Annotated in this window: 53 protein-coding genes (1 of these 53 cut by a window edge); 9 read left to right on the forward strand and 44 right to left on the reverse strand. The window is 58.4% G+C overall.

The features are described 5' to 3' along the window. The 4 genes from R6V78_RS08860 to R6V78_RS08875 all read left to right on the forward strand — a co-directional run. Nucleotides 1-922 carry the 3' portion of an RNA degradosome polyphosphate kinase gene (locus tag R6V78_RS08860; protein ID WP_410288986.1) on the forward strand. The gene continues 1,262 nt to the left of window position 1, outside the view, so 922 of the gene's 2,184 nt are visible here — the last part of the coding sequence; its start codon lies off the left edge, out of view; the stop codon is at nt 920-922. Nucleotides 923-951: 29 nt separating this feature from the next. Then, nucleotides 952-1,443, forward strand: coding sequence for a SixA phosphatase family protein (locus R6V78_RS08865; protein WP_410288987.1), 492 nt, complete (start codon nt 952-954; stop codon nt 1,441-1,443). 137 nt (nt 1,444-1,580) lie between these two features. Beyond that, nucleotides 1,581-1,763, forward strand: coding sequence for a hypothetical protein (locus R6V78_RS08870; protein ID WP_410288988.1), 183 nt, complete (start codon nt 1,581-1,583; stop codon nt 1,761-1,763). A 94-nt stretch (nt 1,764-1,857) separates the two neighbouring features. Continuing rightward, nucleotides 1,858-2,319: a DUF4332 domain-containing protein gene (locus tag R6V78_RS08875; protein ID WP_410288989.1), complete on the forward strand. Its 462-nt coding sequence runs from the start codon at nt 1,858-1,860 to the stop codon at nt 2,317-2,319. A 103-nt stretch (nt 2,320-2,422) separates the two neighbouring features. Here R6V78_RS08875 and R6V78_RS08880 read toward each other — a convergent pair whose 3' ends face one another. The 6 genes from R6V78_RS08880 to R6V78_RS08905 form a co-directional block, all read right to left on the reverse strand. Further along, entirely contained in the window at nt 2,423-2,848 is a 426-nt protein-coding gene (locus tag R6V78_RS08880) for an NUDIX hydrolase (RefSeq protein WP_410288990.1), read from the reverse strand. Nucleotides 2,849-2,880: 32 nt separating this feature from the next. After that, complete coding sequence (locus tag R6V78_RS08885) at nt 2,881-3,351, reverse strand: CYTH domain-containing protein (protein ID WP_410288991.1); 471 nt, start codon at nt 3,349-3,351, stop codon at nt 2,881-2,883. After that, entirely contained in the window at nt 3,341-4,105 is a 765-nt protein-coding gene (locus R6V78_RS08890) for a ParA family protein (RefSeq protein ID WP_410288992.1), read from the reverse strand. Before R6V78_RS08890 ends, R6V78_RS08885 begins: the two co-directional genes overlap by 11 nt. Nucleotides 4,106-4,117: 12 nt before the next feature. Further along, nucleotides 4,118-5,635: a CHAD domain-containing protein gene (locus tag R6V78_RS08895; protein ID WP_410288993.1), complete on the reverse strand. Its 1,518-nt coding sequence runs from the start codon at nt 5,633-5,635 to the stop codon at nt 4,118-4,120. A gap of 11 nt (nt 5,636-5,646) precedes the next feature. Further along, nucleotides 5,647-6,642, reverse strand: coding sequence for an exopolyphosphatase (locus tag R6V78_RS08900; protein WP_410288994.1), 996 nt, complete (start codon nt 6,640-6,642; stop codon nt 5,647-5,649). Between the two features lie 185 nt (nt 6,643-6,827). Further along, nucleotides 6,828-7,151, reverse strand: a complete 324-nt coding sequence (locus R6V78_RS08905; RefSeq protein WP_410288995.1) for a hypothetical protein — start codon at nt 7,149-7,151, stop codon at nt 6,828-6,830. Nucleotides 7,152-7,491: 340 nt separating this feature from the next. Between R6V78_RS08905 and R6V78_RS08910 the strand changes: the two genes are divergently transcribed. Further along, the gene (locus R6V78_RS08910) at nt 7,492-7,635 is read left to right on the forward strand and encodes a hypothetical protein (RefSeq protein WP_410288996.1); all 144 of its coding nucleotides are present in this window, start codon (nt 7,492-7,494) and stop codon (nt 7,633-7,635) included. Between the two features lie 99 nt (nt 7,636-7,734). Here R6V78_RS08910 and ppk2 read toward each other — a convergent pair whose 3' ends face one another. Both ppk2 and R6V78_RS08920 read right to left on the reverse strand, forming a co-directional pair. Beyond that, nucleotides 7,735-8,595, reverse strand: a complete 861-nt coding sequence (gene ppk2 / locus R6V78_RS08915) for a polyphosphate kinase 2 (protein ID WP_410288997.1) — start codon at nt 8,593-8,595, stop codon at nt 7,735-7,737. Between the two features lie 767 nt (nt 8,596-9,362). Then, nucleotides 9,363-9,656: a choice-of-anchor I domain-containing protein gene (locus tag R6V78_RS08920; RefSeq protein WP_410289039.1), complete on the reverse strand. Its 294-nt coding sequence runs from the start codon at nt 9,654-9,656 to the stop codon at nt 9,363-9,365. Between the two features lie 296 nt (nt 9,657-9,952). Here R6V78_RS08920 and R6V78_RS08925 point away from each other — a divergent pair, with 296 nt between their 5' ends. After that, nucleotides 9,953-10,645, forward strand: a complete 693-nt coding sequence (locus tag R6V78_RS08925) for a lipase family protein (protein ID WP_410288998.1) — start codon at nt 9,953-9,955, stop codon at nt 10,643-10,645. 403 nt (nt 10,646-11,048) lie between these two features. Here R6V78_RS08925 and R6V78_RS08930 read toward each other — a convergent pair whose 3' ends face one another. The 4 genes from R6V78_RS08930 to R6V78_RS08945 form a co-directional block, all read right to left on the reverse strand. Beyond that, on the reverse strand, nt 11,049-11,525 hold the full coding sequence (locus R6V78_RS08930) for a DUF2062 domain-containing protein (protein ID WP_410288999.1): 477 nt from the start codon (nt 11,523-11,525) through the stop codon (nt 11,049-11,051). Nucleotides 11,526-11,630: 105 nt separating this feature from the next. Further along, nucleotides 11,631-12,680 (reverse strand): prolipoprotein diacylglyceryl transferase family protein, encoded by a 1,050-nt coding sequence (locus R6V78_RS08935; RefSeq protein WP_410289000.1) that lies wholly within the window; start codon nt 12,678-12,680, stop codon nt 11,631-11,633. 16 nt (nt 12,681-12,696) lie between these two features. After that, nucleotides 12,697-13,713 carry a phosphatidylserine decarboxylase gene (locus R6V78_RS08940; RefSeq protein WP_410289001.1) on the reverse strand — a complete coding sequence of 339 codons (1,017 nt, stop codon included), beginning with the start codon at nt 13,711-13,713 and terminating at the stop codon, nt 12,697-12,699. Between the two features lie 4 nt (nt 13,714-13,717). Beyond that, the gene (locus tag R6V78_RS08945; protein WP_410289002.1) at nt 13,718-16,153 is read right to left on the reverse strand and encodes a hypothetical protein; all 2,436 of its coding nucleotides are present in this window, start codon (nt 16,151-16,153) and stop codon (nt 13,718-13,720) included. A 390-nt stretch (nt 16,154-16,543) separates the two neighbouring features. On the opposite strand from R6V78_RS08945, the gene R6V78_RS08950 reads away from it, so the two are divergent. Next, complete coding sequence (locus R6V78_RS08950) at nt 16,544-17,908, forward strand: radical SAM protein (protein ID WP_410289003.1); 1,365 nt, start codon at nt 16,544-16,546, stop codon at nt 17,906-17,908. A 117-nt stretch (nt 17,909-18,025) separates the two neighbouring features. Next, nucleotides 18,026-20,461 carry a glycosyltransferase gene (locus R6V78_RS08955; RefSeq protein WP_410289004.1) on the forward strand — a complete coding sequence of 812 codons (2,436 nt, stop codon included), beginning with the start codon at nt 18,026-18,028 and terminating at the stop codon, nt 20,459-20,461. A 54-nt stretch (nt 20,462-20,515) separates the two neighbouring features. Here R6V78_RS08955 and R6V78_RS08960 read toward each other — a convergent pair whose 3' ends face one another. The 14 genes from R6V78_RS08960 to R6V78_RS09025 form a co-directional block, all read right to left on the reverse strand. Then, a complete protein-coding gene (locus R6V78_RS08960; RefSeq protein ID WP_410289005.1) occupies nt 20,516-21,976 on the reverse strand; it encodes an FAD-binding oxidoreductase in 1,461 nt (486 codons plus the stop codon). Nucleotides 21,977-21,985: 9 nt separating this feature from the next. Continuing rightward, nucleotides 21,986-22,669: an amino acid ABC transporter permease gene (locus R6V78_RS08965; RefSeq protein WP_410289006.1), complete on the reverse strand. Its 684-nt coding sequence runs from the start codon at nt 22,667-22,669 to the stop codon at nt 21,986-21,988. A gap of 33 nt (nt 22,670-22,702) precedes the next feature. Beyond that, entirely contained in the window at nt 22,703-23,503 is an 801-nt protein-coding gene (locus R6V78_RS08970; protein WP_410289007.1) for an amino acid ABC transporter ATP-binding protein, read from the reverse strand. Nucleotides 23,504-23,514: 11 nt separating this feature from the next. Then, nucleotides 23,515-24,168, reverse strand: a complete 654-nt coding sequence (locus R6V78_RS08975) for an amino acid ABC transporter permease (protein ID WP_410289008.1) — start codon at nt 24,166-24,168, stop codon at nt 23,515-23,517. Between the two features lie 133 nt (nt 24,169-24,301). After that, nucleotides 24,302-25,099 (reverse strand): ABC transporter substrate-binding protein, encoded by a 798-nt coding sequence (locus tag R6V78_RS08980; RefSeq protein ID WP_410289009.1) that lies wholly within the window; start codon nt 25,097-25,099, stop codon nt 24,302-24,304. Nucleotides 25,100-25,249: 150 nt separating this feature from the next. Continuing rightward, nucleotides 25,250-25,678 carry a DUF192 domain-containing protein gene (locus R6V78_RS08985; RefSeq protein WP_410289010.1) on the reverse strand — a complete coding sequence of 143 codons (429 nt, stop codon included), beginning with the start codon at nt 25,676-25,678 and terminating at the stop codon, nt 25,250-25,252. A 116-nt stretch (nt 25,679-25,794) separates the two neighbouring features. Further along, nucleotides 25,795-26,523, reverse strand: a complete 729-nt coding sequence (locus R6V78_RS08990; protein WP_410289011.1) for an amino acid ABC transporter ATP-binding protein — start codon at nt 26,521-26,523, stop codon at nt 25,795-25,797. A 32-nt stretch (nt 26,524-26,555) separates the two neighbouring features. Continuing rightward, complete coding sequence (locus tag R6V78_RS08995; RefSeq protein ID WP_410289012.1) at nt 26,556-27,224, reverse strand: amino acid ABC transporter permease; 669 nt, start codon at nt 27,222-27,224, stop codon at nt 26,556-26,558. 2 nt (nt 27,225-27,226) lie between these two features. Then, nucleotides 27,227-27,895: an amino acid ABC transporter permease gene (locus R6V78_RS09000; RefSeq protein WP_410289013.1), complete on the reverse strand. Its 669-nt coding sequence runs from the start codon at nt 27,893-27,895 to the stop codon at nt 27,227-27,229. 93 nt (nt 27,896-27,988) lie between these two features. After that, on the reverse strand, nt 27,989-28,783 hold the full coding sequence (locus R6V78_RS09005) for an ABC transporter substrate-binding protein (RefSeq protein ID WP_410289014.1): 795 nt from the start codon (nt 28,781-28,783) through the stop codon (nt 27,989-27,991). Between the two features lie 60 nt (nt 28,784-28,843). Next, complete coding sequence (locus tag R6V78_RS09010) at nt 28,844-30,016, reverse strand: saccharopine dehydrogenase family protein (RefSeq protein WP_410289015.1); 1,173 nt, start codon at nt 30,014-30,016, stop codon at nt 28,844-28,846. A gap of 252 nt (nt 30,017-30,268) precedes the next feature. Then, the gene (locus R6V78_RS09015) at nt 30,269-31,018 is read right to left on the reverse strand and encodes an esterase family protein (protein ID WP_410289016.1); all 750 of its coding nucleotides are present in this window, start codon (nt 31,016-31,018) and stop codon (nt 30,269-30,271) included. A gap of 9 nt (nt 31,019-31,027) precedes the next feature. After that, nucleotides 31,028-32,188 carry an acetyl-CoA carboxylase biotin carboxylase subunit family protein gene (locus R6V78_RS09020; RefSeq protein WP_410289017.1) on the reverse strand — a complete coding sequence of 387 codons (1,161 nt, stop codon included), beginning with the start codon at nt 32,186-32,188 and terminating at the stop codon, nt 31,028-31,030. A gap of 21 nt (nt 32,189-32,209) precedes the next feature. Then, nucleotides 32,210-33,379, reverse strand: coding sequence for an acetyl-CoA carboxylase biotin carboxylase subunit family protein (locus R6V78_RS09025; protein WP_410289018.1), 1,170 nt, complete (start codon nt 33,377-33,379; stop codon nt 32,210-32,212). Between the two features lie 227 nt (nt 33,380-33,606). Between R6V78_RS09025 and R6V78_RS09030 the strand changes: the two genes are divergently transcribed. Continuing rightward, nucleotides 33,607-34,668: a 3-oxoacyl-ACP synthase III family protein gene (locus R6V78_RS09030; protein WP_410289019.1), complete on the forward strand. Its 1,062-nt coding sequence runs from the start codon at nt 33,607-33,609 to the stop codon at nt 34,666-34,668. Nucleotides 34,669-34,678: 10 nt separating this feature from the next. On the opposite strand, the gene R6V78_RS09035 is transcribed toward R6V78_RS09030, so the two are convergent. From R6V78_RS09035 to R6V78_RS09120, 18 genes are all read right to left on the reverse strand, one after another. Beyond that, entirely contained in the window at nt 34,679-35,743 is a 1,065-nt protein-coding gene (locus tag R6V78_RS09035) for a sodium:calcium antiporter (protein ID WP_410289020.1), read from the reverse strand. A 151-nt stretch (nt 35,744-35,894) separates the two neighbouring features. Further along, nucleotides 35,895-36,308: a hypothetical protein gene (locus R6V78_RS09040; protein ID WP_410289021.1), complete on the reverse strand. Its 414-nt coding sequence runs from the start codon at nt 36,306-36,308 to the stop codon at nt 35,895-35,897. 73 nt (nt 36,309-36,381) lie between these two features. Continuing rightward, the gene (locus R6V78_RS09045; protein WP_410289022.1) at nt 36,382-37,008 is read right to left on the reverse strand and encodes a hypothetical protein; all 627 of its coding nucleotides are present in this window, start codon (nt 37,006-37,008) and stop codon (nt 36,382-36,384) included. Next, nucleotides 36,998-37,954: an ethanolamine utilization protein EutJ gene (eutJ, locus tag R6V78_RS09050; protein ID WP_410289023.1), complete on the reverse strand. Its 957-nt coding sequence runs from the start codon at nt 37,952-37,954 to the stop codon at nt 36,998-37,000. The genes R6V78_RS09045 and eutJ overlap by 11 nt, the downstream gene beginning before the upstream one ends. 212 nt (nt 37,955-38,166) lie before the next feature. Beyond that, nucleotides 38,167-38,469 (reverse strand): ethanolamine utilization microcompartment protein EutM, encoded by a 303-nt coding sequence (gene eutM / locus R6V78_RS09055; RefSeq protein WP_410289040.1) that lies wholly within the window; start codon nt 38,467-38,469, stop codon nt 38,167-38,169. 61 nt (nt 38,470-38,530) lie between these two features. Beyond that, nucleotides 38,531-40,009, reverse strand: coding sequence for an aldehyde dehydrogenase family protein (locus R6V78_RS09060; RefSeq protein ID WP_410289024.1), 1,479 nt, complete (start codon nt 40,007-40,009; stop codon nt 38,531-38,533). A 28-nt stretch (nt 40,010-40,037) separates the two neighbouring features. Further along, a complete protein-coding gene (gene eutL, locus R6V78_RS09065) occupies nt 40,038-40,694 on the reverse strand; it encodes an ethanolamine utilization microcompartment protein EutL (RefSeq protein WP_410289025.1) in 657 nt (218 codons plus the stop codon). A gap of 95 nt (nt 40,695-40,789) precedes the next feature. Next, nucleotides 40,790-41,719: an ethanolamine ammonia-lyase subunit EutC gene (eutC, locus tag R6V78_RS09070; RefSeq protein ID WP_410289026.1), complete on the reverse strand. Its 930-nt coding sequence runs from the start codon at nt 41,717-41,719 to the stop codon at nt 40,790-40,792. A 20-nt stretch (nt 41,720-41,739) separates the two neighbouring features. Beyond that, complete coding sequence (locus R6V78_RS09075; protein ID WP_410289027.1) at nt 41,740-43,107, reverse strand: ethanolamine ammonia-lyase subunit EutB; 1,368 nt, start codon at nt 43,105-43,107, stop codon at nt 41,740-41,742. 69 nt (nt 43,108-43,176) lie between these two features. Next, on the reverse strand, nt 43,177-44,655 hold the full coding sequence (locus R6V78_RS09080; protein WP_410289028.1) for an ethanolamine ammonia-lyase reactivating factor EutA: 1,479 nt from the start codon (nt 44,653-44,655) through the stop codon (nt 43,177-43,179). A 17-nt stretch (nt 44,656-44,672) separates the two neighbouring features. Further along, nucleotides 44,673-44,966 carry a EutN/CcmL family microcompartment protein gene (locus tag R6V78_RS09085; RefSeq protein ID WP_410289029.1) on the reverse strand — a complete coding sequence of 98 codons (294 nt, stop codon included), beginning with the start codon at nt 44,964-44,966 and terminating at the stop codon, nt 44,673-44,675. Between the two features lie 15 nt (nt 44,967-44,981). Continuing rightward, nucleotides 44,982-46,307, reverse strand: coding sequence for a TRAP transporter large permease subunit (locus R6V78_RS09090; protein WP_410289030.1), 1,326 nt, complete (start codon nt 46,305-46,307; stop codon nt 44,982-44,984). Then, entirely contained in the window at nt 46,307-46,816 is a 510-nt protein-coding gene (locus tag R6V78_RS09095; RefSeq protein ID WP_410289031.1) for a TRAP transporter small permease subunit, read from the reverse strand. The genes R6V78_RS09090 and R6V78_RS09095 overlap by 1 nt, the downstream gene beginning before the upstream one ends. Before the next feature lie 213 nt (nt 46,817-47,029). Continuing rightward, nucleotides 47,030-48,079 carry a TRAP transporter substrate-binding protein gene (locus R6V78_RS09100; protein WP_410289032.1) on the reverse strand — a complete coding sequence of 350 codons (1,050 nt, stop codon included), beginning with the start codon at nt 48,077-48,079 and terminating at the stop codon, nt 47,030-47,032. Nucleotides 48,080-48,560: 481 nt separating this feature from the next. Continuing rightward, complete coding sequence (locus R6V78_RS09105; protein WP_410289033.1) at nt 48,561-49,697, reverse strand: CaiB/BaiF CoA transferase family protein; 1,137 nt, start codon at nt 49,695-49,697, stop codon at nt 48,561-48,563. 229 nt (nt 49,698-49,926) lie between these two features. Beyond that, the gene (locus R6V78_RS09110; RefSeq protein WP_410289034.1) at nt 49,927-51,069 is read right to left on the reverse strand and encodes an acyl-CoA dehydrogenase family protein; all 1,143 of its coding nucleotides are present in this window, start codon (nt 51,067-51,069) and stop codon (nt 49,927-49,929) included. A 9-nt stretch (nt 51,070-51,078) separates the two neighbouring features. Further along, complete coding sequence (locus R6V78_RS09115) at nt 51,079-52,287, reverse strand: acetyl-CoA acetyltransferase (protein ID WP_410289035.1); 1,209 nt, start codon at nt 52,285-52,287, stop codon at nt 51,079-51,081. A gap of 84 nt (nt 52,288-52,371) precedes the next feature. Next, nucleotides 52,372-52,998: SDR family NAD(P)-dependent oxidoreductase (locus R6V78_RS09120; protein WP_410289036.1), on the reverse strand; the 627-nt coding region annotated here is incomplete at its 5' end.

Raw genomic sequence — 52,998 nt, forward strand, 5'->3', positions numbered from 1 at the left:
CGAGGCGGCCAATATCGGCATCGCCCGAAAACTGGAGCGCAGCGGTGCTCAGGTGGTCTTCGGGTTCATGGAATACAAAACCCACGCCAAACTGTCCCTGGTGGTTTGCAGAGAGGGTGGGATACTGCGGTCATATGCCCATCTGGGAACCGGCAACTACCACCCGGTGACGGCCAAGATCTATACCGACCTCTCCTTTTTTACCTGCGATCCGGATATCTGCGACGATGTCCTCCAGATTTTCAACTTCATGACCGGCTACGCCAAACCGATGCACCTGAAGAAGGTTGTCATTTCGCCGCTTTCCATGCGCTTGTTTATCCTGGGCCTCATCGAAAAGGAGATCGAACACGCCAAGGCCGGTCGGCCGGCCGGGATCTGGGTGAAGGTCAACTCCCTGGTCGATGCCGAAGTGATCGACACCCTCTATTCAGCCTCCCAGGCCGGGGTCAAAATCAAGATCGTGGCCCGGGGAATCTGCAGTCTAAGACCCGGTGTACCGGGGCTGAGCGAGAATATCGCGGTGAAATCCATCGTGGGCCGGTTTCTCGAACACTCCCGCATCGCCTGTTTCGGCAACGGCTGCGCGTTGCCTTCCGCAAAGGCCAAGGTATTCATTTCTTCCGCCGACTGGATGCCCCGCAATATCGACCGGCGCATCGAATCGCTGGTTCCAATCGAGAACCCGACCGTTCACCGGCAGGTGCTGGACCAGATCATGGTCGCCAATTTCCGGGACAATCAACAAAGTTGGGACCTGCAGTCGGACGGAACGTACCGGCGCTGCGCAACGGAACCCGAACCGTTCAGCGCCCATCAGTTTTTTATGACCAATCCCAGTCTGTCCGGGCGAGGGTCCGCGCTCGTCACCGAAGCGGGTGCCAAAAAGAAAAAAAAGCGCAAGCTCAAAAAAGGGGGCTGACGCCGTCGGATTCATTTACCGGTGAGGACATGAAAACCCTGTTCATCATGCGACATGCCAAATCCAGCTGGAAAGATCCCCGGCTCGACGATCATCGGCGCCCCTTGAACAAACGCGGCAAAAAAACCGCTCCAACCATGGGCCAGCGGCTGAAAGCAAAAGGCGTGCAACTGGATGTCATCGTCAGCAGCGATGCCCGGCGAGCCGTGGACACGGCTGCGGCGGTGGCCGGCGTGCTGGGGCTGTCCAGCGGGGATATCCGAGAGATGCCGGCGTTATACCATGCCTCTCCCGATCGGATTCTGGATATCGTCAAGGCCTTTCCGGACCATTGGAAACAGGTCATGCTGGTGGGTCACAACCCGGGTCTCACCGAATTGGCCAACCGCTATTGCTCTCCTCCGATTGCCTCCATCCCCACCGCCGGAATCGTTGAACTCAGGTTCGAAAGCCCGTTGTGGCGTGAAATCGAACCGGCCTGTCTCGGGCTCAGTTGGTTGGATTTTCCTAAGAACAACTAGCGTCGACGGATGGTAATGCGGTTTGGATTGCTTGATTCGGTTGCCATCAATGGTTAGTGTTGCTCAATGGTTGTCCAAGAGGTCTATTTTCAGGGTTGCGACAATGGGCGTTCAGATTGATCGATAGGGAGAGGGACATGGAAAAAAAACTGAAAAAAAAGTCACTGTGCAAATGGGACAAGGATGACGCCAAAAAAAATTGGGATGAACTCTATGACCTGCTGGCCACGTCAAAATTCGTCTGCGGAAAGTGCCTGCGCTCCTCCAGGCTGAAAGGTACCTTGTGCAAGCCGGAAAAACTCGTCCAACCGGGCAGTTGACATCGATGCGGATTTTCATTATCAATTGATTGCCTTACCTATCCGGTCTCAGCGTGTTCCTACCCGTTTACCCTTTCGATGAAAGGATCCCCCGATGCCCCCAACCCTGTTGGAAGTCAAAGGAATCGGCCCGGCCACGGCCGAAAAGCTGGCCGCTGCCGGTATCGCCACCGTCGAAGCATTGGCCGCATCCACGCCCGAGCAGTTGGCTGTGGTGCCCGGGTTCGGCGAATTCAGGGCCGTCCGGACCATTGCCGAGGCTCGCAAGCTGATGGCTGAGGACGCCGCCGGGGCGGACCAGCGCAAAGCGCCCGGCGCGTCCCCTGTGAAAACAGTCACGGTGAAAAGCAAAAAGAGCAAAGGATCCAAAAAGAAGTCCAAAGGCTCCGAGAAGAAGTCCGCGGCAAAGAAGACGGCTGGATCGAAAAAGAGAGCTGAATCCAAGGAAAAGACCGGCAAAGAAAAGAGGAAGAACAAGCTAAAAAAAGAGAAGCAAAAGACGGACAAGGATAAAAAAAGCGGCTCAAAAAAGAAAACCAGGAAAAAGAAAAAATAGCCGGATCCGTTTGGGTTGGAGCGAATCCGGAACCCACCCGGCCAAGATCATGGTCAATGCGGCCCCGGGCATGGCCGGGGACAATGCGTTCAGGGTCACCGGTTCAATCTTGGTCGGCGGCCGTGCGCTTAAGGTGGTCGGGCAGGGAAAGCATCATTTTCCCGAGGTCGAGATGCTTGACCCGCAGGGCGGCCCGGCGATAGTCGATCCAAAGACGGCGTCGCATGGTTTGCTCCGGCCATCGATCAAACTGTTCCATGACGGTCATCACAAATACCCTGACCTCACAGATGCCGCCCCATTTTTCATAGGCGTAATTGCCGATATCCGGCATCAACAGGCGGCCTCTAGTTCCAGCTTCCTCATAGGCCTCGTTCAATGCGGTTTCGCTTGCGGATAAGCCGGGATCGATCAACCCTTTGGGAGTGGTCAGGTGTTTCCCGCTGCGCGTGGAGATGAGCAACACTTCCAGTCTGTCATCTGTGATTCGATAGGGAATGGCCCCTGCCTGGGCGAATATTTGCGTCATCGAAATGGTTGTCTATCTGGGTCCGTTGTCGTTCAGGTCGTTGGAATGCCATAGACAGCCAGCTGCTTGTTCTTGTACCGGCGGTCCTCAGTCACTTCGGCACCGAACCAGTCCGGTGGCGAAAAGTGCCGGCTGGCCGATTCCGAGGGAAATTCGACTTCCACCAGAAACAACCCGGTCAGTTCACCGGCAAACGCATCCAGCTCGGCGGTATGATCTCCCACCGGAACGGTATACCGGGTTTTGCTCACCCGACGGCCTTCGGTATGCGGCCACAACTGCTGGAACTGACCTTGCGACAATTCGATTTCAATTTCCGTCCTCGACAGGCCTTCTCCCGCCTTTATCGTCTGGAAGAAACGGGCCTGCTTCTGCCTGATCCTCAGTTCAACGCCGCCTTCGGCGACAATTATATATCCCTGACGAATTGCTGAACCGGTTAGCTCTGCCAGAGCAGCGGGCAGGTGGTCGACCAGAAATTTGCGTTCGATTTCAAGACCCATTGGTTTTTTCTTCCGGGATGTGCGTTTTTATCTCTTTCCAGAGCTTTGCAAAGGCCAACGCTGCCATGGCCGCGGGGCGATAGTGCATCAGTGGCTGGCGGAAAAAACCCATCTTCTCCACGTCGGCATTGTAGGGGATGTAGGTGTTCATCAGATGGATTTTCGTGGCGATGGTCTCCTGGATGGTCTGACGGTGCATCAGCTTGCGGGGTTCGACCATTGAGAAAAAAGGATGAAGCTTCCTGCGGTCAAGACCCGTATCCTCGAAAAACCGGTATAATTTGGTGTAGGTGAGCATGGACAGTGTCGTGGGGATCAGGGGAACCAGGATCGCATCCGCCGCCTCGAAAACATTTTCGCTGACCAGGGTGATGTTGGGTGGACAGTCCAGGAAAACATAGCCGTAACGCCCCTTGAAGGACTCCAGCAACCGCCTCAGCCGTTGCCGTGATTTGGTAAAACCATTTAACTGGATATCCAGATTGCGGTAGGACAGGTCTGCGGGAAGCAGATCCAGCCCCTGGAAATCGGTGCCGCGGATCGCCTTGTCCAGCCACTTTCCCCCTTTGAGAAATTTCCTGCTGCTGTATTTGGGTTTCGGCTGGATGCGGAAGTAGAAAGTCGACGACCCCTGAGGATCCAGATCGCACAGCAGGGTGGCAACCCCGCCTATGGCCGCCAGGTAGGCCAGATTGACGCAGGCGGCCGTCTTGCCGACGCCGCCTTTGATGCTGTAAAGGGCAATGGTTTTCACGTCAGTTTCCTGTCATGTGAAGAGCGTCTTGAACCGCTTACGATTTTCCGTTGCATTGAACGTTTTGAACACGCTGAGAAATTGCGACCGGACCTGTTGTTGGGCAGTATGCAGCCGGGTGATCAGCCCACCCGTGGCTGCCGCCGACAGGATCACCTGCGGTCGCGGGGTTTCCAGATGCTGCGTCAAAAAGTTCTGCTGGACGGACAGGTCGTTGAAATCGCCTAAATTGTCCTGAAGTTGCTTGAGTTGTTTGACCAGTATCTTCATCAGGTCGTCGGGGAAGAGGGAGGTGAAAAACTCCAGCAGGTAGCGCAATTTCTTGCAGTCAATGCGCAGGCGATGGAGATGGTCATCCGGGGTGATATCCGACATTCGGCTGCCTTTCTTGACGATCCGCCGGTAGCGTTTGTAAATGACCGTTTTGGCCAATTCACCGATGGGGAGGGAACCACCGGGCGAATCGGCGCCGGTCGGCGGATCGGTGCGTACAAATGCATCCAGGTCGAAAAGGGCCGCATTGAAAGCGGTGCCGGCCATGGCCTTGACCATCCGGTTTCTGGCATAACGGCGTTTTTGCTGCAGGGTCCCGAACAGCTGGTCGAGGCCGGGTTTCAGAACGTCGGGAAGCAGGGCGGTGTATTCCTCTTTTTTCAACAGGGCCACATCCAGGTCCCGGACATTTCCGGTGATGTCGCCCATCGTCTTCAAGCGCTGCTGGAGTGTGGCGGTTGTCCCGGCATCGAGGACGCCTTTCATCTGACTCAGCAGTGAACGCGCCCGGCGCACCGCCACCCGAAAGTCGTGCAGGAACTCGCTGTCGATATCCTGACGAACGCCGGGAATATTTGCATGCATGACCGATATCAGGTTCTCCATGATGCAGCGGACGGCTTCGGCGGCCGGCATTCCCGGTGCCAGCGTCAGGTCGATTTTTGACGCGCAGGCACCGGGGGCAATGCCTTTTTCCGTCAGCAGGGTCAGGACAGGAGGCTTGCCGGCGGGCTGCAGCCCCAATTGCTCCAGGCAGGCGGCAATCCGACGGGCTTCTACGCTATAGCCGCGCACCGGCATCAGCCTGCATTGATTGACCTTTTCCGGCCGGCCATCGATGCCGTAAGTTTCCAGAGCGAGGCGTGCGACGATCTTTTCATCGCTGTTGAGCAGATCCTGGCCGATGGTGCGCCGGGTGATGGTCCCCAGAGACAGCAGCGCACGAATGTCCAGGGCGGATTTGAGCATGGCGGTGAAGTCGGATTCGGGAAACGCCCGGGCGAATCGCAAGGGTTTTTCCGTTCCCGCCATGATCGTGCCGACCGGATGACCAGTGGCGATATCGATGGCCTCATAGCGCTCGCGGCTTTTGAACAACAAAAAGCCCTTGTTGAACAGCCGCCAGTCGAAGGAATCCATGACTTCGAAGACGGAGGTTTCGGCCGCCTCGCGAATGCCGTCGAACAAATCAGCCATTGCCGTGGGGATGGCTGCCAAGGCGTCAGGGTCGGTGATGGCATAACAGCGATCGGTCATGACGCTTCCTTTCACGTCCCGCGGAAAATAGATGCGTGCTGTCCGCTGCCGCCCGTGTTTTCAGCTTCCCGGAGGGGCGCGGTCTTTTTTGTGGACGGTCCATGCGCCGGACCGTTCTGTGCTTGCGTATGTTTGCGGTACATGATGCGTACCAGTCCGTCCGCCAGGCCGATCTGTGGCACCGAGATGGTTCCGATGCCGCCCCATTTCATTACCGACAAATAAATCTTCAGGGCGGGCATGATCACATCTGCACGATCGGGTTTCAGGCCGAGCTTGGTTATCCGTTCGTCATAGGAGAAAAATTTCAAGTGGCTTTTCACGTTCTTCATCTTGCCGGTGGTGATGGAAATGCCGTCCGGGCATTTGGCCAGTTTAATGATTGTGTTGATATTGCCGCCGCTGCCAATGGCATCGATGCCAGAGAACGGACGGGTATGATCGCGAACCCATGCTTTCATCTCCTTCCACTGCGTTTTGCACACCAGCCTTTCAAGCAGGCGGATGGTTCCGATGCCAAACGAGCGGGATACGGTATTGCCATTGGCATAGATGGTTATCTCCGTGCTGCCGCCACCGACATCTACAAACAGCCATGCGTTGCCTTCCTCCAGATGATTCCAGGGGTTGTTGGCGAAAATAATCCTGGCTTCCTGCTTGCCTTGGATGATCTCGATGTCCACACCGGTATGTGACAGGATGCGGTCCCTGATTTTTTCACCGTTGTCGGACTCCCGCATGGCCGATGTGGCGCAGGCCCGAAAGTCCAGCGGCCGATAGGCCTCAACCAGGGCGTTGAAACCCTGGATCGTGTGGAGGAGGCGATCGGCCTTGTCCTTGGATATTCTGCCGAGGACAAACGCATCCTCACCCAGGCGGATCGGCATGCGGATCAACGATATTTTACGGAAATACGGTCCGCTGTCGGTTTCGAAAACTTCGGACAGAAGCAGTCGAACGGCGTTGGAGCCGATATCGATGGCGGCGAATCGTTTACTGGTTAACATGCCAGCGAATGCCTTTCGTCAGAATACCATGGATGCACGTGGCTTGGAAAGAAAGCACATATGGACGGATGCGGGCAATAGAAAAGTGACCTTACCGCCGGGAAGCGGTTCGAGCGGGAAAACCATCTGCGTCACCGGGCGCCTGAATCATCCGCGGCCATGGTCGAGGCGCCCGGCGAATACGGTCAATGGACGGTGTCCGGTCGAGGAACGGTAAAAGGATCCGGATGAGCTGGTTCGGGGGATCCCCAATGGGTCATGTACAGGAGGTAGGCGATGCTCTTGGGACGTTTGGGTTTTACCGTGAATCGCAGATAGTTGATCAGTTGCTTCAGATGCCTTGAATAGGTCTGGCCGCAGATCAACGCTTTTCCGGTGTGCGGATGGGTCCGGATAAACATGCGGTCGGCCTGGGTGGCTTCATCAATAGCAATGGCGATCACTTCCCAGGGTTCCCTTTCCTTTACCGTCTCTACAAATTCATCGATGCTGCAATTTTCTGAAATCATGATGACTCCCTATCGTTAAGGCTGCCTGCCTGAAATCAGGTGTCGTCAGTGTGCCCCGCCACCTGTTTCCCAAATCCCAGATCCGGACGGTAGAGGTGTACGCCCGAATTGTTAGAATTGTGTTAGGAAAACCTTTTTCAGGCGTCATTTTATCAAAAAATAAATAATAATTAATTATTACGGTATGTTGAAAAACAATACGACGGGACGCCTGCATGACGAAACCCACGGGCGAGATGAGCGATCGCGTCGACGCGCAGATGGTTTTAATGGTTTGCTAACAATCGCGTGCAAAACTGTAAAAAATTAGTTCATGAATTTATGGTACAGGAGCGCACACATGCCTCATATAGATATCCACTACCCGATCGCCGGAATGGTCTTTCTGGTTGGTGCCGTTGCATTCCTTAAAGGGTTCGATTTTTTGGCCGCCCAGCGTGTGAAGCGGCTGCTTGAAATGGCGGGTGGCCAGCAAGCCGAATAGCGCACCTGAAGATGGCGAGGATTGAGATGGTCGATCCAAAATCGCCTGAATTTGTAACATCACCCTTCAGTCTTCAGATGGTTTTGAAAAAAGGTAACATCAATATTTTTCGGGCACATGCCGTCTGGATACCAGCGAGGCCTGGTCATCGTAGGCATTTGTTGTGTCGCGTGCAGGAAGTTTGACGTTTTCCTTCGGCAGTGCCTTGTACGGAATTTGGCTGAGGAGGTGGCTGATGCAATTCAGCCGGGCACGACGCTTGTCATCCGACGGGACGATGGTCCACGGGGCGTAGTCGGTGTCCGTGGCCGCCAGCATCGCGTCGCGTGCGCGGGAGTAATCATACCAGCGACGGCGTGACTCTGTATCCATGGGGCTTAGCTTCCACTGCCGCACGGGGTCTTCAATCCGCCGTCGAAACCGTTTTTCCTGTTCTTTATTGCTCACCGTCAGCCAGTACTTGACCAGTATGATCCCGTCTTTGATCAGTGCCCGCTCGAAGCCGGCACAGTTCGCCTTAAACCGTTCGTACTCATCGTCGGTGCAAAAACCCATCACGCGCTCGACGCCCATGCGGTTGTACCAGCTGCGATCAAAGAGCACCACCTCGCCGGCGGCAGGGAGGTGTTTCACGTAGCGTTGGAGATAAAACTGGGTCTTTTCCCGGTCGCTGGGGGCGGGAAGGGCGACGATGCGAAAGACCCGCGGACTGACCCGTTCGGTGATCCGTTTGATCAGCCCTCCCTTGCCGGCGGCATCCCGCCCTTCAAAAACCACGATAACCCGCAGCCCTTTGTGCCTGATCCAGGCCTGGAGTTCGGCCAGCCCGACCTGAAGCTTCGCCAGCTCCTGCTCATAGAAATCGTGGCTGAGTTTTTTGCGCTTCGTGTCCCTGCGCCTGGAATCAACCTTTGTTTTCTGGTCGGTCCCGGATAATTTTCTGGCGTCTTTTTTTTCCATGCGTTGACCTTCCTTCCACCCGCTTCGCTGGTGTTCCGATTCAAGCCTCAGGCATCCGTTGACAGACGCTTAAAAATGGTGTTCGCCGGCTGGTGGATCCAGGTCAAGTATCTCAATTGAATGGGTGGGTGTCAAGCGGGGGGCCTGCCGTCACGATTCCGGAACGCGGTTTGTTGGAGTTTATCCGTCAATCCGTGTTTGATTTTCTCTTCTCCATTTAGCGGACTGGCTCTGTTACCCAGGCGGCGGAGTTATCTATTGCCAATCCCTTTGAGCTTTTCAACGATGCCAACATTCCATCCATCGGTGTAAGCCGAGTCCAGAACCGTTTTCATTGATGTGAATACAGCGGTTTAGAATCCCTGCGCCGCGCTTTCACCGGATTTTTCCGAGGTGGATTACTCTGCCCTGCGCGGATTACGTATTGCCGCACACCGATTGGATCGAGCCTCTCCACAGTATGCTGCTGAGAGGCTTTTTTACTTTTCAGGGCGGTCAATGCAATTCATTTTTTGGCGCCAGGCTGCATACCGGTTCACTCACTCACGCCGCTTCTGCCCTTTTTCTGAGAGTGCCTCGGGGAAGTGGACGCCTCATACATGGCTGCATCGTCATACCCGGCGACCAACGGTTTGCAGTTGCAGCAGTATTTGCGCGGCACGCCACGTCCGGTCCACATCATATAGACATTATGGTGAGCAGTGCATTTCGGGCAGATGCTGCGCACAAAGCGTTTGTCAATTTGATATCGCTCCTGATTGTTCTTGTTACTGAACGAATTCAGGTTGGCGGGGAAGGCTGATGTCGTAAACCATGATGCCGCCGATGCGTTCCAGGCCGAGGAACAGGTATGTGCGGCAGTTGATCTCACCCAGCGATAGTCCTTCGGGTTCAGGCCCCTTGTCGGCGCTGTGAAAGTCAGCATGTCCGGCAGGGCGCCGACCATCGCCGCCTTGAGGAAATGACCATTGGTGTCGAAAAAAACCACCTTGCCCGGTTCCTGCTTGGGATCGGCCTCCACCGCCGCGGCCAGGATGCCGTGGTGGACTTTCGTGCAGAATCGTTGCTTGCGACTTAGCTCATACTAACGCCTGGCCAACTAGTTGCTAACAAAATACTAACAAAGTGATTGACGCCCCTGTTCCCCCTGATTAAAGTGTGAACACCACTGTGAGTGACACGGGTTTGTTTTGGGGTATGCGCACCAGCAAAAGAGAAGGTATCCACTACGATGGCTTACAACCACGCCTGGCAAGCTGTATTCAGGCCAGGGGCATCCGATGATTTTTTTGCGGCAGATCGCCTCGTTGGGTTTCACGCGAGCGCCGAAGGGTTCACCCCGGGAAATGCGTGGTGGTTGTCCGAACTTTGTAGACTGATCTATCGAAAAAACGCCTCGGAAGGGGTTGACACACTGGGCCAGGCGTCGCGAAATGACTTCCTGGAACGTGTTGGTCTGATTGAGCAGCGATTTTTCAGCGGGCCCACCACTCAAGCTGCCCTGATAGAGACCGTGGAGACCGGTGATGGTGCCTTTGCCGCTCTGGTGTTTCGCGGAACCACCGGCCGTCTGTCCAACTGGCTGTCCAACCTGGACATGGCTGCCTGTGAATGGCCCACCGGCGGAAATGTCCACCGGGGATTTAGGAATATTCTCATGGAGATTTGGGATACCATTGCTTCTGCGTTGGAAGTCATTGAGAAACCATTGTATTACACCGGCCATAGTTTAGGCGGTGCGCTGGCCACCCTGGCGGCATCGTTGCTACCGCCTTGCGCAGTATACACCTTCGGAGCTCCACGCATCGGGGATGCTGAGTTTGCCCAAACCCTTGCCGGCATTCCGGTGTTCAACGTATTCAACCCGAAGGATATCGTTCCCGAACTGCCCCCGGTCAGTCGCCGAACCCGATTTACCCATGCTGGAACCATCGTAAGAAATACAGAGATTCACTCACCCCATCACGCATTTGCTCACGCACCATCATTCCTTGCCAACCATGCCCCCTTGAATTATACCGCCCAATTGCCTGTTGCCTTCGATAATTGACGTCCCTCCAGACAGGCATTTTTTCAATGTGTTGTTGACAGGTAGCGAGGGTTATATCAAAGCTCAAGCAGTACGCTTTCGTGAGGTTCACTGGGCAAATCATAAAACAGGCGCATTGAAGCAGCATCCGACGTTACAATCACTTCTACTTGGCTATCAGTTTTTCCGACTTTACCGGTCAACCTTCTTTTGCACTGCTAATTTTTTTCTAACAATCCATCATTATTATAAATAGAAATGGTCAAAAATTCATAGTAAGGAACCACCCTGTCAACCGGAACCATTGACGACGGTTCCATGCAGGTGGCCGAAATCGAGGATGACGGTAGGCGGCTGCCGGTGCTGAGGACTGAGTGCTGAGTACTGAGGGGTGGACTTCTGATCCATCGCGTCTTTATGGATATCAGTTGGTTCCGGCACCTACGGTTTTTTGGCGATAGTTGCGGATGATTCTGAAGGCCACAAAATAGCCCGCAACCGCCAGGGGAATGCCCAGGATGATGCCGCCGATGGAGAGGTCGACCAGGATCATCGGCGACTGCTGCATCAGCGCCAGCATATCGGACAACTTGTAGGCCGTCGACCAGTCGATCGCTTTGGAAAACCCCACCAGCCTGACGCCCACCCAATAATTGACCGGATAGATCAGTGGGGCCGTGATCACATTGGTGACGTTTACGCCGACCATTGCGGCGATCTTGCTCCACCCCAGCAAAGATGCCAGCAGAATGGACGAGAAGAAATGTACGCCGAAAAAAGGGGTCATGCCGATCAGCAGGCCCAAGGCGAAACCCAGGGCGATTTCGCGTGGGGCCCCCTTGAGCTTGATGAAGCGGTCGTAGATCGTCAGAGCGGTCTGTTTAATACGTTGGCTGAACACGGGTGGTTGTCTGCCGGAATCAGGGTTCAAGGGTTCAATGGTTCAAAGGTTCAGGGGTTCAAGGGGTCGAGGGGCCATCGGAAGCCGGAAGCCGGAGCCCCTTTTTCACACGCGATCCGCGTGAACGTGAAAGGAAAGCGCCGATCCGGTGACCTGGCTTCTGCCCGTGCGCAAGAACATGGTCACCCCGAGCACCTGGAGAAAAAGGATCGCCGCCGGATTCCACAACACTTTCAGTCCGGCCAGTACGTCCACGCCATGTAGGGAGGAGGGAAACACGAGCAGAACGAGCACGGCGTAGGGGATGGTCAGCAGGCTCATGATCTGGTAAACGCTGATCCGGCGATCGCCGCGATAGTCCGATCGCAGGAATTCGGAGAAAAACCGCCACCCCTGCGTTGCCAGCAGGCAGGAAAAATAGGCCCATGAATAGTGGCCCTGCAGGTAGAGCAACGTGCCGGCCAGTGAACCGAGGCTATACAGAACAGCGGTAACCGCCTGAATGGCGAATACCCTTTTTCCACCCAATTGATGCGCATAGGCGATCTTCTTGGTGTCGCCGGTATAGGTAAAGGCCATCCAGGAAAAGTAGCGCTGTACCATCGGCGGCATCTGGTCCATGGGCTTGCCGTAGCAGCAGCCGAAACTGATGCAGGCCAGCCGGCCGATGCCCTCGCCCAGGGTATAGCCCACCATCAGCGCGGATACCACCGCCATGGTTTCAAACGAAATGGCCAGCAACAGCTTCGCGGCGGCCTCGATCAAAAGGACCAGCCACGGGCCCAGGACGATGCCCAGAAAGGAGGCCGCCCCCACGCTGAAGGTATACGGTTTTTTCTCCACCCAGCGGGCGATCAGACGGGAACCGGGCAGGCAAACGCCCAGGAGAATCGTGATGATGGCCGCAAAGACGCCGAATTCGATCCCGGCCGCAGCGGTGAGAATCAACACCAGCGTCACCGCCGCACACAGGGCCATGGCGTTGAAAAGGCCATAGTAGGTCAGGTTGAGGCCCTGCCAGGAACCGTCAATCATCTTTTTGATTGGAACGGCGCAGATGATCTGCCAGCGTTCCCGCGGCAGGGCCCTGAAGCACCAGATGTAGAGCGGTGCCAGTAAAAGGGCCATGATCGAAACGAAGAGCCAGTTGGTCATGGATGAAACTCCTTTTTTAGTCCACCTTTCGCCCGATTTCCGTCCTGACCTTGACATCGGTCTCCACCAGCGGGGATCGGAAATGCAGCGTGTAGCGGCTGCTCACATCCCGGCGGCGCATGTTGGCCAGGATGTCCGCGGAAAACACCACCCGGCCCTTCTGAAAAATCAAGACATCGACGCTGCTGCCCGGCCGGTAAAGACTTTTGGGACAGCCTCTTTCTACAAACATGCCGGGAGCGAGGTCCAGCGGGTCGTCGTAGGCACGGGTGCTGTAGCACTGGACGATGTCGCCGATCATCATGGCCACAATCTCGATCATGGCCACCAGCCCGATGCCTGTGCCGCCGGGTACGTCCGTGTCGATGACGGTGACCACGCGGCGGTTCTTGGAAAACGGCGTCACCATGGAGACCACGGCGCCGGGATTGCAAGAATGGCAGCGGCCGTCGATGGTATAGACCTGCTTCACCCGCCCCGAAACCGGCACATGGTTGTAGTGATACTTATCCGGAGTGAGCCGGAAAATGGCGAAATCCCCGCCGGCAAACGTCGCGGTCCATTGGGCGTTGTCTTCGCCGATCAACTCATCGAAGGAGAAGAATTTTTCCTTCAGGAACAGGGCGTCGTGGCGGTCGAAGGAACCGACGATCATGCGGGCGTCGGCCGGGGAGACGATCCGATCGGTCGCTGTGGGCATGGGGCGGCATTGCCAGTAGCGGATTTTGCGCTCAAACAGTTTGCGAGCCGTGTTCAGGTCTTGCGGTCTGTCCAGGCATTCGGCCAGGTCGATGCCCATGGCTTTCATTCGGCTGGCGTCACCGGAGTCTCTTCTGGAAAACGGCATGTCAAAATTAAGATATCCGAGGATGGCCGACATGCGCCGGGATGTGGCTGCCCTGAACAGCAAGGGGGCGTTCTCCCTGGTGCTCGAATAGAGGCAGTTGATCAGCGGATCGGCAATCAGGTGTTCCGTCGCCACGTGGGCGGTTTCCCTGTCGATGTACTGGTGGGGGCTGGGCGCGGTTGTCAATCTGTCATTCCTCCGGTTGAACAGCTTCCGACTGCCGTTTCATGTGGCTTAATGTCAGCAGCATCAGGTGGATCAGGCGCGTGACGGCGTCCAGGGGAAGCTCTTCCGCAATGACCGCAGATCGCACCGTGGAGATGAAAGCGGCCGCATCCTGGCCCTTCAGCACGGCAAACATGGCCTGGTTGAAATGGCCGCTGCGCCAGGCGGGCATGCCGTCGAGTTGGCGGACCTGTTCGGACCACACGTCCAGGGCCTGTCCCATCTGCTCATTTTTCAGCCGCTCCCGGTAAAAGGTCTCCGCGGCGGCATTGAATTCATCGCTGGTCAACGCCATGGGCGACGAGGCGCCGGCTGCCTCGCAGATGCGCCGGGTGAGCCTGTCGGCCGCGCTGTTTCTGCCCGTCGTATCGACTCGACCCGTCAAATCCCGCATCGTCTCGTCAAGCTTGCCCATCTCGATCAATTCCGGGGCATCCTGTTCCAACAGGCGGATCAGCGTCTGTTGAAAATCCGCGACGCGGACCCGTGTGTATCCGGTGTACCGGCGGCTGGATCGGGTATTGCGGGTCTGCTTGACCATCCGTGCAAGCAGGCGGTTGGGGGTGTCCGTGCGCACGTAAAAGGTTGGTATGCCGGCCGCCGCCCCGAAAAATATCTGGCGACGCTCGCTCTCAACGAAGGGATGATCGGGGATGTCGGCGTGGGTGATGTTTCCGGTGAAGATGTATTTGTAAGCCAGCGCCGTGATCAACATTTGAAGGCTGGCGGCGTGCCCCATATCCCGATCCAGGTCCTCAAAAAGGCTGTAATGGCGGCCTTCGAAGCCGGTGAATCCCATGGTCTGAAAACAGCGCGCCCGATAAAGCATGTAAAGCGGCATGCAGGGGTCGAAGACCCCCATGTCTCCCAGGTCTTTTTTCAGCCGGGCATCGTTTCCCGGGCGGCCGTCCAGGGCAGGGCTCTCGTCGGTGGCCATCAGGGCCACCAGGTAGTCGATCAGCCTGAAATCGGGAACAACATCCCCTTTGAGGCCGAAGCAGCGTGCAAGGTTCCGATCCAGCCATTCCGGGCCAAACGGCGTGACGCTGCGGCCCAGGATGTTCAGATCGGCCTTTTTCTTCCATCTTCTCCAGAGCATCCGCAGGTGGGTGAAATCCAGCTCGTGGGGCAGAAACCCCAGGACCCGCTCCGGGTGAAAATCCATGAAGTCGATCCGGTAGGGTGCCGCCGAATAGATGCCCACGAAAAGCGGCAGGAAATGCTCAACAATCTTAATGGCCAGGTCCCCGTAGTGCTTTTCCTCCAGGGGACCGAAACCGGAACCGGGGTCTTTCATGAGACGGGTGAGCCGGCGGCTTCCCAGGCTGATATGGGTGCCGTTGTTGGCCAGGCTGATGTTGGAGGTGTTGGGCAGCACCACCAGGTTGTGGGCGACGATGCCGGCCTCCCTGAGCTTGATGACCGCATTGAGCTGGCTGCGGGAGAGCACCGTGTGGCACAGGTGCATGTAGCGATGCTTGGCTTCGCCTTCGTTCCAGCCGGACAGGCAGGGGCTCATGAACAGCGATCGATAGAAGCTGTCGGAGATCAGGTTGTTCAGCCGCTTCTGGCGTACCGGCGGATGGGGCGCAAAATAGAGAACCGCCTGCTGGCCGCTGTCGATCAGCCCGAACTGCCGGTTGGCGTACTGAATCAGCAGTTGCGAGAGCAAAAAGCGCAGGGATGTCTCCCGTGACAGACTCTGTCCCTTGCCGGATCGATCGTCCATGCAAACCGGATGGAAGGAGAAGGTCTCCGGAGAGGTGTTGTCCGAGAGAAAATGGTTCATCGCCGATTGACCGATTTCCCGGACGGTGGTGTGAACGGTCGGCCCGCCCACGGCATCGGCCAGGGCCAATTTCAGCAGGTAGCTGATGGGAATGCGAAGATAATCGCGACCGTTGCTGCTGATGGAAAACCGGCAGACATCGCTTCGTGGAGGGCTGTCGGCGCAGCCTTTGTCGGAGTGCAGGTCATCCTCGAAGACGGAGCGGGCAAACGGACTGAGGGCCTGCATGGGCAAACGGACCCAGCTGTTCTCCCATACCCCGCTGTCGTTAACCGACAAGAAGGCTTCCAGGGCCGTGACGGTGGAACGGGGCGTGTCGCCCCGCAGGGCCCGCTTCCTCAGGTTGCGGAAAAATCCGGAGTCTTCGATTTCACGGGCCAGGTCCACCTGGTGACGATCGCCCACCACCGCCGTCTGGTATTCATTTTCGGCGCCTGCCGTGGTGTCCGACGGGGTAAAGGGCAGGGTCCGGGCCAATCCTTCCGGCGTCGTGGTGTCGATGCCCAGCAGGTGAATCAGTTTAAACCGGTTGGCCGCCCGGGAGGGTGGCGCGGGATGCAGCGCTTCGGTTCGCCTCGGGGATGTGCCCGTTCGGCCGGCTAATTTAATCATTTCACCTTTCATGCTTCCCTTCTTTCCCGGGGCGGCCCCGATCAAGACAATGAGAAGTTGCGGCTGTCAGCCATGCAAAAAATGGAAGCCATCAGAACCAGGCCACTGAACGTATCGTCGGGCATCGGCGCCTCCCTGCGTTTATCCACACCGGTTTGCTTTCTCCGATTGCTGATGCCTGCAACAGTAAAGGACGAGAATTAGGGCCATGTTATCGTCAAGTTAGAAAATGGTTACGGATAAAACGAGGTCGAGGGTTGAGGTATCCAGGCATAACGCAAAACAAATCGTTGTCTAACACACGGGCAACAATAGGCGGGTTATAAGGTCCATACTTGATAGGATGCTCAGCCCCTGGAAAAAACACGCAGCCTAAATTCCAAAGAGAAAGTGAATGCCTTGAGCGGGGTTTTCCGATCCATTCTGAACAACCGCATCCCCGGGCAGGTGGTGATCCAGATCACCGACCGGTGCAATGCCCGCTGCCCCCAGTGCGGTATGCGCGCCACGGAATCATTCGCCCGGTCCACCCTGGAGACGGACACCATCAAGCGGATGATCGACGCGGCCGCCTGCCGGGGGGTTCAGGCCATCTCCTTTACCGGCGGCGAGCCACTGCTCGATCTGCCCAGGCTGGTGGAGTTGATCCGCTATGCCGGCGGTGCGGGCATCCCCTTCATCCGCACCGGGACCAACGGGTTCATGCTGGCGCACCACGAGAAAAAGGGTTTTGAAGATCGCGTTTCACGAATGGTCGACCAGCTTGCCGATTCGCCCCTGCGCAATTTCTGGATCAGCCTGGATTCCGCCGTGGACCCTGTCCACGAAGCGATGCGCGGATTTCCAGGGGTGGTGGCCGGCATCGCCAGGGCCCTGCCCATTTTTCACCGGGCCGGAATCTACCCGGCGGTCAACCTGGGCATCAACCGCAATGTGGGCGGTGACGCCACCCGCTGGCTGAATCGGAACGATTTCGGCTCGGACCGGGCCTATCTGGAAAGATTTTACTCCCTGTATGTAAGCGCCTTCGAACGGTTCTACCAGCGGGCGATCGATCTGGGATTCACCATGGCCAACACCTGCTACCCCATGAGCATCGATGCGGCGGAATGCGAACAGGGCCTCAGTGCCGTGTATGCCGCGACGACGGTGGCAAAGATCGTTCGGTTTTCGCCCATGGAAAAACAGGTCCTGTTCAGGGCACTGATCGCGGTCATTCGACGATTCCGATCCAGGATCCGTATCTTTTCTCCCCTGTGCTCGCTGGAGGCCCTGATCCGTCAATACGGCCCTGAGCATTCAGAGCAATCGACATACGGGTGCCGCGGTGGTGTGGATTTCTTCTTTGTCAATGCCGCCGATGGCCACACCTACCCGTGCGGCTATCGGGGCCACGAAGACCATGGTCCATTGTGGGATATGCGGATCGGCCGGCTGAACGTTCCTGCTGAAGCGGATGCCTGCCGGCAGTGCGACTGGGAATGCTTTCGCGATCCATCGGAACTGTTCGGCCCCCTGCTCGCTGTCTTTTCCAATCCGCTGGGTCTGGTTCGGCGGTTGGCGGACGAACCAGGTGCGCTGGCCACGTGGGCCGGGGATCTGTCCTATTATATGGCGTGCGGTTTTTTCAACGGCCGACGGCCACCGGATTTAATAAAGCTGAATCGGTTTTCCTCAAACGCCGCAAAGGCGGGAAGCAGACCATCGCTAATTCTCGACCATAACCGATTTAACCAAAAACTATCCATACCTTAACCATCGGCTAATACGTGCGTGATCATAAGGCGGCCAACGCGAAACCGGTATGCCGCCGGCAGTTGGCCAACAACCGCCGGTTGACGACGGCCGTGACCACCACAGAAAGGAAAACCGATGCGGATCGACCTGCACGTGCACTCCAAGCATTCCAAGCGGCCCTCCCAATGGATTCTCAAAAAAATCGACTGCCCCGAAAGCTTTACCGAACCGCTCCGTCTTTATGACATCGCCAAACGGCGGGGGATGACCCATGTGACCATCACCGACCACAACAGCATCGGGGGCGCGCTGGAGATCGCCCACTTGCCGGGAACTTTCATCAGTGAGGAAGTTACCAGTTATTTTCCTGAGGATGGCTGCAAGCTTCACGTGCTGGCCTTGGATATCACCGAAAACCAACATGCAGAGATTCAGAAGCTCCGCAAAAGTGTTTTTGACCTGGCGGCCTATTTTCACCATGAGAACATTTTCAACATTATTGCCCACCCCCTGTATGCAGTCAACGACCGGCTGACTGTAGATCATTTCGAACGTCTGCTGCTCCTGTTCAAAAATTTCGAGCTGAACGGTGCCCGCAACAGCCGGGAAAACCAGACCCTTAAAACCGTACTCAACGGGCTGACACCGGGAGATATTCAGCAGTTGTCAGACAAGCACGGCATCGTACCGGGGTTTTCATCCCCCCACCAGAAGCGCATGTTCGGCGGATCGGACGACCACAGTTGCCTCAATATCGCCAGGACCTATACCGAGTTCATCGGTGGTCCACACACCGCCGACTCGCTTGCGGCCATGCAGGAGAGCCGGGTCGCGGTTCACGGCCTTGCGCCTTCGCCCCAGACCATGGCCCACAACCTTTACGGCATTGCCTGGCAGTTTTTCCGCAATAAATTCAATTTGGGGCCTTACGCGGGCCATGACCCGCTGGTGCGATTCCTGGATCGTTCGTTGGGCCCCGAGCCGGCAACGGAACCGGGCATGCTTGCGCGGGTCTATTGCTTTTTTTCCGCCAAGAAACGCAGACGCGTCCAGCACCCCCTTGCGGATCCGCTGGCGACCCTGCTGCGTCAGGAGACACAGAAACTCATTGACGAAAACCCGGATCTGCTGGCCACCGCCGGCCGCGACGGAGCCGCCGCCGCAATGCGTGAACAGCAATGGTTCGACTTCGTCAATACCCTCTCCAGCCGGGTGATGGTTCATTTCGGCAACCATCTGCTGGATCATCTGTCGGGCGCCAATGTGTTCAATATTTTTCATACCATCGGGTCCGCAGGTGGTTTGTACACCCTGCTGGCGCCCTATTTTGTGGCCTTTTCCCAGTTTACTATAGGGCGGGACCTGGGCGAGCAGATCGCCCGGCGTTTCGATCCGTCAGCCGACGACCCGACGGCAACGCCGGCCGCATGCATGAATGTGGCCCACTTCACGGATACGTTTTATGAAATCAACGGCGTCGCCCTGACCCTCCAGCAACAGGTCCAGAGTGCGACCGCTGCCCAGCGCCACTACACCCTGATCACCTGTGACGACCGGAACCGGCCGCCCGAAGAGGGGGTTGCCCATTTCGCGAGCATCGGCACCTATGAACTGCCGGAATACGAGCAGCAGAAACTATTCTATCCGCCGCTGCTGGAGATGCTGGACTACTGCCACCGGCAGGGCTTCAACCACATCCACACGGCCACGCCGGGTCCCATCGGGCTGGCAGCGCTGGCCATCGCGCGATTTCTCAGGCTGCCTATTTCGGGCACCTACCACACGGCCATTCCCCAGTATGTGCAGATCCTGACCGGCAGCGGCTTCATGGAGGAACTGGCCTGGAAGTTCGTGCTCTGGTACTACGATCAGATGGCCTTGATCTATGCGCCCTCCCGGAGCACCCGGGATGAGTTGATCGCCAAGGGGATCAGCGCCGATAAAATCCAGGTCTATCCGCGCGGCATCGATACCGAGCGGTTCAACCCCATCAAGCGCAACGGGTTTTATAAAAGGTGGAACTGCGCCGAGAAAACGACCAAACTGCTCTACGTGGGGCGGGTATCCATGGAAAAGAATCTTCACCTGTTGTCGGAGGCCTATCGCCGGCTGGCTGCATCGACTGCCGCGGTCATGCTCACCGTTGTCGGCGACGGCCCTTACCTGGATGAGATGGTGGCCGCCATGGGTGATCTGCCCTGCATTTTCACCGGCCGCCTGGAAGGTGCCGATCTGGATGCGGCCTACGCATCCAGCGATATTTTCGTTTTTCCCAGCACCACGGACACCTTTGGCAATGTAGTGCTGGAAGCCCAGGCATCGGGCATTCCTGTCATCGTCACCGATCAGGGGGGACCGGCCGAGAACATCATCCCGGAAAAGACCGGCCTTGTGGTAAAAGCGGATTGCGTTGAATCGCTTTTCAGGGCCATGGCCGACCTGGTGGCCGATCCCAACCGACGGTTGCAGATGGGGCGGGCCGCCAGGCGCTATACGCAAAACCGCTCTTTCGAGGCGGCGTTCAATCAAACCTGGGAGATGTTCGGCAAGGTGAACGCGTTCATGAATTAGAAAGGGCGCGTCGTGGCGGTTGGCGGTTTCCACCAGAGCCGGGGACGGCACCCGTCACGACGGCAATTCCCGGCCGCAGGTGACGGTCGAGGGGAACATCTTTCCCGGGTTGAGGATGCCGTTGGGGTCGAGCAGGCCTTTGATGCGCTGCATCAGGGCCAGCGTGCGCTCGTCGAGGTTCCAGCCGATCTGGTTGCGCTTGACCAACCCGATGCCGTGTTCGGCGGCAATGCGCCCCTCCAGGGCGATGGTGGCCCTTAAAATGGCTTCCCTGGCCTGGGACAGGTTTTCCGGAGGCGCGGATGCATTCCGATTGGCGATGTTGACATGGATGTTGCCGTCGCCGGCATGGCCGAAACTGACGATCAGCACATCGCGTTCCCTGCCGATCGCTTCCAGTTGGCGCACCATTTCAGGGATGCGCGCAATGGGGACCGCTATGTCCTCCTCTTCCCATTTGGGCCGCAGGTGGGTCAGCGCGGCATGGATCGACCGGCGCGACCGCCACAGCGCATCCTGGCCGGCTTTCTCTCCGGCCACCTGCACGTCAATGGCGCCGTTGGCCTGGCACACCGTCTGTACCCGCTTCAGATCGGCCTCGATCTGACTGGGCTTGCCGTCCACCTCGATCAGCAAGACAGCCCCGGCATCGGCAGGCAGGCCTGCATCCTGGTATTGGGCCAGGGCGCGGATGCAGTGATTGTCCATGAATTCGAGGGTCGCGGGAATGATGCCGTTTTTGATGATGGCGGCAACGGTCTGGGCAGCCGGGTCGATGGCAGCGAAGGCGGCCATGAGCGTCTGCTTGGCTTCGGGCAGGGGCAGCAGTTTGAGAATCGCCCGGGTGATGACGCCCAGGGTTCCCTCGGATCCCACGAAGAGACGGGTCAGGTCATAACCGACCACATCCTTGACGCAGCGTGAACCGGTGTGGATGATCTCGCCGCTGGCCAGAACCACCTCCAGACCCATGACGAAATCCTTGGTCACGCCGTACTTGACGGCGCGCATACCGCCGGCGTTTTCGGCGATATTGCCGCCGATGGTGCAAAACGCCATGCTGGCCGGATCGGGCGGATAGAACAGGCCCCGGGCCTCGACGGCGGCGTGCAGCTTGGCGGTAATTACCCCCGGCTCAACGATGGCCTGGAGATTGTCCGTGTCGACGGCAATGATCCGGTTCAGGCGGTGCATCGCCATGACGACACCGCCTGCCAGGGGCACCGAGCCGCCGGTCAAACCGCTTCCCGCGCCCCGGGGCACCACCGGGATACGGTAGGTGTCCGCAACCGACAGGATCTGGGATACCTGGGTTGCATGTTGCGGGCAAATCACCGCTTCCGGCAGGCAGCGGCCGCCGCTGGCATCATAGGCGTAGGTGAGGCGGTCCTCCACGGACTCCAGATAGTGCGCCTCGCCCAGCAGTTGCATGAATTGGTTTCTGGCGTCGGGATGCATATTCGGGATCTCGATGGAGAGCACATGCCCTCCCTGTGGCAGGTCGTGTCGGGCCATGACTTCCTCTTAGCGGGTTGCCGTCTCCAGGTTCCCCAACCCCGGGGTTTCGAAGCGTTTGCCGACATGGTGCAGGAGCAGGCTCGCCAGTCCCACGATGACCAGATAGATCAGGGCCACGATGATGTAGGTTGAGATGGGTGCAAAATAGCGGCTGGAAACCATTTTGGCTTTGCCCATCAGATCCGGTACGGCTATCAGAAACACCACGGCGGTGTACTTGATGATGGCGATCATTTCGTTGGACCACGACGGCAAAACCAGCCTGAAGGCCTGGGGCAAAATGATGCAGCGGATGGCCGTGAAGCGGCTCATGCCGATGGCACGGGCAGCCACCATTTGCCCGGCGCCCACTGCCTGGATGGCACCCCGCAGATATTCCGCCTGATACGCGCCGCTGTTCAGACCCAGGGTCAGATAGGCCGCGGTCAACCGTGAAAAGGTCACCCCGAGATCGGGCAGGCCGTAGTAGACCACAAAAAGCTGAACCAGCAGCGGCGTTCCCCGGAAGATGTTGATCAGGCCCGCCACCATGCTTCGAAGCCAGGGATTTCCATAGACGCGGATCAACGCCACCGGCAGTCCGACCAACAGGCCGATCATCAGGGCACCCCCGGCGATTTTCAGGGTAATGAGGGTTCCCTGGAGGAGTTCGGGGATAACGGTCTGGAAAAAAGAGAAGAACGCGTGCATCGGTCGCCTAGCGCTTAAATGGGAAATCAAGGCTTACGGGCGTCGACGGCATTCGTCCCGGCCCTGGTTGACGGGATCGTCCGCACCGTCGCGCGCCCCGCTGATCTTGGAGAAAAATTTTCTGGCGCGTTCCGTCCGGGGCGCCTCGAAAAAGGACTGTGGCGTCCCTTCTTCAACAATGCAGCCATCCTCCATGAAAACGATGCGCTGGGCCACTTCACGGGCAAACCCCATTTCGTGGGAGACGACGATCATGGTCATGCCCTCCCGGGCCAGTTTCTGCATGACGCTCAATACCTCGCCGGTCAATTCAGGATCCAGCGCCGAGGTCGGCTCATCAAAAAGCATGATGGCCGGGTCCATTCCCAACGCCCGAGCGATGGCCACCCGCTGCTTTTGGCCGCCGGAGAGTTGGGCCGGGTATTTGTCGGCATGGTCAACCATACCGACACGCTCCAGTTCAAACAGGCCCTTTCGACGAGCCGCGTCGGCCTTCATTCCCAACACCCTGGTCAGGCCGATCGTGATATTGTCCAATGTCTTCAAATGGTTGAAAAGATTGAAATCCTGAAAAACCATCCCGATGCGCCTGCGGATCTGGTTCACATTGACGCCGGGTGCGGTGATTTCCTGGTCCCCCAGCCAGATTCGTCCGCTGCTGGGCCGGGTGAGCAGGTTGATGCACTGCAGCAGCGTGCTTTTCCCCGTACCACTGGGGCCGACGATGACGAGGACCTCCCTGGGCAGGACCTGCAGGGAAACCCCCCTGATGATTTCTGTTCCGCCGAAGGATTTGCACAGGCCCTCCATGATGAGGATGGGTTTTTCAGGCATGGTTCGCATCTTTACATGCTTATTTGGTAGCGGCGTTCCAGGGTTCCCAGCAGACGGCTGGCCAGCAGGGTGAACGCGATGTAAAACGCAGCCGCCGTTCCGAAGGCCAGGAAAGGCTCAAGGCTGCGGGCGCTGACCCACTGGGCCCTGCGCAGCAATTCCGGCACGCCGATGACATAGACCAGGGTTGAATCTTTCAACACCAGGGTAAATTCGTTGGACCATGCCGGGATCGCCAGCCGGATGGCCTGGGGCAGAACGATGGCGCGGATGGCTTTGAAACGGCTCATGCCGATGGCGCGGGCGGCGATCATCTGCCCCGGCGGAACGGACAGGATCGCCCCGCGGAAAATTTCCGACTGGTAGGCCCCGCTGGCAACCCCCAGCGCGATGGCCCCCGACAGAAACGGGGAGAGATCGACCAACTCGGATATGACAAAATAGAGGATGAAAATGATGACCACCACCGGAACGGCCCGAAGAACGATGCTGTAGACCGCTGCCATGGGCGAAAAAAAACGCCCCCCGTAGATCCGCAGCACGGCCATCATGATGCCGATCACGAAACCGATGCTCAGCGCAATCACGGTCACAGACAGGGTGATTCCGATCCCGGGGACCAGGTAATGCAGAATCGTCAACAGGCTCTGGATCAGTTCGCTCATGACTTCCTGTGGCTTTACATATAGGGCAGTGGCGGACGCTCCGGCCTAACGACCTGTTTGTGCTCCGGACCGTCCGCGACCTCCTCAGGCCGGTGTTGTGGTGCGATCTCCGGCGACTGCAGTTTCGGCCGGTCTAGTCAATGCCGAAGGCTTGCTTCTGTTTCTCGATCCAGCCCGCATCGCTCAACTCCTGGATCACCCGGTCGATTTCGGCCTTGAGCTGGGTTTCGCCCTCCGGCAGCGCGAGGCACTGGCCGGCCAGAACGGTTTCCGTGGTCACCAGGGCAATTTTCAGGGTTTTCATTTTATCGGTCAGGTCCTGGGCCGGTTTGTTCTGGATCAGCAGCAGGTCGATGCGCCCGGCGGCCAGGTCCAGCCCGGCGTTGTCCACACGCTCGTACTGAAACAGGTGGTCTTCGGGCGTCAGCCCGGTTTCAACCAGGTTTTTCCGGATCCAGCTTTCCTGGATGGTGCCCGTCTGGGTGCCGATCTTCTTGCCGGCGGCATCCCCGGGGGTGCTCATTTTGACGTCGGCTTTCGTGGAGGTGACAAAGGCATCCTTCACAAAATTATAAGGGATCGAAAAATCGACCGTTTTGTCTCGTTCGGCCGTGCCCTGCATGGCGGCGGCGACGAGGTCGATTTTCTTGTTTTGCAGCGCGGCAATGAGCGTGTCGAATCCCATGTCTTTGATCTCCACCTCCACGCCCATGCGTTTGCCGACTTCTCGCACCAGGTCCATATCGAAACCGACGAATTTACCGGAACTGTCCACGGACTCATAGGGCGGATAGTCGGCCGAGGTGCCGACCACCAGCTTGCCCCGCTGTTTGATCATGCTCAACTGGTCAGCCGCGAATCCCAGGCTGACACCGGCCAATACCAACACCAGAATTGTACTTGCCGTCCAAACCATTTTCAACCGCTTCATGTTCACCTTCCTTTGCCGATCCCTTTGATGTTATGCGCCGGGTAAGGCGGTCCTTGTCGACCGGCGCTGGTTCCTTAAATTGATCTGTTGATATCGGAACATCGATTTTATATTCGATGATCATGGCTTCCTCATCTGCTAACGTTCCTTTCAGTTTGAGCCCCCGTGGACGACCGGCGGCCTGATTTCCACCCGGTCTCCCGGTTTGATGCCATGAGATTGGAACCACCCCTGGTTGACTTCAAGCACATACACGGCGGGTAAATTGGAGCGGTATCTCATTTCAGATTGATCGGGCAACATGGTCTCCATATTGATAATGACTCCCGTGTCGTCAAGAAATGCGATGGATAGCGGGATCCAGGTGTCTTTCATCCAGAACGATCTCCGGTCTGCTTTCGCATACACGAACAGCATGCCACGGTTTTCATCAAGCGCGAAGCGCCGCGACAGTCCGCACGCACGCGATTGGGGTGTGGCCGCCACTTCCACAACCAGGCGGTGCCCGTTGATAACTACCGACAGGGTCGGCAGGTCGAACGGACATGCGATGGGTCTTTCGGTCAGGAGAGCTGACATGATCATGGCTGCGAAAAACGGTCTCAGAAAACCGACCGCGAATTGCTTTTGTTCCATCAGGAAAGACATGGACCGACTTGACCTTTCAAGAAAAAGACCACAATGCGTCCTGGCCGCTAGTGGGTGAGGATTTTGCTGATGAACTGGGCGGCGCGGTCGGTCTGGGGGTTGGCGAAAAAGTCGTGCGGGTTTCCGGTCTCCACCAGGGCACCATCGTCCATGAAAATGACCCGGTGGGCCACTTGCCTGGCAAAGCCCATTTCGTGGGTGACCACACACATGGTCATGCCTTCGCTGGCCAGTTTGACCATCACGTCCAGCACTTCACCGATCATCTCGGGGTCCAGGGCGCTGGTGGGTTCGTCGAAGAGCATGATTTTGGGGGACATGGCCAGGCCCCGGGCGATGGCCACGCGCTGCTGCTGGCCGCCGGAGAGCTGGGTCGGATGTGCATCGGCCTTGTCCGCCAATCCGACGCGGGCAAGTTTTTCACGCGCCAGTGCTTCGGCATCGGCGCGTTTCATTTTCCTGACGTTGATGGGCGCCAGGGCGACGTTCTGCAGGGCGGTCATGTGGGGGTAGAGGTGAAACTGCTGAAAGACGAATCCGATTTCGGCCCGCAGTTTGGTCAAATTGGTGGAATGGTCGTGCAGCGGTGTGCCGTCGACGAAGAGCTCCCCCTTCTGGAACTTCTCCAGGCGGTTGATGCAGCGGATGAGGGTGGACTTGCCCGATCCGCTGGGGCCGCACACCACCACCACCTCGCCGGGGGTGACATGCAAATTGACATCCCTGAGCACATGCAGTTTGCCGAACCACTTGTTGACGTCCTTGAATATGATCATGGGTTTCTTCCCGATTTCCGCTGAAACATCCGTTAAATCATCACCTGCTGGGTGGCCATTTTCTTTTCCAGCTGGTTGCTGAGCCGGATCAGGGGATAGGAAATGGCAAAATAGAGAATACCCACCAATGAGAAAACCATCAAGCCTTCGGGAATCCGCACCACGGTCACCCATCCCACGCGGGTCAACTCCACCACGCCGATGACCGACACGACCGAGGAGTCCTTGATCAGCAGCACATACTGACCCACCAGGGGCGGCAGGATGGTCTGCAGGCTCTGGGGCAGGATCACGTGGCGCAGCTGCTGGTAAACGGTCAGGCCCGATGATGCCGCCGCTTCCCACTGGCCAATGGGGACGGCCTTGATCCCGCCGGCCACGATTTCACAGATAAAAGCGGTACCCAGGATCGTCAAAGCGAGGATCGCCGCCGGAAAGGCATCCAATTGAATGCCCCATTCCGGAAAGATGAAAAAGACGATGAAGATCTGCACCACGAAGGGCGTTCCGCGGATGACGGCCACATAGGCACCGATTACGGCGACCAAAAGCTTGCTTTTGGAGGCGCGCAGGATGCCCAGGATCAATCCGAATATCGTCCCCATGACCAGGCTGATGCCCGACACGGCAACGGTCATCCACAGTCCCTTGAGAAAAAAAGGCAGGATTTCGACCAGCCGCTGAAAGTAGAATAGCATCATGGTCAGTAGGCCTCCCTGAAGATGAGCTTTTTCTGTGACCAGTCGGCCAGGGATTTCAGCACGAAGTAGATGCACAGGTAAAAGAAGGCCACGGTGAAAAAGGCCTCCGAGGGCATGAAGCGTTCCGAGGTGAGCGTCTGCCCGACGCGGGTCAGTTCCATGACCGAGATCAGGGAGAGCAGGGCCGAGTCCTTGACCAGCACGATGGCCTGGCCCAGCAACGGCGGCACCGTCACCCCCAGCGCCTGGGGCAGGATGATGAAGCGCATGCGCTGGAAATAATTCAGCCCCGACGAAATTCCCGCTTCGATCTGGCCGTTGGGCACCGAGGTCATCCCCGCGCGGACAATCTCGGCGATATAGGCCCCGCTGTTGAGCATCAGGGCGATGATGCCCGTCTGCAGCTCCGGCACGCGCAGGCCCAGGGTGGGCAGACCGAAATAGAGGAAGTAGATCTGAACCAGCAACGGGGTGGAGCGGATGGATTCGATGTAGGCGATGGACAGGCCCCTTACCAGCCGCCACCGGGAGAGCCTGCAGGCGCAGGCGATGATCCCGGTAATCAGGGCCAGAAAGAGTGAGACGATGGATATCAGGAAGGTGTTGCGCAGCCCTTCCATAAAAAACGGCATATACTCCCAGATGACTCTGAAATTAAACCCTTCGAGCATCAGTTATCCTTGGATGGTTTTGCATGGGAAGAGGGGGGCCCCTCTTCCCATGGTGTGATCGGACGCTGGGTTTACAGACACCGTGTGGTCGGACTAGTGGTCCTTTTTCCAGTCCGTGGATTCCATCCAGTACTTGATGTTTTTGTCGTAGGAGCCGTCGCTGCGGGCGAACGCAAAGTATAGATTGATCCACTGCCACAGGTTCACCGACTCATGGCGCACGGCAAAAGCCAGGGGATCTTTGCCCTGGCCCAGTCGGCGATCCAGCAACCGCACCGACTTCGGGGGGAAGTCGGGCAGCACGGTCAGCACGGCCAGGTCGTCGTTGACGCCTGCATCCACGTGGCCGGCCAAAAGGGCCTGAACGATCATGCGGCCGCCGCCCTTGTAGGTCTTGATCTGGGCGTTGGGCAGATATTGCTTGGCGATGGTCTCTCCGGTGGAGCCCAGCAGGACGCCCACGGTGACGTCCGGTTTGTTCACGTCTTCCGGCTTCAGAAAGGTGGCGTCGTTTGTCGTGAACACGCAGGGTTGTACGTAATACCACGGGTCGCAGAAGGTGATTTTAAGGTGGCGCTTGAGGGTGGGGGTCATGTCTGCAGCCAGAATGTCCGCCTTGCCGGAAAGCAGCGCCGGGATCAGCCCGTCCCAGTCAAAGTCCAGGATCTTGAGCTTGACGCCCATGCGGTCGGCCATGTCCTTGGCGAAATCCACCATGGAACCGGTGTGGTCCCCGTTCTTGTCCACAAAGGCATAGGGGGCGGCACCGGACTGCACGGCCACGCGCAACTCGCCACGCTGGACAATGTCCGCGAGGGTGTTGGCCATCGCAGTTCCGGTCATGATCATGGTCAATGCCAGCAGTACTGCCAGAACTCTTTTTTTCATCACTTCCTCCTTTTTTTAACTTCCGGTGTTGTAGATTTTACCAAACAGCCAAGGCTGCATTTACGCCAGCGTGATCTTCTCTTCGTCGACGATGATTCCGCGGGACCGCAATGCGTCGATAAAAGCGGTGTAGGGAATGTGTTTCATCGGCGACAGGATGCCTTTTTCGACAATTTCCCCCCTGGCAAGCATCTGGGCGACGATGCTGGCCGGGTAGCCGACGCCCTGGGCCATGGCCATGAGGCCCGTCTCCAGATTCCGCTGGATGAGCAGCCGGCTGATTGAACGAACCTGTCTGCCGCCCTGCTTGCCCTCGAATACGTTGAGCATGGCCACCAGGTCTTTTTCCGTGTGTTTATACTGGAGTTGAGGCCCCAACAGCTTGTCCATCATCTGGTAGGGGGAAACCGGGCAGGCGAGGCCGGCCACGGGATCCTCGCTTAAAAAACCCAGTTGTTTCAAAGGACGCCAGAAGGCGCTCCAGCCGGGCCAGCGCAGCGAGTAGCGGCCGGTTTCACGGATCGTCGGCGTCACCCCCAGGGCATCGGTGAAAAAAACGGCATCGCCGTTGGGGATGGCCTCCAGCGTCCCCAGGCCGGGAAACACCACCGTGTGGATGTAGTCCGGATCGTGCTGGCGGGCACCGGGGATGTCGATGACCGTGCCCTGGCGTATGAGCCTGCCGTCCCGTTTGGTGGAGGCAAGCACCCCTTCGAAAACCCACGACACCTTGTAGTTCAAGGGGTTGTCGCAGGCTTCGCGCTCCGGGAATCCGCCGCAGTATGAGTTGATCACGTTGAGTTCATCAAAGCGGCGTCCGGCTTCGCCGTAAAGCACCAGATCGATTCCCGGGTCCAGCCCGCATTCGGGCATGATGGCCACCCCTGCGTCGCGGGCGCTGTCGTTTAAGCCCGCGATGGGGTAGGCGTAGTTGGTGTTAACCACACTGACACCGCAGCGGATGGCCGCCTGGCAGACCGCTTCCATGAACTGCCGGGGGAGCAGATCAATCACCACATCGGCCTGCCCGAAAAGACGGTCCAGGCTCGCCGGGTCGCCGGCGTCCAGGGCTGCGGTGTGGACCTTGGTCATGTCGATGAAACCCGCGATCGCCTTGATTCCCTCGAGGTTGACGTCGGCACAGATCACGCGCTCGACGTCCGTACTCCCGGCCAGATCAAAAACGGCGGTTTTCCCCTGGATCCCACAACCTCCCAATACCAATACTTTCACGGTTTGTACACTCCTGTTTTAAGTGGGTTGATCAATCGCGAAATTCTCGCGCTCTCCCCGGATGTCCGCGCAATCCTTGCCGCGGCTGCCGGTCCTTGAAGATTTAAGCCGCCGCCACGCCCCGGCCTGCTCAGGATCGGCGGCACCTGTTACCAGTCATCCAGCCCGTCGGGGCTGCGCATCCATTTTCGGCTGGCGCGCATCACCACGAATGTCTCACAGTGAGCCACCCGGCCGATACCCTGGAAACGGCTATCCATACAGCCGACCCAGGAAATAGTTCATCTGCTTGTACCACCAGGGCCAGTCGTGATTGACATCATGGCCCCAGTAGTCGATCCAGGCGCCGATGCCCTTTTCCCGGAAGATAGCGTCCAAGGAACGGGTATCTTCGATGGCCGCCTCTTCCCAGGCCCCCTGACCGACGCCAATGATGATGGTGCTTTCCTGGTAGCGGCGCAGATACCAGGGATCGGTGAGTCCGGGCAGGTAGTTGACCGGTGAGTTGAAGTAGACGGCGCCCAGATCATCGGCACTGTTGCCGAACTCCGGCCGATCCAGCCGGTAAAGCCCGCTCAGCGCGATGGTGCCGGAAAACAGGTCCGGGTGGCGAAGAAAAAAATTGAGCGCATGCAAGGCGCCCATGCTGCAGCCGTTGGTCATGATCCGCAGATCCTCATCGTTGCAGTGGCTGCGCACGAAAGGGACCACCTCCCCGGTGATGTACCGGTCATAGCGTTCATGACGGGCGTTGCGTTCGGCCGGTGGCGCGTTGAAATCATACCAGGAGTACGCATCGATGCTGTCGACACAGAACAGCTTGACACGGCCGCCGTCGATGAACGGAGCAATGGCCGCCACCATGCCCATGCCTTCGTAATCGTAGTAACGGCCCCGGGAGCAGGGGAATACGACATAGGGCTGCCCCCAGTGTCCGTAGACCCTGACGGCCATATCCCGGTCGAGGTGGGGGCTGTGCCAGCGGTGTTCTTCGATATGCATCATGGACCTCTATTTGGTTGCCTGAATATAGCCGACGATCTCGTCAATCTGCTCCATGTCTGGCGATCGGAAGATATAGCCGAAATCACCCAGGGCGCTGCTGAACACCCCCGGTACACTGGCCGCCTGGACCATGAATGGTCTGTATTTTTCCATCACCTGGTCATGGCTGTTGCGGTAGTCATAGCGATTTTTACGGCTGGCATAGCAGCAGTGGTATCTGCGGCGATAGTCCAGCTCCGTCCGGCCATTGACCATCACCTGGGCCCACAGGTGGTAAACATCGATGTCGCAGGCGAAGTTGAACATGTCTGTGGTGAAGCCCCCCGGCGGGCGCATGTTCACTTCAAGGGCCACATATTTCCCCGGGGCGGTTTCGAAGAACTCGATATGAAAGAACCGCTCGCGGACATCGAACGCCTGGACGCACCGGCGTCCGGCCTTCTCCAAGGCCGGCGGGATGTCACGCAGGGATGTGTAGTGAATGTGCCGGGCCTGGTTGACGGTTTCCATGATGCCCTGGCTGAACCGGTGGGCGGTAAAAAAAACCAGGTTGCCGTCTGCATCAGCCAGGCCATCGAAGGAGACAATCCTGCCCACGATGAATTCTTCCATAATGTAGTCTTCTGCGGGTTTGGCGCAGAAAAAGGCCTCGAGGTCGGCCGCATTGTCCAGGCGGAACGTATCCAGGGCGCCGACACCGGCATCGGGCTTGGCTACCACCGGATATCCGGTAATCTTGACCAGGCCCCTGGCCTCGTCGACGGTGGAGACCACCCGGCCCACAGCCACGGGGATCCCGGCAGACTGGAAACGGCCTTTCATCATGGATTTGCGCTTGATGAAGTCGATGCCGCGGCCACGAATGCCGGTGATGTTGAAATCGTCACGGATGCGTGCTTCGGTGGCCAGCCAATACTCGTTTAGGGATTCGCAACGGTCGATTTTGCCGTAACGGTGGGTGTAGTAGCCGCAGGCACGCACCAGCTGATCGTAGTCGTGCATATCCGTCAACCGGTAATATTCGGTCAGGGCGTCTTTGACCATCGGGTCGAGTTCATCGAAGGGTGCGTCGCCGACGCCCAGCACATTAACGCCAAGCAGTTTCAGATTTTTGCAGAATTGATGGTAGTGGTGGGGAAAATTGGGGGACAGATAGACCAGGTTCATGTTCAGCCCTTCTACAAACGGTTAAGAATGGGTCAGTTGGATCTCGCGGGCCATTTTCAGCAGCTGTTTCCGGTCAGGTGAGCGGATGATGTAGCGGTGGCGGCTCATTGCTGAACGGAAAACGGGCGGATTTTCACCGAACTCCACCAGTGCGCCGCCCAACCGCTGCAACAACTGGTCATGTCGGAACACATAATTCCGGTCGCGCCGGCCCACGTAAGCACAAAAATACTTTTTTTCCGGGGTCATGGCTACCCGGCCCTGTCCGGTGATCATGTGGGCATAGGCGGCATAAAGGTCATCATCGACACTGTAGTTCATCATGTCAAGGATGGCACCCCCGGGGGGGCGGCAATTGATTTCGATGGGCATGTAGAGGTCTCCCAGGCAAAAGAACTCGAAGTGGAAGAATTTCCGGCGGATGCCGAAGTCCCTGACCAACTGAAGCCCAATGTCGCGCAGCGCTCCGGGAATATCGCGTTCAACGTAGAAGAAGGTGTCCTTCCCGTGGACATAGTCCAGCACGCCGTCGCCGTAAGTCAGGGAGTTTTCGAAGCGTACGCTGCCATGCCAATCCGTCAGCCCGTCGTAGCTGACGATGGGGGCGTCGACAAATGCCTCCATGAAGTAGTCTGTTCCCAGGTTGGGCAGCAAGGCTTCAAGCTGGGCCTGATCGGCCACCTTATGGATGTTTCCGGCCCCTACTCCCTCATCCGGTTTGAGGATCAGGGGGAAGCCGATGATTTTGGCCAGTGCCAGTCCGTGTGCCCTGCCCGTTAACCGTTCGCCACGGGCAGTGGTGAGGCCGCTGGCGCGAAATTGCCGCTTCATTTCGGATTTCTTTTTGATGCGATCCAGGTCCGCCGGTCGGATCCCGGGAATGTCGAGCATCCGGTTGATGTGCGCCTCGAGGCCCAGCCAGATTTCATTGTGGGATTCGACCACGTCGAACCGCCTGGGCGTTCCCAGCGCCGTTTTCGCGCAGAGGAGTTCCTCTAATGCGCGATCCACCGATTCCTTTGAAGTGAGATCGGTGCGCACGTAATATCGAACGGCCTTTCGGAGGGGGGCAGGCATGCTGGTGAAGTCAGCCTCGCCCAGCGCCCACACATCGACACCATGCTTTTCCAGTTGGAGGACGAAGTTGGCGTAGTTTGGCGGAAAATCAGGGGAAAGATAGAGCAGATCCATGCTACGCCTCGCATCGACACAGACAGTGGTTTCGTCACCAGGGGCCGGGCCGGCATCATCGATGACCCATGGCGCCATTATGGGCTTAAAACAAAGGGTTTGCAAGCGCGATCCGTCTGGCACAACGGATCCCGGTTCACCGTGAATGCCGATTCCGGGTGGATACTTGAACATCGACGGATCTTGTTTTATATTACCTCCTTTATGACTCATTCAATGAGGGAAAAATGATCAGGTCGATAATTGTGTCTACAGGATGCTACATCCCGCCCGAGACGGTATCCAATACCCACTTTCTGAGCAGCGAATTCTATGGGGCCGACGGCGTGCGGCTGCAAAAGCCCAATCCTGAAATTATTGAAAAACTGTACAACATCACCGGTATCCGTGAGCGCCGGTATGTCAGCGACGCGCTGACCACCACCGACATGGCCTTCGAGGCGGCCCTCAAGGCGCTGGAAGGCATCGACAAGGAGAGTCTGGACTACATTATCGTCGCCCAGAACTTCGGGGACACCCGGTCCGACAACCTGCGTACGGATATGGTGCCCACCATTGCATCACGGGTCAAACACCGGCTTCAGATCAAGAATCCCTACACGGTGGCCTACGATATCCCCTTCGGCTGCCCCGGCTGGCTCCAGGGCATGATCATGGCCGATTACTACATCCGTTCGGGAGACGCCAGGCGGGCCCTGGTTATCGGCGCCGAAGTCCTCTCGCGGATTTCGGATCCCCACGACGTCGATTGCATGATTTTTGCCGATGGTGCGGGAGCCACGGTTCTGGAGGCATCCGAATTCGATGCCGGTATCCTGTCCCACATCACCCGCACGGACGCGTTCGACAAGGTCTGGCTGCTGCGAATGGGGAAAACCTACCACCCGGATCGCCAGGGAGACGACCTTTTCATCAAGATGGACGGCCATGACATCTACAAATATGCGCTGAAAACCGTTCCCCTGGTGGTGAAGCAGTCCCTGGACAAGGCCGGGCTGATGCTCACCGACGTCAAGAAGATTTTGATGCACCAGGCCAATGCCAAAATGGATCACGCCATCCTGACGCGATTATTTCAACTTTGCGGGGTCCAGCCGATTCCGCAGGACATCATGCCCATGATCATCCACTGGGCCGGCAACAGTTCTGTGGCGACCATCCCCACCCTGCTGGACTTGCTGATGAAGGCGCAACTGGACGGCCACCAGGTGTCCTCCGGCGATGTGATCGTACTCGCATCGGTCGGCGCGGGAATGAACATCAACGCCATGGTCTACCGCCTGCCATGATCCGCTGATGTTATCCGTGAGCACCGCCCACATTGAGTGCATATTGAAGAATCACGTAAACGCCATAGACCGACAACAGCCAGACCCCCTGCCAGCGCCGGAAACTGCCCGCCTTGTTCATTGAGATGAAGGCTCTGAACGACCAGAGGATGATCAGCATGGTCGGGAAGTGGAAGTAAAAGAAGTTGGGCGGAATGGCCAGGGGCCGGGCCGTGGCTGCCGCACCGATGACAAACAGGCAGTTGAGCACATCGGCGCCGACCACATTGCCCACGGTGATTTCGGGATGGCCTTTGCGCAGGGCGGCGATGGCGGTCATCAATTCAGGCAGCGAGGTGCCGAAGGCAACCATGGTGGCGGCGATGACATCCTCGGGGACCCCCATGCGGGCTGCAATTTCAGAGGCGCTCGGCACCAGGATGCGCGCGCTCATGATCACCAGAAAGAGGCCGCCGGCGATCATGGCCCAGCAGATCCAGACATCCCGGGGCTGACTCAACCGCTTCAGTTCACCCTCCAATGCCGATCGACCGCCGGATCTGGCCCAGCTGTAGGTAACATAAAGATAAACGGCCAAAAGACAGAGCAGGCCGATGCCGATGGACCGGCCGATCACCGGTTCTCCGCTGGACGTCAACAACAAGACCACCGATATGACCACCAGCAGTGTCGCCGAGCCCACCTGCACCCAGCCGGTGCGGTTCAGTATGAAACGGTTGACCGGAACTGTCGCCAGGATGCAGGTCAGGCCAAAAATCAGTCCGGTATCTGCGATGATCGAACCCACGCCGTTGCCCAAGGCCAGGCCGGAGTTGCCCATCCAGGCAGCCATTACCGAGACAATTGCCTCGGGTGTGGTCGTCCCCAGAGAAACGATGGTCGCCCCGATGACGATCCGCGGCAGCCCGGTGCGCTCCGCCAGGTCCACCACACCGTCGATCATCCAGTCTGCGCCTTTGGACAAGAAAAGAATACAGACGACGATTAATCCGAGCAGTACGATCGTGGGCAACCCAGCCACCCAATCGTGCAGCAGCGATTCGCTCACAAACCATTCCCAAAGCGAGTGTTCCATCCAAACTCCTTCGTGTGATCCTTACCAGCCAGATGGCAAAGCGCTGGTTTCGGCTGACAGCAATCCTTGTACAGCGGGCATGGGGTTAAAAGAGGGGTGACGGCCGATGCCCGTTTAATGGCCCTCGGCCACCGGATTGTTGAACCGAAAGCTACTTTTTAAGTTGGGACATCACCTGGGGAATGATTTTGTCCAGCAGCTGGTTGTATTTGTCCGTGCCCAAACGCGCCACGACAGCCGCTTTGATTTTCTGGACCGGGTCGTTCTGGGCGGCAACCTGCGTTGCCTGGGGCAGGGCGTGGGAGGCCGTTGTTTCGACAGGGCGGGAAGGCAAGGCGCCGGGGGCGGAAGACCCGGTTTTCGTCCGGGAGCCGCCGGCCATCCGTGGCATTGCCGGTCCCTGGCGGCTGTTATCGGCTGGCTCCATCGGAATAAGCTGCATTCCCAGTGCAATGGCTTTTTCACGGGCCACGTCGGTCAGTACGACATCATCGTGGATGTCGATCTGCGTTACGCCAGATGCGTGCATATCTTCTATATCGCGAACGGTGTAGAATTGTTTCATGCTCTGCCCCCCATACAGCAGCCTGCAATTTGGGTATCCAGCGAATCAACGACGCCACATTTTGAAAGGCGTGCTAGTCTTTTCGCCCCTGAATGCTTTCGATCGCTGCGATGGCCGCCATTTTGGCGGTGACCATCTCAGCCTCGGTACCGCACATCCACATGCGGCCAAAACGGCCCACGGATGAAATGTGAATCAACTTGATGTTGGCCCGTTTCTCCGCCTCGTTGGCCGCGATGTTGATGTAGGCTGCCGGAGCCACCTCCAGCACCAGCAGGGTTTCGCCGGCCACGAGCATGCTGCCCCGCCGGAAACGGTTGAGCAGCTGCGCCTGGTAGGGATCCACATTGGTAATCAGTTGGACCGAAGCCACAAACGGTTTTACCCGGCCGGTCTCTTCCAGATTCAACCGATCCAGCACCATGGCACCGGCCTCGATCACGGCCTGCTGGGAGAGGGAGTGGATTTCGAACATACCGAATTCCCGCTCGACAACCTGTGCGCCGGGCCGGGCTTCGGTAGCCTTGACAGCAATGTCCACCAGACGAAAGACCTCGTTGCCGGGGGCCACTTCGATATACAACGAGGCCATGCCTTCCACCATCAGGTCGCCCTGGGTGACGGTGCCCACGAAGGCGGCGTATTGGGGTTGGGTCCGGTCCAGGTAGCAATACACGCGCAATTGAAATTCATCGGCCATAATTAACCTCATATTTTTCTGGAGTGTTATACATTGCCGTGCCCAGCGGCGTCACAAACAGGGGAAACCCGGGAATGGCCGTTTTGATGCCGGTCACTTGTTGCACCACCTTGTCGATGCCGGGAAAACAGGCCGTGCCGCCAACCAGGTAAATGGCCTCCACCGCATGCGCCGCCACGTGCCGGGCCACGATGGTTCCAACCTTCTCCATCACCGGACGCACGATTGGAAAGAGCCGCTGGTAATTCTGGCCGTTTTTTTTGATTTCCTCCGCCTGCTCAAATTCAATCCCAAGGGCTCCGGCGATTACCAGCGAAAAATGCGTGCCCCCGGTCGGCTCGTCAGCCGTGTAGATCACCTCTCCCTCCCGGAAAATGGCGATGCCCGTGGTTCCTCCGCCGACATCGACGACCGCACCGTTTCTCACCTGCAGGACCGCATTGGCCGCAGTGGGTTCGTCGATGGTCTGCTCGCATTCAAAACCGGCCGCCCTGACAATATGCTGGGTTGCCCTGACCTCGTTGATTGAAACCCCCGGCGGAAAGGTGGTCGCCGCCGAATGCAGCTGGAAGCCGATCCGCCTTTCTACGTTGCGCTTTAATTCCTGCACCAGGCTGATCGCACCGTGGTAGTCGACCACCAGTCCATCGCGGACAATTTGAGCGAAGCGGTACTCACCCGCCAGCGGCTGCAGGTGCGCATCGAGTACGACCAGCACCGTATATGCCGTGCCCAGGTCAACGCCGCAATGCACCCGAGGTGGTGGACCATCCCGGAAAAGGGCCTTCTCCGTCACCTGCAAATGGGGCAGAATGTCCTTTGTCCCTGTTTGCGCCGCATGCGCCGAATCGGTCCGGTCCCGACCTGAATCGCCAGCCGGTTGAACGGGGTCGCCTTGCATGACGGCATAGGCCTTGGCTAAAAATGTGTCGAGGACTGGATTCACTGAGTTTGCTCCAATGCGCCTGCATCCGGCCGGGCGCTTTTATCCGCATCGCCTGGGTTGCCGAGCCCCGCAGTCCACCGGAAAGGCGACCGGCAAGACCCTGGCAAATCCGGGGAAGCCTTAACATGTGCCGCTTCGCCGGGGATGAAAATGACATCACCGCTGAAATAATGGCCCATGGGGTTCTTCCCTGCCGCTTAGTCTGACGATGCTTAGGCCTTCCTGCCGAAACCGCCCTTGGTCTCCTTGGGCAGGATGATCTCCACATCGCTGTGGGGGCGGGGGATCACATGGACCGAAACCAGTTCGCCCACGCGCTTGGCCGCTGCGGCGCCGGCATCGGTGGCTGCTTTAACGGCACCCACATCCCCGCGCACCATGACGGTGACATATCCGCCACCGATGTACTCGCTGCCGATGAGATGAACGTTTGCGGCTTTGACCATGGCGTCGGCGGCCTCTATGGCGCCAATCAAGCCTTTGCTTTCGACCATTCCCAGAGCAATCATTTGAATGTCAACCATCGTGCGCTTCTCCTTTTGTTTTGGGGCGTTGGTTTTATTTTTTCGATTTTGTCTACTCGCCATGACGGACCAACTCCTCGATCACCGCCCGTACAATGGCTTTTAATTCAGCCGGATCCAGATCCCTTGCGGCCGGTTGAACCGCTGCCGCACCGACCATCGCCTGGGCCGGCGGGGGGTTTATCTGGTAAGCCAGCCTTTTGATGTTGAGCAGGTGGCCGGTGGTAATGTTATCACCGCTGATGGCGCCGCCGATTCCACCCGATCCCAGGGTCAGGGCAGGCATCAGCCCGGTGGTCACTCCCACCGACCCCAGGGTTCCCATGGTGTTCACCAGAAGGCGAAATACGGGTTTCTTGAGACCGAATTCCATGATGACGCCTTCATCGGCGGCATGGATCACCAGGCTGTGTCCCCGTCCGCCGAAGTGGATTAATTCGATGCAGCGTTCACAGCCCGCCTCCCAGCCATCGACCTCGTACCAGCCCAGAACCGTAGTCAGTTTTTCCCCGGAGAGCGGTTCATCCGCGCCCACGCGGTTTAATGGGGCAACCAGGATGCGGGTGTTTTCGGGGATGCGGATGTCGGCCATGCGGGCCAGCGATTGCGGCGTCTGGCCGACGCTGCGGGGATTGATGGCGCCGTTGGCAAAGAAAAGTACCCGGCTCAAGGCCGCCGCCTGGGTCGGATCGACGAAATAGGCGCCCAGGCGCGCCATCTCGGTGCGCAAGGCGGCGGCAATGGGTTTGTCTGCCACCACCGCCTGCTCCGTTGCGCAGATGACCGAATTGTCAAAGGCTTTGCTGGATACGATCAAAGACGCCGCCGATTTGGCGTCGGCGCTGCGATCGACATAGCAGGGGACGTTGCCGGGGCCGACCCCGTAGGCCGGCTTGCCCATGCTGTGGGCCGCACGAACCATGTCCGATCCACCCGTAGCCAGGATCACGGCGGTTTTCTCGTGCCGCATCAGCGCCTGGGTGCCGGGAAGAGAAATGCTGGACATGCAGCCGACCAGGCCCGACGGCATGCCCGCCGCCTCGCCGGCGTCCGCAATTACCCGCGTGGCTTCCAGGCAGCATCGCCAGGACGACGGGTGTGGGGCATTGACAACCCCGTTGCGGGCTTTGACCGCAATCAGGGTGTTGTGGATCAGGGTGGAGGTTGGGTTGGTGCTGGGACTCAGCGCCGCCACAACCCCCATGGGCCAGCCGATTTCGACGATACCGGCAGTCTTGTCCTCACGGATCACGCCGACGGTCTTGACCGCTTTGATGGATTCCCACACCCCCCGGCTGGCCAGCTGATTTTTAAGCGTCTTGTGTCGGGGGACGCCGAAACCGGTCTCTTCGGTCGCCATGCGCCCCAGACGCTCTGCCGCTTGATAAGCTGCATCGGCCATGGCCTCGCAGACGCGATCGACCTGCTGCTGGCTGAAATCGATAAATTTCTCCTGAGCCGTGTAACAGCTTTCGATCAACCGTCGCGCTTCCTGGATCGATGTCAGGTCTTTATCGAAACCTTGAGTCATGCCATCTCCTTACACTTGTCCTGAAAGCCTAGCGCGTAATAGGGTTGTTGGCGACGTCCAGCACTGCATCCCGGAATGCCTCGCAGGCGGCTTTGCAGGCGCTCTGGCTGCCGGTCAGCAAACCACCGGAAAAGTTGGTTTCCGATGGCGGCTCGAACCAGACCTTCAATTTCACATCGGCTGCCTTCAACGCCGCGTCAAGGCCGAAAGTGGCCTCCAGGGGGCAGGCGATCAGGTAAGCCAGCGGCTCGCCTTTGGGGATGTCGGCCAGCTGTGATAAATAGGACCCGGTGCGGGAGATCGTGTGGGCAAAAAAAGCGTTGGACCCGGCTTCATCGGCGGCGAAAAACCAGGCCTGATTTTCCGCGTAGGCCCGGGTTGCGGCCAACGCCGCACGCACCTCGGCCGGGTCCGGCCCCGCAAAAATGGCGATGATCTCACCGGACAGCGGTCCGGAGGCATGGGCGGCGCCGGCATAAAACGATTTGGCGTACACGACCTCCACATCGGCCATCTTTGTGCCTTCATCGATGGAAACATACAGTGCGTCGTCAATATTGCAGGTGATCAACCCCAGACTGCGCTGATCTGCACGCAGCTTCAATTTCTGCGCAAAACCACGGTCAACATTGGGAATGATCCTGACCGACAATACCTGCGGTTTGATTGGATCCAGTATGGCCATAGGGTTTACCCGTTGATCACTATTTGACGGCGCCGACCGAGACGCTTTTTACCCGTTCATCAACATTTCAGAAGGTTCCGTTTTCGCTTGCGGCGCTACACCCTGTTGCGTTCAACACCGCTGGTCTTGTCCCTGATCATTGTCTGGATGAGCTGGACCGCATGGGCGCCGGCTTCCAGCGGGTTGAGGCCGCCTGCATAGATGTTGCAGATCGCATCCCGGTTGGCGTCGGTCGCGTCCGGTTGGGGACGGTATCCCACGTATATGCTCATGCTTTGTGCACGGGCAAGGCCCGGTCGCTCCCCGATCAGGATGGCGCAAACCTTGGCGTCAATAATGCTGTTTACGTCGTTGAGCAATCCGACCCGGGCGTTCTTAACAAAAAAGGGTGTGCCCATCGACAACCCCGCGCTGTTCAGACCCTGTTGGAGAACGGGCATGATCTGCCGCAGGTTATGATCGATGGCTGCCCCGCTGAGGCCGTCGCCGACAAAAATCTGCACGTCGGGGTTTTTGGTGCAGCGATCGCGCAGAATCGCCTTGGACGCTTCGGTCAGCCTGCGTCCCATGTCTGGCCGCTTCAGATAGGTCTGGCGGTCCGCGGCCTGGCTCTCGACACTGAAAAGGCCCAGCTCCTCGAGGAGGTTGGCGTCAACCGCGTGCATCAGGGCGTCCTGGGTGACGCCATGGTCGGCCAGGAAAAGCAGGCTGGCGGCCGTTCGTGGTCGGGGTCCACTGCGGCCCACGCCGATACGGGCCGGGGTGGCCGCCATCAGGGCGCGCAATCCATCTGGATGGATCGGCTTTTCAATTCCGGGTCGTTGGCGGGCCGCCGGCAGGGTGGGGTCGTCCAGATCGATCCGCAGGCCGTCAGAACCGCCACCGTCGGGTCGATCGGTCTCGACCGTTGTCCCGGCGGCGTTTTGAACCGTTGAAGTGACCGGACTCCCCGTGGCTTGACGCGAAGAATCTTCAATCTCTGCCAGTACGGCTTCGATGATGGCTTGAATGTCCCGTTCCTGCATGGCTAATGTTCCTGTTTTGGCTAGCGGCTCAGGAAAAATGACGGATCACCGGCCTTGTCGGTGAGCAGGCCATTTCTCATCAGGCCCAGATCTTCCATCCAGGCCTCAAACTCCGGCAGCGGTCGCAATCCCAATGTCTGCCGCAGCGAGGGGGCGTCATGAAAGCTGGTGCACTGGTAAGCCAGCATGGCGTCATCGCCCATGGGCACTCCCATGAAATAATTGCACCCGGCCGCAGTGAGCAGAACCGCCAGATTCTCGATGTCGTTCTGGGTCGCGCGGGCGTGGTTGGTGTAACAGGCGTCGCAGCCCATGGGGATGCCGGTCAGCTTGCCCATGAAATGGTCTTCCAGTCCGGCCCGGGTGATCTGGATGGCGTCGTACAGATATTCCGGGCCGATAAACCCCACAACGGTGTTGACCTGATAGGGCTTCCAGCGCTTGGCCAATCCGTAAATCCGGGCCTCCAGGGTCAGCTGGTCCCAGCCGTTGTGTGCGTCTGCCGAAAGTGCGGATCCCTGACCCGATTCAAAGTACATGTAGTTGGGGCCCGTTGGCCAACAGTATTTCTGAGCCATGGCATAGGCCTCGTCCAGCATGCCCACATCGATGCCGAAACTTTGATTGCCCATTTGCGAACCGGACAGACTCTGAAACACCAGGCCCACCGGCGCCCCCTTTTTCATGGCCTGCATCTGGGTGGTGACATGGGACAGCAGGCAGTTCTGGGTGGGAACCTGCCAGGTTCGGATGATATCATAGGTCATATCGAGCAACCGCGCCACACTGCTCAGACTGTCATCCACCGGGTTGATGCCGATGACGCTGTCACCGGAACCATAGGAAAGGCCTTCGTAGATGGCGGCGCGAATACCCTCGGGGCTGTCTACGGGGTGATTGGGCTGGCAGCGGCTGGCCAGGGTTCCGGGAAGCCCGGCGGTATTGACGCAGTGGGAGGTGACCCGGATTTTTTTGGCGGCGTAGATCAGGTCGAGATTGGACATCAGTTTGGTCACCGCCGCCACCATCTCTCCGGTCAGGGCGTTGCTAACCCGGCGGATCATCTCAGCCGTGGTGTTGTCCGCGAGCAGCCACTCCCTGAAATCCCCGACCGTCCAGCCCTTGATCTCATTGTAAATCGTTTCGTTGACGGCGTCGTCGATCACCCGTGTGACTTCGTCCCGGTCGTAAGGCACCGCCGGGTTGGCCCGCAGGGTCTCCAGGGTGACCTCGGCCAGGACGTATTTGGCGGCTACCCGTTCAGCGATCGATGTGGCTGCCAACCCAGCCAGTTCATCACCGGATTTCGGTTCGTTGGCCTTGCCCATCAACTCTCGGACACTTCTGAATTCGATGGTTTTGCCAAATAGCTTGGTTCGCAGCAGCATGTACGATTTTCCTTGATGGCAGACGGGTCGATCTGCACCGACGATGGACGGCAACGTCCCCTTGAAGGCCTAATGGTAAAAGATCAGTGTCTTGACGCTCAACGGCACGGCCCGGCCGTCCAGCACCGGGCGTCCGATATCAATATAATCGCCTTCGCTCAGTCCCACCTGGTCGATGACCAGCAGCGGGCGATCCGGCATCCGATTCTTCAATGTCTGTCCCAAAACGCGGGCGTAGTCGTGCTCGATGATGATGATCAGCGGCTGGTCGGTTGCCGGATTTGCCGCCGTGAAATCAGCCAGGCCGCCGGCCAGTGCCGTCAGACACGCAAAATCGAGACTCCAGGAGAGTTCCAGGGCGATCGCAAACTGGGTGCCGGTCGGCGCGACGTCCCATCGGTCGACCGCATCGCGCACCGCCGTGGACACCTGTTGGCGCGATGGCGGGATCTGCGGCCAACGCGGCCGAATTACCGGTACATTTCGGATGGGCAGAATGTCATCTTCGGCCCAGATGGTGCTTCCGCTCAGGGTGACGGTCTGTGAACTGGCGCCCATGACGGTAGCCTGCAGGGTTTCAGGCGGCCTGCGAATGTCGTAATTTTCCAGACCGGGGTGCAGGCGGATCGATTCCGCCAGCAGAGGCCCGATGTCCCCATGCACGGTCACATCCTGCGTGGCATTGATCGCAATCGGCGCATAGATGTAGTGCCCGATGCCGCCCGAAAAGAATACGGTGGTGTTTTTCCCCGACTCAGATGACGGATCGGTCAGCATCAATTGCCTGGCCAGCGGGCTGCAGCGCCCTTCGATCAATTCAACGGTCAGGTCAGCCATACAATCGGTCAGCGCACGCAATTGTTCCAGGTTCGGTTTCACGCCGATCGACAATGGCAGACCCAGATGATCGATGAGGATCCGGGCCGGTTCGGCGATGTGCCCGATCTGCCCGCTGGACGGGTCTATTTCCAGAATGCGTCCGCCATAGTTCATTGCCGCGTCCGCAATCATCCTGCCCTGACGGAAAATGGCGCAGTTGGCGGAGCCACCGCCGATGTCCACGTTGGTGGCGGTGGTGAAGTGCTCCCGGGAAAACGTTTCGGCCCCCGAACCTTTTCCGGAGATCATCGACTCCAGGTGCGGTCCGGCCACGGTGACCACAAAGTCTCCCGCCAGGGCGGAGAGTGTGTCCAAAATGACATCGGCGTTGCGTTTTTTAGCGGTTTCGCCGGTAATAATTACCGCGCCGGTCTCGACCTGTTCGGGGGCAATGCCGGCTTGCCGGTACTCCTGACGCAGAATCTGTTCCAGCGCGGCTGCATCGATGGCCTCCGGCCCTTCCAAGGGGGTCAAATGCATGCCACTGCGGTAGACCACCACCTTGTCGACGATGCCGGCTGTGCGCTGCAGGTTTAGCGGCGATCGGGCCAGGGGCGTCGAACCGCCCATGACCTCCCCGGCCAGCGTCAATCTGGAAAAGACAACCTGGGTTGTCGTGGTGCCCACGTCAATTCCAACGCTGAGCATTTCATGGGTCTCTTTGCGCATCGGCAGCAGCTATCCGTTTAACGACCCTTGCGAAAGGTCACCTTGCCGTTCGACTGCAAGGTGTCGACGATGGCCATGATGACATTGTCCACCGGCCGGTCGAGGGTGATATCCGTCCGGCGTGCTCCGGACCCCTGAGTCACCAGCACCAGGTCCCCCTCCCCGGCGTCCACCGCGTCGACGGCAACCATGGGTCGGCCCACCGATTTTCCGGCAGCGTCGGCTTCCCGAACAATGAGAAGCTTACTGCCGACCAGCGATTCGTGCTTCATGGTCGCAACGACCAGTCCTGTTACCCGTGCGATGAGCATAACATGAATCCTTTTTTATTTTCCAAAATATAAATCAGGCAGCCACAGGGCGATCTGGGGAAATATGATGACGATGGCCAAACCGAGAATCATCACCAACACAAAGGGTACGATCGAGTTGTAGATGTCCATCAGGGTTACCTCCGGCGGTGCCATGGCCTTCATCAGAAACAGGTTATAGCCGAAGGGCGGTGTCATGTAAGCAATCTGGCAGGTGATCGTGTAAAGGACGCCGTACCAGATCGGGTCGAAGCCCAGGTTGATCACCAGGGGAACATAAAGGGGGGCGACAATGATCAGCATGGCCGTATCGTCCAGAAACATGCCCATCAGGATGTAGGAAAGCTGCATCATGACCAGCACGCCCCACGGGCTGAGTCCCCAGCGGTCAAGAAACAGAGACTTGATCGCATGCACGGCACCGAGGCCGTCGAAGACGGCGCCGAAGCAGAGGGCCGCCAGGATGACCCACATGAACATGCAGCTCACGCTCAGCGTGTTGCGCAGGGTGTTTTCCAACACCTCCCGGTTAAAGCGGCCTCTGAAAACGGCGGCGAGGGTCGTTGCGGCCGCACCCGCCGCTGAACACTCGACCAGGCTGGTTACCCCCAGCAGGAACAGCCCCGTCATGGAAAAAATAATAACCAGGGGAATGATTCCCGCCCGGAGCAGCCGGAACCGCTCTCCCCAGCTGATTAGCCGCCGCTCCTGCAGAGGCAGCGCCGGTCCCAGCTGCGGGTTCATTTTGCATCGAATCGTAATGTAGGCGATAAACAGGGCTGCCAGGAGGAGGCCGGGGAAAACACCGGCCAGCCAAAGCCGGCCCACATTTTGCCGGGCGATCATTCCATAGAGAACCAGAACGACGCTGGGCGGGACCATGATGCCCAGGGAACTGCCCGCCTGGATGACGCCGGTGACCATGACCTTGTCATATTTACGCTTGAGCATTTCCGGCATGGCAATACTGGCGCCGATGGCCATGCCGGCGACACTCAGCCCGTTCATGGCCGCCACGGCGGTCATCAGGCCGATCGTTCCGATGGCCAGCCCCCCGTCGAGAGGGCCCATCCAGACATGAAACATGCGGTAGAGGTCGCTGGCGATGCCCGACTCAGAAAACATGTATCCCATATAGATGAACAACGGTAAGGTCAGGAGCGGGTACCAATTCAACAAAACGAAGCTGGCGTTGAAGGGCATCTCTATGCCTCCCTCGCCCCACAGGAGCAGGGCGAAAAGGGCGGCGACACCCCCGATGGCGGCGAAGACGCGCTGTCCGGTGAGCAGCATGAGCAGCATGGAGGTGAATATCAGCAGCGCGATCAGTTCATGGCTCATTAAAGCGACTCCCCTCTGGCCGTTGCCAGGTCCTTGAAGAAAATGGCGATCGACTGCAGCAGCATCAACACAATTCCGATGGTCATGATGATCTTGATGGGGGCCAGCGGCGGGGCCCATGAGGTATAATTCACCTGCTTGTATCGCAGGGCATACTCAAGGCTGGAAATGGCGCCGTAAAGCAGAAGCACCAGGTAGAAGATCAGGACGATGGCGGTAAGCATGTCGACGACCGCCCGTCTCTTCGGTGACCAGCGGCCGTAGAGGAGATCCATTCTGACATGGCCGTCGAGGATCATGGAGTAGCCGCCGCCGAGCAGGTAATACGCGGCCATGGTAAACTGCGCGATCTCCACGACCCATATGTGGGGCTGATTAAAGAGCGTCCTGGAGATGGATTCGAACAGCAGCACGCCCATCATGACGAAGACCAGGTACTGGGAGAATTTGCCGACCACCTTGTTGGTTGCATCCACATAGTTCACGAAGCACTTGATTGCTTTGGGCATAACGACCCCTCTGCCTGGGTATGCGGTTTCGAATCACCGGACCATGCTGGGAATACGCGTTGTGCGGTGATCAAAGCCCACAGCCTCGTCCGGCCTTTACCGACCCTGTTTTTCAACACATTTGCAGCGGTTTGGCCTTCCCCATCCCGATCAGCGTCGTGACAGGGAAGGCCAAACCCGCCATGCTATACCAACGGCCTGGGACCGGTTCTATCAGTACCGGTAGGGTGGGCCGGCGGCTTCCATGGTTTTGGCGTATTCCTTGAGGATATTGACCACTTTGGCATTCCTGGGGCTCTTGGCGGCAATCTCGTCCCAGTATTTCAGGGCGGCGTCTTCCACGACCTTCCATTCCTCTTTGGGAATGGAGGTGAGCTCCAGTTTGCCTCCCTTGGTGCGGTAGTGCGCCTCACCCCACCAGTACCAATGCTGCCTGTAGTAGTGCGAACTGTCCATTGAGAGTTTGAATAGGGTCTTGAGATGCTCGGGCAGGGCCTCCCATTTCTTGGTGTTGGCGAAGTAAGAGCCCGCCCAGGCGCCGGATATGGGATTCGTCAGATAGTACTTGGTGACGTCGGCCCATCCCACCGTATAATCCTCGGTGATGCCGGACCAGGCCACCCCATCCAGTTCGCCGGTTTGAAGGGCCATCTGAACGTCCTCATAGGGCAGGGACATGGGGACAACGCCGAATTGCTGCATGAACTTGCCCCCGGTGGGAAACATATACATTCTCAGCCCCTTGAAGTCCTCCATGTGGCGGATCGGCTTGCGGGTGGCGAAATTGCATGGGTCCCAGGCCCCGGCGCTCAGCCAGGTGACTTCCGGTATCTCCGCATAGGCCTCCTCCCAGATTTTGTCCAGCCCGTACCAGTTCCACAACACGGGGACATCCAGCGAATAGCGCGATGCAAAGGGAAAATAGGCGGCAAAGACAGACACATCCACCGGCGCGGCAATTGAATCGTCGTCGCTTTGAACGGCGTCAATCGTCCCCTTGGAGACGGCCCTGAAAAGCTCACCGTGGGGCACCAGCTGATCGGCATTGTACAACTCGATGACCATCTCTCCATTGGCCGCTTTGTTAAACGCATCGATTGACGGCTTGATGACATGTTCGGCTAAAGCGGGACCGGCATAGGTCTGCATCCGCCACTTGATGGTGGTTTTCTTTTGCGCATGCACAAAAGGGGCGTTGATGGCTGTGGCAGCCACGGCCGCGGTCCCTACTCCTGCCTTTTTAATGAAATCGCGTCTTTTCATTCGATCTGACTCCTTTCGTGGGGTTGGGGTGAAAATCCTTCTAAATCGACTGATGGGATACCCGTTAAACCGTTCGTGAAGTCTCTCCGATTGATCCCGCACCATAACGATCATCGCGCGTAGAGGCAGGTGGCGGCGTCAGAAGCATCAAGAAAACGAAGAATAGGCAATCAACGTTTAACTTTCAATCCGCCTGATCGATCGTCCAGGCCCTTGGCACCTGGTCCGGGAGAGGAGATCAGACGGTCCTGTTGGTTGCGGTCAGGGTTGTTGATAGGTGCAGGCACCAATCCCAATCCAGGCTGGGGTGCCAGTGTTGGATGAAAGGATCAATACAAGCAAATGTCGAACGCCAGCGTGTTTCTCCATTTATAAATTCAGCGTTAGTCCAAGTCAATGCCTTTTGCCCGCTCCCGGAAAAAACGAGCGCGGCGGCCGTCGCGTTTGCCGTCGCAGGAGAAGAGCCGCCTCAGGGAGGGCCTCAGACAACCCCATTTCCCCGCAGCGCTTTGATTTCCGCCCCGCTGAAGCCCAGTTCTCCGAGAATCTGGTCCGTGTTTTCTCCGAAGGCCGCCGGCGCTGTGCGCACCGCTCCCGGCGTTTTACTCAGCTTCACCGGTACCCCCAAGACGGGTGTCGTCCGACCGGTTGACGACACCATCCCCCGTACCTCGAAAAGCGGATCCTGCATGGCTTCGGCCACGGTTCTGACCGGGGAAACGCAGACATCCAGACCTTGGAGTTCGCGTTCCCATTCGTCGAGCGGTTTATGTCTGAATTGCTCGCTCAGGAAGGCGATAAGGTCCTCCCGGCGGTTGTCGTCATACTGCAGCGGTCCGTATTCGGGCTTTCCCAAATGGCGGCACAGGTTCTGCCAGAAGCGGCTTTCCACCGCACCCACGGAGAGAAAGCGGCCGTCTGCGGTCTCGTAGGTGTTATAGCAGGCGTAGCGATGGGAGAGAAAGGCGTTCCCGCGGGTTTGCTCGGCGCCAAACAGGGCCTGGAAGAACTGCACCGTGGGCAGCAGGCCCAGCATGCCGTCGGTCATGGAGATGTCGATATGCTGTCCCGCACCGCAGCGCTGCCGGTGGTAAAGGGCCATGACGATGCCCAGGGCCCCGTTCATGCCGCCGCCCACCATATCCGCCATGGGGATGCCGGGAATGGTCGGTGCCCGGTCTTTTTCGCCCATCAGGTCCAGCAGGCCCGCGCGGCTCAGGTAATTGACATCGTGGCCGGCGGCATGGCGCATGGAGCCGGTCTGACCATAGCCGGTGATGGAGCAGTAGATGATTTTCGGGTTCACCCGGCAAACGGCGTCGTAGTCCACTCCCAGCCGCGTCACCACACCCGGCCGGAATCCTTCAACCATGACGTCCGCATCCTCGATCAATCGGAAAAAGATCTCGCGCCCGGCCGCGGACTTCAGGTTCAGGCTCATGTGGGACTTGTTGCGGTAGACAGGAAAAATGTACTCACCCCGATCCCGGCAGCGCGGGTCCTCGACCGCGATGACCCGGGCGCCGTGGTCGGCCAGGATCATGGTGCAGTAGGGTCCCGGCAGCAGGCGAGACAGGTCGATCACGGTGATGCCGGACAGGGCGCCAGTTTGGCTCATAGTTGAACGGTCAACGGTTGAAGGTTTACGGTCGAAGGTTGATGGCCTCGTAAAAAGTTCCCGATGTGTCATTCCCGCGAAGGCGGGAACCTATAACTATTTGAAACTTATGGATCCCCGCCTCCGCGAGGATGACAATAAATCTGAGATTTCGACTTTTTACGACTCCGTCAAGGTTTACGGTCAAGGGTCGAAGCAACGGGAACCCACTTTTGCCAGTTGGCACAAATTACAATCCCATGAACTTGGCGGCGATGCCTTTCATGATTTCGTTGGTGCCGGCGAAAATCGACATGACCCGCACGTCCCGCCAGGCGCGCACCAGCGGGCAGGACTCCACGGTGCCGAAATCGCCCAGGATGCTCAGGGCCCTGTCTGCCGTGCGGTTGGCCAGGTCCGTGGTCCAGAACTTGGCCATGGAGGTTTCGACCACGATGTTTTTCTTCTCGATGTGGTCGGCCACCAGTTTGTCCACGAAGGTTCGGCCGACCTTGACGTCGGCGGCCATCTCCACCAGTTCGAATTGAACGGCCTGGGCTTTGGACATGGGGCGGCCGCCACGGTTCGTTTTGCGGCAAAAATCCATGGTCCACGCCAGAATGCCTTCGGCCCCGCACACCGCTCCAACGGCACAGGTCAGCCGTTCCTGCTGGAGTTTTTCCATGAGCATGAGAAAGCCCATGCCTTTTGCTCCCAGCCGGTGGCCCACGGGGATGCGGCAGTTGCTGAAATACAGCTCGGCGGTGTCCTGGCTGTGCCAGCCCATCTTGTCCAGCTTCCGTCCGCGGGAGAAACCCGGTGTGCCGGCTTCGATTACATACAGGGACATGGCTTCATACTTGTTCTCCACGGCCGGATCCCTTGCGGCGAAAACCAGCAAATCGCAGTTGATGCCGTTGGAGATGAAGGTCTTGGCGCCGTTGATGGTCACAGTGTCCCCTGCTTCCACGGCCGTGGTCTTCATGCCGGCCAGATCGCTGCCCGCGTCCGGTTCAGTCATGCCCACCGCTGTAATGCATTCGCCGGAGATGCAGCCGGGAAGGTATTTCGCCTTCAATGCCTCGCTGCCGTATGCATCGATATAAGGGACCACCACGTCACTGTGCAGACCTGCGGCCAGACCCGTGTGGGCGGTGCGGGCGAGTTCTTCGGCCACGATCACCGAATAGCGGAAGTCGCCGCCCAGACCCCCGTACTTCGGGTCCACGGCCGGGCACAGGAAGCCGCCTCGGCCCATCTTTTTCCAGACGGATTTGGGGACGATGCGATCCGCCTCCCACTGGTTGACATGGGGGATCACTTCGGCGTCACAAAAAGACCTCAGGCGCCGCCTGAAATCCTCATGTTCCGGGGTATACGTCAGGATCTCCATGGTGGGCCCTCATTTTTCATACCTGCCGACAATGGCAATGCTGCAGATGTTCTGGAAAGGGAATCCACCCAGGTTGTGGGTAAGCCCGAAGCGCGGGTCCGCGAGCTGCCGCTCGCCGGCCCGGCCCAACAGCTGCAGGTACATTTCGTAGAGCATGCGCAGGCCCGAGGCGCCGATGGGGTGTCCGAAGCACTTGAGCCCCCCGTCCACCTGGCAGGGCAGGCCGCCGTCCAGGTCGTAGAATCCGTCCATCGCATCGTGCACGGCCTTGCCCCGGGCGGAAATGTGCAGGTCCTCGTAGGTGACCAACTCGGTGATGGAGAAGCAGTCGTGGACCTCCATCATGCTGATCTCTTCGCGGGGGTTGGTGATGCCCGCCTCCGCATAAGCCGTTTTGCTGCACCTGGTGGTGGTCATGAAATGGTCGCCGTCCCACTCGTCGTAGCCCATTTCTTCACCGGAGCTCAGGGCCAGCTGGAGCGCTTTGACCGAAACGATGTCCACTTTGCCCAGGCTCCTGGCGATTTCCGGCGTGGTGACGATGGCGCACGCCGACCCGTCGCTGACCCCGCAGCAGTCGAAGAGCCCCAGGGGGTGAGCGATGATGGGGGCGGCCATGACCTGCGCCTCGGTGATTTTTTTCCTCAGGTGGGCCTTGGGGTTGAGCAGGCCGTTGGCGTGGCTTTTGACGGACACGTGGGCCATGGCCCGCTTCAGATCCTGGTCCTTGACCCGGTATTTGGCCGCATAGGCGCTGGCCAACTGCGCGAAGGAGCCCGGGGCCGTCAGGTTGGGCCACCACTGCCAGACCAGCGTTCCGGCGTTGGAACCGAAGTTGGGCAAGCCGCCGTAGCCGGTGTCCTTGAGCTTTTCCACACCCTGGGCCAGGCAGATGTCATAGGCCCCGGATGCCACCCCATACACGGCCCCCCGAAATGCTTCGGTGCCAGTGGCACAGTAGTTCTCCACCCGGGTCACCGGGATCATGGGCAACCGCAGGGTGGTGGACAAGGGCATGGCGGTCTTGCCCACATTGATCTCCTCCAGGCACGACCCGAACCAGGCGGCGTCGATCTCTTTTTTTTCGATGCCCGCGTCGGCCAGGCACTCCTCGAAGGCCTCCACCATCAGTTCTTCGGCACCCATCTCCCAGCGTTCGCCGAACCGGGTGCACCCCATGCCGATGATGGCCACTTTGTCCTTGATTCCCGTTGCCATACTGATGCCTCTATGCGCCAAGTTTATATTGAAGTGGGTCTGTTCAGGCGGTGAAGCCGCGTCATCAATAATCGGAGACCGGTTTTAAAGTTTGAACAGGTCCATGAGCGCAAAAGTCAAATCCGGAAGCGCCTTGGCACCCGCGATGGTGTCGATCCGGTCCCAGTTCTCGTGGATCAGTTCGGGGGAAGGGGGGTGTTCCCGGCCGCCGATCGCCGCCCCCGGTCCGGTCATGACCGCCGCCCGGTTGATATATCCCATGCCCGTGCTGAAGATGGCGCCGTTCTCGCTGCAGCGATCACTGCACAGGTAGACCACCAGGGGTGCCACCAGCTCCGGCTTCATTTTTTGGAACATGTCCGGCGGCAGGATGTCTTCGGTGAGCCGGGAGGCGGCCAGGGGTGCGACGGTATTGACCCGGATGCCGTATTTTTCACCCTCCAGCTTCAAGGTGTTCATCAGGCCCACCAGGGCCATCTTGGCCGCCGCGTAGTTGGCCTGGCCGAAGTTGCCGTAAAGGCCGGCAGCCGAGGTGGTCATGACGATGCGCCCGTAGCCGTTGGCCTTCATCACGGCAAAGGCCGGCCGGGTGACGTTGAAGGCGCCGTTGAGGTGGACGGCCATGACGGCGTCCCAGACGTCCGGTTCCATCTTGGCGAAGCTCCTGTCCCGCAGGATGCCGGCGTTGTTGATCAGGATGTCCACGGTGCC

It is taken from the genome of Desulfosarcina sp. (assembly GCF_046496365.1).
Classification (GTDB): Bacteria; Desulfobacterota; Desulfobacteria; order Desulfobacterales; family Desulfosarcinaceae; genus Desulfosarcina.

Excerpts from the sequence above, each read along its gene's own strand:
- R6V78_RS08865 (WP_410288987.1), top strand. The coding sequence starts at position 952 with ATGAAAACCCTGTTCATCATGCGACATGCCAAATCCAGCTGGAAAGAT.
- R6V78_RS08870 (WP_410288988.1), top strand. The coding sequence starts at position 1,581 with ATGGAAAAAAAACTGAAAAAAAAGTCACTGTGCAAATGGGACAAGGAT.
- R6V78_RS08875 (WP_410288989.1), top strand. The coding sequence starts at position 1,858 with ATGCCCCCAACCCTGTTGGAAGTCAAAGGAATCGGCCCGGCCACGGCC.
- R6V78_RS08880 (WP_410288990.1), bottom strand. The coding sequence starts at position 2,848 with ATGACGCAAATATTCGCCCAGGCAGGGGCCATTCCCTATCGAATCACA.
- R6V78_RS08885 (WP_410288991.1), bottom strand. The coding sequence starts at position 3,351 with ATGGGTCTTGAAATCGAACGCAAATTTCTGGTCGACCACCTGCCCGCT.
- R6V78_RS08895 (WP_410288993.1), bottom strand. The coding sequence starts at position 5,635 with ATGACCGATCGCTGTTATGCCATCACCGACCCTGACGCCTTGGCAGCC.
- R6V78_RS08900 (WP_410288994.1), bottom strand. The coding sequence starts at position 6,642 with ATGTTAACCAGTAAACGATTCGCCGCCATCGATATCGGCTCCAACGCC.
- R6V78_RS08905 (WP_410288995.1), bottom strand. The coding sequence starts at position 7,151 with ATGATTTCAGAAAATTGCAGCATCGATGAATTTGTAGAGACGGTAAAG.
- R6V78_RS08910 (WP_410288996.1), top strand. The coding sequence starts at position 7,492 with ATGCCTCATATAGATATCCACTACCCGATCGCCGGAATGGTCTTTCTG.
- ppk2 (WP_410288997.1), bottom strand. The coding sequence starts at position 8,595 with ATGGAAAAAAAAGACGCCAGAAAATTATCCGGGACCGACCAGAAAACA.
- R6V78_RS08935 (WP_410289000.1), bottom strand. The coding sequence starts at position 12,680 with ATGACCAACTGGCTCTTCGTTTCGATCATGGCCCTTTTACTGGCACCG.
- R6V78_RS08945 (WP_410289002.1), bottom strand. The coding sequence starts at position 16,153 with ATGATTAAATTAGCCGGCCGAACGGGCACATCCCCGAGGCGAACCGAA.
- R6V78_RS08955 (WP_410289004.1), top strand. The coding sequence starts at position 18,026 with ATGCGGATCGACCTGCACGTGCACTCCAAGCATTCCAAGCGGCCCTCC.
- R6V78_RS08960 (WP_410289005.1), bottom strand. The coding sequence starts at position 21,976 with ATGGCCCGACACGACCTGCCACAGGGAGGGCATGTGCTCTCCATCGAG.
- R6V78_RS08965 (WP_410289006.1), bottom strand. The coding sequence starts at position 22,669 with ATGCACGCGTTCTTCTCTTTTTTCCAGACCGTTATCCCCGAACTCCTC.
- R6V78_RS08970 (WP_410289007.1), bottom strand. The coding sequence starts at position 23,503 with ATGCCTGAAAAACCCATCCTCATCATGGAGGGCCTGTGCAAATCCTTC.
- R6V78_RS08975 (WP_410289008.1), bottom strand. The coding sequence starts at position 24,168 with ATGAGCGAACTGATCCAGAGCCTGTTGACGATTCTGCATTACCTGGTC.
- R6V78_RS08980 (WP_410289009.1), bottom strand. The coding sequence starts at position 25,099 with ATGAAGCGGTTGAAAATGGTTTGGACGGCAAGTACAATTCTGGTGTTG.
- R6V78_RS08985 (WP_410289010.1), bottom strand. The coding sequence starts at position 25,678 with ATGTCAGCTCTCCTGACCGAAAGACCCATCGCATGTCCGTTCGACCTG.
- R6V78_RS08990 (WP_410289011.1), bottom strand. The coding sequence starts at position 26,523 with ATGATCATATTCAAGGACGTCAACAAGTGGTTCGGCAAACTGCATGTG.
- R6V78_RS08995 (WP_410289012.1), bottom strand. The coding sequence starts at position 27,224 with ATGATGCTATTCTACTTTCAGCGGCTGGTCGAAATCCTGCCTTTTTTT.
- R6V78_RS09000 (WP_410289013.1), bottom strand. The coding sequence starts at position 27,895 with ATGCTCGAAGGGTTTAATTTCAGAGTCATCTGGGAGTATATGCCGTTT.
- R6V78_RS09005 (WP_410289014.1), bottom strand. The coding sequence starts at position 28,783 with ATGAAAAAAAGAGTTCTGGCAGTACTGCTGGCATTGACCATGATCATG.
- R6V78_RS09015 (WP_410289016.1), bottom strand. The coding sequence starts at position 31,018 with ATGCATATCGAAGAACACCGCTGGCACAGCCCCCACCTCGACCGGGAT.
- R6V78_RS09020 (WP_410289017.1), bottom strand. The coding sequence starts at position 32,188 with ATGAACCTGGTCTATCTGTCCCCCAATTTTCCCCACCACTACCATCAA.
- R6V78_RS09025 (WP_410289018.1), bottom strand. The coding sequence starts at position 33,379 with ATGGATCTGCTCTATCTTTCCCCTGATTTTCCGCCAAACTACGCCAAC.
- R6V78_RS09030 (WP_410289019.1), top strand. The coding sequence starts at position 33,607 with ATGATCAGGTCGATAATTGTGTCTACAGGATGCTACATCCCGCCCGAG.
- R6V78_RS09035 (WP_410289020.1), bottom strand. The coding sequence starts at position 35,743 with ATGGAACACTCGCTTTGGGAATGGTTTGTGAGCGAATCGCTGCTGCAC.
- R6V78_RS09040 (WP_410289021.1), bottom strand. The coding sequence starts at position 36,308 with ATGAAACAATTCTACACCGTTCGCGATATAGAAGATATGCACGCATCT.
- R6V78_RS09045 (WP_410289022.1), bottom strand. The coding sequence starts at position 37,008 with ATGGCCGATGAATTTCAATTGCGCGTGTATTGCTACCTGGACCGGACC.
- R6V78_RS09060 (WP_410289024.1), bottom strand. The coding sequence starts at position 40,009 with ATGACTCAAGGTTTCGATAAAGACCTGACATCGATCCAGGAAGCGCGA.
- eutL (WP_410289025.1), bottom strand. The coding sequence starts at position 40,694 with ATGGCCATACTGGATCCAATCAAACCGCAGGTATTGTCGGTCAGGATC.
- eutC (WP_410289026.1), bottom strand. The coding sequence starts at position 41,719 with ATGCAGGAACGGGACATTCAAGCCATCATCGAAGCCGTACTGGCAGAG.
- R6V78_RS09075 (WP_410289027.1), bottom strand. The coding sequence starts at position 43,107 with ATGCTGCTGCGAACCAAGCTATTTGGCAAAACCATCGAATTCAGAAGT.
- R6V78_RS09080 (WP_410289028.1), bottom strand. The coding sequence starts at position 44,655 with ATGCGCAAAGAGACCCATGAAATGCTCAGCGTTGGAATTGACGTGGGC.
- R6V78_RS09085 (WP_410289029.1), bottom strand. The coding sequence starts at position 44,966 with ATGCTCATCGCACGGGTAACAGGACTGGTCGTTGCGACCATGAAGCAC.
- R6V78_RS09090 (WP_410289030.1), bottom strand. The coding sequence starts at position 46,307 with ATGAGCCATGAACTGATCGCGCTGCTGATATTCACCTCCATGCTGCTC.
- R6V78_RS09095 (WP_410289031.1), bottom strand. The coding sequence starts at position 46,816 with ATGCCCAAAGCAATCAAGTGCTTCGTGAACTATGTGGATGCAACCAAC.
- R6V78_RS09100 (WP_410289032.1), bottom strand. The coding sequence starts at position 48,079 with ATGAAAAGACGCGATTTCATTAAAAAGGCAGGAGTAGGGACCGCGGCC.
- R6V78_RS09105 (WP_410289033.1), bottom strand. The coding sequence starts at position 49,697 with ATGAGCCAAACTGGCGCCCTGTCCGGCATCACCGTGATCGACCTGTCT.
- R6V78_RS09110 (WP_410289034.1), bottom strand. The coding sequence starts at position 51,069 with ATGGAGATCCTGACGTATACCCCGGAACATGAGGATTTCAGGCGGCGC.
- R6V78_RS09115 (WP_410289035.1), bottom strand. The coding sequence starts at position 52,287 with ATGGCAACGGGAATCAAGGACAAAGTGGCCATCATCGGCATGGGGTGC.